Annotated in this window: 63 protein-coding genes and 3 tRNA genes (2 of these 66 cut by a window edge); 24 read left to right on the top strand and 42 right to left on the bottom strand. The window is 46.5% G+C overall.

Annotated elements, in window-relative coordinates:
* From NYE33_RS13080 to licT, 4 genes are all read right to left on the bottom strand, one after another.
* Positions 1–813, bottom strand: partial view of an ABC transporter substrate-binding protein gene (locus tag NYE33_RS13080; RefSeq protein ID WP_042139276.1) — the 5' portion only. The gene continues 774 nt to the left of window position 1, outside the view; the window shows 813 of its 1,587 coding nt (coding positions 1–813); its start codon is at positions 811–813; its stop codon lies beyond the left edge, outside the window.
* Between the two features lie 312 nt (positions 814–1,125).
* Positions 1,126–2,538: a 6-phospho-beta-glucosidase gene (gene ascB / locus NYE33_RS13075; protein ID WP_042139278.1), complete on the bottom strand. Its 1,413-nt coding sequence runs from the start codon at positions 2,536–2,538 to the stop codon at positions 1,126–1,128.
* 28 nt (positions 2,539–2,566) lie between these two features.
* Positions 2,567–4,462 carry a beta-glucoside-specific PTS transporter subunit IIABC gene (locus NYE33_RS13070; protein WP_042139279.1) on the bottom strand — a complete coding sequence of 632 codons (1,896 nt, stop codon included), beginning with the start codon at positions 4,460–4,462 and terminating at the stop codon, positions 2,567–2,569.
* 152 nt (positions 4,463–4,614) lie between these two features.
* Positions 4,615–5,451: a BglG family transcription antiterminator LicT gene (licT, locus tag NYE33_RS13065; protein WP_341068648.1), complete on the bottom strand. Its 837-nt coding sequence runs from the start codon at positions 5,449–5,451 to the stop codon at positions 4,615–4,617.
* A gap of 415 nt (positions 5,452–5,866) precedes the next feature.
* Here licT and NYE33_RS13060 point away from each other — a divergent pair, with 415 nt between their 5' ends.
* Complete coding sequence (locus NYE33_RS13060; RefSeq protein ID WP_042139280.1) at positions 5,867–7,516, top strand: S-layer homology domain-containing protein; 1,650 nt, start codon at positions 5,867–5,869, stop codon at positions 7,514–7,516.
* Between the two features lie 125 nt (positions 7,517–7,641).
* Here NYE33_RS13060 and NYE33_RS13055 read toward each other — a convergent pair whose 3' ends face one another.
* Both NYE33_RS13055 and NYE33_RS13050 read right to left on the bottom strand, forming a co-directional pair.
* Complete coding sequence (locus NYE33_RS13055; RefSeq protein WP_042139281.1) at positions 7,642–8,589, bottom strand: oxidoreductase; 948 nt, start codon at positions 8,587–8,589, stop codon at positions 7,642–7,644.
* Between the two features lie 61 nt (positions 8,590–8,650).
* Entirely contained in the window at positions 8,651–9,112 is a 462-nt protein-coding gene (locus NYE33_RS13050; protein WP_042139282.1) for a MarR family winged helix-turn-helix transcriptional regulator, read from the bottom strand.
* Positions 9,113–9,366: 254 nt separating this feature from the next.
* Between NYE33_RS13050 and NYE33_RS13045 the strand changes: the two genes are divergently transcribed.
* On the top strand, positions 9,367–10,518 hold the full coding sequence (locus tag NYE33_RS13045; RefSeq protein WP_042139283.1) for a YhgE/Pip domain-containing protein: 1,152 nt from the start codon (positions 9,367–9,369) through the stop codon (positions 10,516–10,518).
* Between the two features lie 66 nt (positions 10,519–10,584).
* Positions 10,585–11,112, top strand: coding sequence for a PadR family transcriptional regulator (locus tag NYE33_RS13040; RefSeq protein ID WP_042139285.1), 528 nt, complete (start codon positions 10,585–10,587; stop codon positions 11,110–11,112).
* A gap of 390 nt (positions 11,113–11,502) precedes the next feature.
* On the opposite strand, the gene NYE33_RS13035 is transcribed toward NYE33_RS13040, so the two are convergent.
* Complete coding sequence (locus NYE33_RS13035; RefSeq protein WP_042139287.1) at positions 11,503–12,069, bottom strand: TetR/AcrR family transcriptional regulator; 567 nt, start codon at positions 12,067–12,069, stop codon at positions 11,503–11,505.
* 114 nt (positions 12,070–12,183) lie between these two features.
* Here NYE33_RS13035 and NYE33_RS13030 point away from each other — a divergent pair, with 114 nt between their 5' ends.
* Together NYE33_RS13030 and NYE33_RS13025 are read left to right on the top strand one after the other, a co-directional pair.
* Positions 12,184–13,254 (top strand): sugar phosphate isomerase/epimerase family protein, encoded by a 1,071-nt coding sequence (locus NYE33_RS13030; protein ID WP_197074291.1) that lies wholly within the window; start codon positions 12,184–12,186, stop codon positions 13,252–13,254.
* A 404-nt stretch (positions 13,255–13,658) separates the two neighbouring features.
* Positions 13,659–14,828 carry an MFS transporter gene (locus NYE33_RS13025; RefSeq protein WP_042139288.1) on the top strand — a complete coding sequence of 390 codons (1,170 nt, stop codon included), beginning with the start codon at positions 13,659–13,661 and terminating at the stop codon, positions 14,826–14,828.
* Between the two features lie 146 nt (positions 14,829–14,974).
* On the opposite strand, the gene NYE33_RS13020 is transcribed toward NYE33_RS13025, so the two are convergent.
* Positions 14,975–15,778 carry an SDR family NAD(P)-dependent oxidoreductase gene (locus NYE33_RS13020; protein WP_042139289.1) on the bottom strand — a complete coding sequence of 268 codons (804 nt, stop codon included), beginning with the start codon at positions 15,776–15,778 and terminating at the stop codon, positions 14,975–14,977.
* A 221-nt stretch (positions 15,779–15,999) separates the two neighbouring features.
* Between NYE33_RS13020 and NYE33_RS13015 the strand changes: the two genes are divergently transcribed.
* Positions 16,000–17,238: a helix-turn-helix domain-containing protein gene (locus tag NYE33_RS13015; protein WP_042139290.1), complete on the top strand. Its 1,239-nt coding sequence runs from the start codon at positions 16,000–16,002 to the stop codon at positions 17,236–17,238.
* A 328-nt stretch (positions 17,239–17,566) separates the two neighbouring features.
* Complete coding sequence (locus NYE33_RS13010) at positions 17,567–17,740, top strand: hypothetical protein (protein WP_156118706.1); 174 nt, start codon at positions 17,567–17,569, stop codon at positions 17,738–17,740.
* A 253-nt stretch (positions 17,741–17,993) separates the two neighbouring features.
* On the opposite strand, the gene NYE33_RS13005 is transcribed toward NYE33_RS13010, so the two are convergent.
* Together NYE33_RS13005 and NYE33_RS13000 are read right to left on the bottom strand one after the other, a co-directional pair.
* Positions 17,994–18,851 carry an SDR family oxidoreductase gene (locus tag NYE33_RS13005; RefSeq protein ID WP_042139292.1) on the bottom strand — a complete coding sequence of 286 codons (858 nt, stop codon included), beginning with the start codon at positions 18,849–18,851 and terminating at the stop codon, positions 17,994–17,996.
* 81 nt (positions 18,852–18,932) lie between these two features.
* The gene (locus NYE33_RS13000) at positions 18,933–19,367 is read right to left on the bottom strand and encodes an Rrf2 family transcriptional regulator (protein ID WP_042139294.1); all 435 of its coding nucleotides are present in this window, start codon (positions 19,365–19,367) and stop codon (positions 18,933–18,935) included.
* A 652-nt stretch (positions 19,368–20,019) separates the two neighbouring features.
* Here NYE33_RS13000 and NYE33_RS12995 point away from each other — a divergent pair.
* From NYE33_RS12995 to NYE33_RS12980, 4 genes are all read left to right on the top strand, one after another.
* A complete protein-coding gene (locus NYE33_RS12995) occupies positions 20,020–20,406 on the top strand; it encodes a sigma-70 family RNA polymerase sigma factor (RefSeq protein WP_042139296.1) in 387 nt (128 codons plus the stop codon).
* Between the two features lie 53 nt (positions 20,407–20,459).
* Complete coding sequence (locus tag NYE33_RS12990) at positions 20,460–20,663, top strand: helix-turn-helix domain-containing protein (RefSeq protein ID WP_042139297.1); 204 nt, start codon at positions 20,460–20,462, stop codon at positions 20,661–20,663.
* Between the two features lie 470 nt (positions 20,664–21,133).
* Positions 21,134–21,397: a helix-turn-helix domain-containing protein gene (locus NYE33_RS12985; protein WP_042139298.1), complete on the top strand. Its 264-nt coding sequence runs from the start codon at positions 21,134–21,136 to the stop codon at positions 21,395–21,397.
* A gap of 77 nt (positions 21,398–21,474) precedes the next feature.
* Positions 21,475–22,686 (top strand): tyrosine-type recombinase/integrase, encoded by a 1,212-nt coding sequence (locus NYE33_RS12980; protein WP_042139300.1) that lies wholly within the window; start codon positions 21,475–21,477, stop codon positions 22,684–22,686.
* 169 nt (positions 22,687–22,855) lie between these two features.
* Here the strand turns inward: NYE33_RS12980 and NYE33_RS12975 are convergent.
* The 3 genes from NYE33_RS12975 to NYE33_RS12965 form a co-directional block, all read right to left on the bottom strand.
* A tRNA-Leu gene (locus NYE33_RS12975) sits at positions 22,856–22,941 on the bottom strand.
* A 150-nt stretch (positions 22,942–23,091) separates the two neighbouring features.
* Positions 23,092–23,547, bottom strand: a complete 456-nt coding sequence (locus tag NYE33_RS12970; protein ID WP_341066000.1) for a WGxxGxxG family protein — start codon at positions 23,545–23,547, stop codon at positions 23,092–23,094.
* Positions 23,548–23,623: 76 nt separating this feature from the next.
* Complete coding sequence (locus NYE33_RS12965) at positions 23,624–24,310, bottom strand: M15 family metallopeptidase (protein WP_042139301.1); 687 nt, start codon at positions 24,308–24,310, stop codon at positions 23,624–23,626.
* Positions 24,311–24,561: 251 nt separating this feature from the next.
* Here NYE33_RS12965 and NYE33_RS12960 point away from each other — a divergent pair, with 251 nt between their 5' ends.
* Positions 24,562–24,723 carry a hypothetical protein gene (locus NYE33_RS12960; RefSeq protein ID WP_197074292.1) on the top strand — a complete coding sequence of 54 codons (162 nt, stop codon included), beginning with the start codon at positions 24,562–24,564 and terminating at the stop codon, positions 24,721–24,723.
* Positions 24,724–24,759: 36 nt separating this feature from the next.
* Here NYE33_RS12960 and NYE33_RS12955 read toward each other — a convergent pair whose 3' ends face one another.
* Positions 24,760–25,095 (bottom strand): YolD-like family protein, encoded by a 336-nt coding sequence (locus NYE33_RS12955; RefSeq protein ID WP_042139302.1) that lies wholly within the window; start codon positions 25,093–25,095, stop codon positions 24,760–24,762.
* Positions 25,096–25,339: 244 nt separating this feature from the next.
* A complete protein-coding gene (locus NYE33_RS12950; protein ID WP_144026073.1) occupies positions 25,340–25,960 on the bottom strand; it encodes a hypothetical protein in 621 nt (206 codons plus the stop codon).
* Between the two features lie 198 nt (positions 25,961–26,158).
* On the opposite strand from NYE33_RS12950, the gene NYE33_RS12945 reads away from it, so the two are divergent.
* Positions 26,159–26,656 (top strand): zinc ribbon domain-containing protein, encoded by a 498-nt coding sequence (locus tag NYE33_RS12945; protein WP_336101021.1) that lies wholly within the window; start codon positions 26,159–26,161, stop codon positions 26,654–26,656.
* Positions 26,657–26,671: 15 nt separating this feature from the next.
* Here the strand turns inward: NYE33_RS12945 and NYE33_RS12940 are convergent, their stop codons facing one another.
* The gene (locus NYE33_RS12940; protein WP_341065996.1) at positions 26,672–28,147 is read right to left on the bottom strand and encodes a glycosyl hydrolase; all 1,476 of its coding nucleotides are present in this window, start codon (positions 28,145–28,147) and stop codon (positions 26,672–26,674) included.
* Between the two features lie 227 nt (positions 28,148–28,374).
* On the opposite strand from NYE33_RS12940, the gene NYE33_RS12935 reads away from it, so the two are divergent.
* Together NYE33_RS12935 and NYE33_RS12930 are read left to right on the top strand one after the other, a co-directional pair.
* Positions 28,375–28,815, top strand: a complete 441-nt coding sequence (locus NYE33_RS12935; protein WP_042139305.1) for a NucA/NucB deoxyribonuclease domain-containing protein — start codon at positions 28,375–28,377, stop codon at positions 28,813–28,815.
* 239 nt (positions 28,816–29,054) lie between these two features.
* The gene (locus NYE33_RS12930) at positions 29,055–29,192 is read left to right on the top strand and encodes a hypothetical protein (protein ID WP_156118708.1); all 138 of its coding nucleotides are present in this window, start codon (positions 29,055–29,057) and stop codon (positions 29,190–29,192) included.
* A 48-nt stretch (positions 29,193–29,240) separates the two neighbouring features.
* Here the strand turns inward: NYE33_RS12930 and NYE33_RS12925 are convergent, their stop codons facing one another.
* Positions 29,241–29,396: a hypothetical protein gene (locus NYE33_RS12925; protein WP_155991357.1), complete on the bottom strand. Its 156-nt coding sequence runs from the start codon at positions 29,394–29,396 to the stop codon at positions 29,241–29,243.
* Positions 29,397–29,565: 169 nt separating this feature from the next.
* Here NYE33_RS12925 and NYE33_RS12920 point away from each other — a divergent pair, with 169 nt between their 5' ends.
* From NYE33_RS12920 to NYE33_RS12905, 4 genes are all read left to right on the top strand, one after another.
* Positions 29,566–29,742, top strand: coding sequence for a YjfB family protein (locus tag NYE33_RS12920; protein WP_076243860.1), 177 nt, complete (start codon positions 29,566–29,568; stop codon positions 29,740–29,742).
* Between the two features lie 143 nt (positions 29,743–29,885).
* A complete protein-coding gene (locus NYE33_RS12915) occupies positions 29,886–30,428 on the top strand; it encodes an ImmA/IrrE family metallo-endopeptidase (RefSeq protein WP_341065993.1) in 543 nt (180 codons plus the stop codon).
* Positions 30,429–30,515: 87 nt separating this feature from the next.
* Positions 30,516–30,680: a hypothetical protein gene (locus tag NYE33_RS12910; protein WP_156118709.1), complete on the top strand. Its 165-nt coding sequence runs from the start codon at positions 30,516–30,518 to the stop codon at positions 30,678–30,680.
* Positions 30,681–31,022: 342 nt separating this feature from the next.
* Positions 31,023–31,181 (top strand): hypothetical protein, encoded by a 159-nt coding sequence (locus NYE33_RS12905; RefSeq protein WP_156118710.1) that lies wholly within the window; start codon positions 31,023–31,025, stop codon positions 31,179–31,181.
* Here NYE33_RS12905 and NYE33_RS12900 read toward each other — a convergent pair.
* Complete coding sequence (locus NYE33_RS12900) at positions 31,178–31,375, bottom strand: hypothetical protein (RefSeq protein ID WP_076243865.1); 198 nt, start codon at positions 31,373–31,375, stop codon at positions 31,178–31,180. The two genes, NYE33_RS12905 and NYE33_RS12900, sit on opposite strands and share 4 nt — an antisense overlap.
* 217 nt (positions 31,376–31,592) lie before the next feature.
* Here NYE33_RS12900 and NYE33_RS12895 point away from each other — a divergent pair, with 217 nt between their 5' ends.
* Positions 31,593–32,252, top strand: a complete 660-nt coding sequence (locus NYE33_RS12895) for a WD40/YVTN/BNR-like repeat-containing protein (RefSeq protein ID WP_341065991.1) — start codon at positions 31,593–31,595, stop codon at positions 32,250–32,252.
* On the opposite strand, the gene NYE33_RS12890 is transcribed toward NYE33_RS12895, so the two are convergent.
* The 3 genes from NYE33_RS12890 to NYE33_RS12880 all read right to left on the bottom strand — a co-directional run bounded on the left by NYE33_RS12890 (position 32,206) and on the right by NYE33_RS12880 (position 33,285).
* Entirely contained in the window at positions 32,206–32,469 is a 264-nt protein-coding gene (locus NYE33_RS12890) for a hypothetical protein (RefSeq protein WP_144026075.1), read from the bottom strand. The genes NYE33_RS12895 and NYE33_RS12890 overlap by 47 nt on opposite strands.
* A gap of 88 nt (positions 32,470–32,557) precedes the next feature.
* Positions 32,558–32,827, bottom strand: a complete 270-nt coding sequence (locus NYE33_RS12885) for a hypothetical protein (RefSeq protein WP_336101027.1) — start codon at positions 32,825–32,827, stop codon at positions 32,558–32,560.
* Positions 32,828–32,925: 98 nt separating this feature from the next.
* The gene (locus NYE33_RS12880; protein WP_341065989.1) at positions 32,926–33,285 is read right to left on the bottom strand and encodes a MerR family transcriptional regulator; all 360 of its coding nucleotides are present in this window, start codon (positions 33,283–33,285) and stop codon (positions 32,926–32,928) included.
* A gap of 99 nt (positions 33,286–33,384) precedes the next feature.
* Between NYE33_RS12880 and NYE33_RS12875 the strand changes: the two genes are divergently transcribed.
* Positions 33,385–34,095 (top strand): SDR family NAD(P)-dependent oxidoreductase, encoded by a 711-nt coding sequence (locus tag NYE33_RS12875; protein ID WP_341065986.1) that lies wholly within the window; start codon positions 33,385–33,387, stop codon positions 34,093–34,095.
* A gap of 72 nt (positions 34,096–34,167) precedes the next feature.
* Here the strand turns inward: NYE33_RS12875 and NYE33_RS12870 are convergent, their stop codons facing one another.
* Both NYE33_RS12870 and NYE33_RS12865 read right to left on the bottom strand, forming a co-directional pair.
* Positions 34,168–34,557: a hypothetical protein gene (locus NYE33_RS12870; RefSeq protein WP_042139313.1), complete on the bottom strand. Its 390-nt coding sequence runs from the start codon at positions 34,555–34,557 to the stop codon at positions 34,168–34,170.
* 180 nt (positions 34,558–34,737) lie between these two features.
* The gene (locus NYE33_RS12865; protein ID WP_341065982.1) at positions 34,738–35,541 is read right to left on the bottom strand and encodes an undecaprenyl-diphosphate phosphatase; all 804 of its coding nucleotides are present in this window, start codon (positions 35,539–35,541) and stop codon (positions 34,738–34,740) included.
* 363 nt (positions 35,542–35,904) lie between these two features.
* On the opposite strand from NYE33_RS12865, the gene NYE33_RS12860 reads away from it, so the two are divergent.
* Complete coding sequence (locus tag NYE33_RS12860; protein ID WP_341065979.1) at positions 35,905–36,321, top strand: VOC family protein; 417 nt, start codon at positions 35,905–35,907, stop codon at positions 36,319–36,321.
* A 423-nt stretch (positions 36,322–36,744) separates the two neighbouring features.
* Here NYE33_RS12860 and NYE33_RS12855 read toward each other — a convergent pair.
* From NYE33_RS12855 to NYE33_RS12795, 14 genes are all read right to left on the bottom strand, one after another.
* Positions 36,745–36,818: transfer RNA gene (locus tag NYE33_RS12855), tRNA-Ile, on the bottom strand.
* Between the two features lie 47 nt (positions 36,819–36,865).
* A tRNA-Met gene (locus tag NYE33_RS12850) sits at positions 36,866–36,942 on the bottom strand.
* A gap of 83 nt (positions 36,943–37,025) precedes the next feature.
* Positions 37,026–37,328 (bottom strand): hypothetical protein, encoded by a 303-nt coding sequence (locus NYE33_RS12845; RefSeq protein WP_341068765.1) that lies wholly within the window; start codon positions 37,326–37,328, stop codon positions 37,026–37,028.
* Between the two features lie 297 nt (positions 37,329–37,625).
* Positions 37,626–39,194, bottom strand: coding sequence for an extracellular solute-binding protein (locus tag NYE33_RS12840; protein ID WP_341065977.1), 1,569 nt, complete (start codon positions 39,192–39,194; stop codon positions 37,626–37,628).
* Positions 39,195–39,482: 288 nt separating this feature from the next.
* Positions 39,483–39,608 (bottom strand): hypothetical protein, encoded by a 126-nt coding sequence (locus tag NYE33_RS12835; protein WP_256703856.1) that lies wholly within the window; start codon positions 39,606–39,608, stop codon positions 39,483–39,485.
* A 154-nt stretch (positions 39,609–39,762) separates the two neighbouring features.
* Positions 39,763–40,404, bottom strand: a complete 642-nt coding sequence (gene pyrE / locus NYE33_RS12830; protein ID WP_076244013.1) for an orotate phosphoribosyltransferase — start codon at positions 40,402–40,404, stop codon at positions 39,763–39,765.
* Positions 40,401–41,117 (bottom strand): orotidine-5'-phosphate decarboxylase, encoded by a 717-nt coding sequence (pyrF, locus tag NYE33_RS12825; RefSeq protein WP_042141534.1) that lies wholly within the window; start codon positions 41,115–41,117, stop codon positions 40,401–40,403. Before pyrF ends, pyrE begins: the two co-directional genes overlap by 4 nt.
* Before the next feature lie 194 nt (positions 41,118–41,311).
* Positions 41,312–44,533, bottom strand: coding sequence for a carbamoyl-phosphate synthase large subunit (gene carB, locus NYE33_RS12820; protein ID WP_042139366.1), 3,222 nt, complete (start codon positions 44,531–44,533; stop codon positions 41,312–41,314).
* Position 44,534: 1 nt separating this feature from the next.
* Positions 44,535–45,713 carry a glutamine-hydrolyzing carbamoyl-phosphate synthase small subunit gene (gene carA, locus NYE33_RS12815; protein ID WP_042139367.1) on the bottom strand — a complete coding sequence of 393 codons (1,179 nt, stop codon included), beginning with the start codon at positions 45,711–45,713 and terminating at the stop codon, positions 44,535–44,537.
* A gap of 75 nt (positions 45,714–45,788) precedes the next feature.
* Entirely contained in the window at positions 45,789–47,069 is a 1,281-nt protein-coding gene (locus NYE33_RS12810; RefSeq protein ID WP_340948888.1) for a dihydroorotase, read from the bottom strand.
* 116 nt (positions 47,070–47,185) lie between these two features.
* Complete coding sequence (locus NYE33_RS12805; RefSeq protein WP_039304360.1) at positions 47,186–48,094, bottom strand: aspartate carbamoyltransferase catalytic subunit; 909 nt, start codon at positions 48,092–48,094, stop codon at positions 47,186–47,188.
* Positions 48,095–48,096: 2 nt separating this feature from the next.
* Positions 48,097–48,678, bottom strand: a complete 582-nt coding sequence (gene pyrR, locus NYE33_RS12800) for a bifunctional pyr operon transcriptional regulator/uracil phosphoribosyltransferase PyrR (protein ID WP_039304472.1) — start codon at positions 48,676–48,678, stop codon at positions 48,097–48,099.
* A gap of 636 nt (positions 48,679–49,314) precedes the next feature.
* Positions 49,315–49,686, bottom strand: coding sequence for an inositol monophosphatase family protein (locus NYE33_RS36460; RefSeq protein WP_445669809.1), 372 nt, complete (start codon positions 49,684–49,686; stop codon positions 49,315–49,317).
* Positions 49,687–49,733: 47 nt separating this feature from the next.
* Positions 49,734–50,135: an inositol monophosphatase family protein gene (locus NYE33_RS12795; protein ID WP_341065970.1), complete on the bottom strand. Its 402-nt coding sequence runs from the start codon at positions 50,133–50,135 to the stop codon at positions 49,734–49,736.
* Between the two features lie 274 nt (positions 50,136–50,409).
* Here NYE33_RS12795 and NYE33_RS12790 point away from each other — a divergent pair, with 274 nt between their 5' ends.
* Positions 50,410–50,973, top strand: coding sequence for a GNAT family N-acetyltransferase (locus tag NYE33_RS12790; RefSeq protein ID WP_052422048.1), 564 nt, complete (start codon positions 50,410–50,412; stop codon positions 50,971–50,973).
* 403 nt (positions 50,974–51,376) lie between these two features.
* On the opposite strand, the gene NYE33_RS12785 is transcribed toward NYE33_RS12790, so the two are convergent.
* From NYE33_RS12785 to lspA, 3 genes are all read right to left on the bottom strand, one after another.
* Positions 51,377–52,630 carry an LL-diaminopimelate aminotransferase gene (locus tag NYE33_RS12785; protein ID WP_039304354.1) on the bottom strand — a complete coding sequence of 418 codons (1,254 nt, stop codon included), beginning with the start codon at positions 52,628–52,630 and terminating at the stop codon, positions 51,377–51,379.
* A 100-nt stretch (positions 52,631–52,730) separates the two neighbouring features.
* Positions 52,731–53,702 carry an RluA family pseudouridine synthase gene (locus NYE33_RS12780; protein WP_336103784.1) on the bottom strand — a complete coding sequence of 324 codons (972 nt, stop codon included), beginning with the start codon at positions 53,700–53,702 and terminating at the stop codon, positions 52,731–52,733.
* The gene (gene lspA / locus NYE33_RS12775) at positions 53,699–54,202 is read right to left on the bottom strand and encodes a signal peptidase II (protein ID WP_076244020.1); all 504 of its coding nucleotides are present in this window, start codon (positions 54,200–54,202) and stop codon (positions 53,699–53,701) included. Before lspA ends, NYE33_RS12780 begins: the two co-directional genes overlap by 4 nt.
* A gap of 256 nt (positions 54,203–54,458) precedes the next feature.
* Here lspA and NYE33_RS12770 point away from each other — a divergent pair, with 256 nt between their 5' ends.
* Positions 54,459–55,187, top strand: coding sequence for a TraR/DksA C4-type zinc finger protein (locus tag NYE33_RS12770; RefSeq protein WP_042238479.1), 729 nt, complete (start codon positions 54,459–54,461; stop codon positions 55,185–55,187).
* Positions 55,188–55,220: 33 nt separating this feature from the next.
* Here the strand turns inward: NYE33_RS12770 and NYE33_RS12765 are convergent, their stop codons facing one another.
* Complete coding sequence (locus NYE33_RS12765; protein WP_144026082.1) at positions 55,221–55,523, bottom strand: DUF5665 domain-containing protein; 303 nt, start codon at positions 55,521–55,523, stop codon at positions 55,221–55,223.
* Positions 55,524–55,916: 393 nt separating this feature from the next.
* Positions 55,917–56,112 carry the final stretch of an isoleucine--tRNA ligase gene (gene ileS / locus NYE33_RS12760; RefSeq protein WP_042139374.1) on the bottom strand. Its footprint extends 2,897 nt past the window's final position, so the window shows 196 of its 3,093 coding nt (coding positions 2,898–3,093); its start codon lies beyond the right edge, outside the window; it ends in the stop codon at positions 55,917–55,919.

Raw genomic sequence — 56,112 nt, 5'->3', positions numbered from 1 at the left:
CTCCAACGAGGCTTTCATATTCGGAGTCACCGCAGAGTACGTCAGTTCACCGTTATAAATATCCCAGTCTGGATAGCCCTCGAACATCGCTACACCATACATTGCAAATATGTGGTCCATCCAGCGTGCCTGTTCCCGTCCGCCCGTTGGGATCTCATCCTTCTGTCCGTTCCCGTTGGGATCCTTATCCCGGAAGGCTTCTAGCACTTTTACATACTCCTCCTGGGTTGTAGGCATCTGTAGGCCCAGCTTATCGAGCCAATCCTGGCGGATCATACCAGCGTATCTTCCATAGTCCACTACACCCGGAATATAATATATTTTCCCCTGTCCGGTAGGATCGTTCGCTTTAACTACATCCCACATATCCTGCGGGATCGCATTCCACAAATTTGGCGCATATTTAGGCAGCAACTCAGTCAAATCTGCAATCGCCCCGTTTTTGGCCAGGCTGTCCTCAAGACCCTGCTGGGGGAGAAAAAGATCCGGCATTTCATTAGCAGCAATCTTCAGATTCAGTTGATTGAGATAATTCGTACCCCCGTTCCATTCCACATAGGGATGAAGAACTCCAACACCGAGTTTTTCCTTGTAGAATTCGTATAGCTTACTGCCCTTGATGATTGGCTTATACCCGATATTCGTTCCCCAGACTTCAATGTCAACAATCTCATCTCCGCCAGTGTTCTGGTCCTGATTCTGGTTGGCGGCAGTGGAATTTCCGGTGTTGTTATTGTTCCCACCACAGGCGGTAACAGTTGTAATAGCCAGGGCGCCAGCCGCCAGCATTAACCCAATTTTTTTAAATCTCATGATGCTCCCCCTCAAATATAATTATTGAATCCGCTTACAATTTAATGATACAATCATTCATTCTACTACTCAAATGGGCATTTTTAAGATTAAACATGTCATTTTCAATAAAATAAAAGCCGCTCTGAAGAGAATGACTAATATATTCACATGATTATCCAGGCAATCACTGTAGCTATTTACCTTGGAGTCTTGTACCTGCTCCAACTTGAAAACTACGCAATTGCCCATGACGTCACTCAAGATTAGATGATATATTCTTAACATAAAAACCGTCCTTAGTTAAAGGGCGGCTTTTATGTCAGTAATATTTCAGTCTAAGTCAGACCCGTTAGAAGCAATTACCTTCTTGTACCAGGCAAAGCTTTTCTTCTTTATTCTTCTAAGGGTTCCTTTACCATCATTGTCTTTATCTACATAAATGTAACCATACCTCTTTTTCATTTCTCCGGTAGATGCACTGATCAAGTCAATCGGCCCCCAGCTGGTGTATCCGATTAAATCGACACCATCCTGAATAGCCTTCGAGACCTCCAAGAGATGCTCCCGCAAATAATTGATCCGATAATCATCATTAATCGTATCGTCAGCTTCTAGATTGTCTGCTGCACCCAGACCATTCTCTACAATAAATAACGGCTTCTGATAACGGTCATATAATAGATTAAGAGCAATTCTTAGACCCAGCGGATCAATCTGCCACCCCCATTGCGATGAAGGCAAATATGGATTTTTGACACCACCGAACAAATTACCAGCTGTAGTCTCTTTCCCCTCCGGATCTGCACTCACAGCACGGCTCATATAGTAACTGAAGCCAATAAAATCAACCGGGTAGCTTTTCAGAATAAGATCATCCCCGGGTTCTTTTTCAAGTACCACTTCATTTTCCTTGAAAAATTGCGCTGCATAGGATGGGTAGCCTCCTCTGGCCTGTACATCGCCGAACATCAAGATTTCCCTTTCACCTTGCAGAGCGGCAAAGACATCCTCCGGCGCACTCGTCAACGGATATGCGGGAATATAAGCCAACATACAGCCGATTTGGGCATCAGGTATAATTTCATGACAAGCCTTTACGGCAAGTGCACTTGCTATGAACTGATGGTGTGCCGCCTGATATTGAACCTGTTTCTTATTCTCTCCTTCCCGGAGGATAATTCCACCGCCTGTAAACGGATAATGGGCCAGAATATTAATTTCATTAAAAGTCATCCAATACTTGACTTTCCCCTTAAATCTTTCAAATAGAACCTTGGCATACCGTTCATAGCATTCAATGGACTTACGGCTTCTCCAACCTCCATACTTCTTGGCCAATCCTAAAGGCATTTCATAATGAGAGATCGTAATGACAGGTTCTATATTGTATTTGAGCAACTCATCTATCAAGCCTTCATAGAAGCGGATGCCCTCTTCGTTTGGAATCTGTTCATCTCCCTCTGGAAAAATACGTGTCCAAGCAACCGAAGTCCGGAAACAGCGAAAGCCCATTTCTGCGAACATTGCGATGTCTTCTTTATACCGGTGATAAAAATCGATTGCTTCATGAGAAGGATATTCAGCTTCAGGAATCTCCATGATCGGCCCTGTAATACCACGCGGCAATACATCTGCGGTGGACAAACCTTTTCCATCCTCTAAAAAAGCGCCCTCTACCTGGTTGGCCGCTACAGCGCCGCCCCATAAGAAATTTTCCGGAAAACTGTTTGTGTTGGTTTTCAAAGTGAGTCTCCTTTCTGGCCAGTTCTGCTTAGACAACAAGAGTCAGCAACTTATCTTGGGCTGTAACCGATGAGCTTGTTGTTTCAATTACATCCAGGTAATCAGCAGTATTTGAGATAATGATTGGAGTGATCGGATTGTAACCAGCTTCCCTAATCTTTTCAAGCTCAAATTCAATCAGGAGATCCCCTTTTCGCACCTGATCCCCTGCTTTAACCCGAGGGGTGAAATATTGCCCTTTTAATTGAACGGTATTAATTCCAATGTGAATCAATATTTCCGCACCACTCTCAGACAATAGAATTACAGCATGGCCTGACTTGAGAATGGTTCCAATGGTTCCATTCACTGGGGATACGGCTTGGCCAACACTTGGAACAATAGCTATTCCTTTTCCCATAGCACCTTCTGCAAAAGCAGGATCAGGAACTTCAGTCAAGGATTTCACTTCCCCTGTTAGAGGGCTGAATAGCACCTCTTTCTTCAAGAGAGATGAATGATTAGAAGGATTGGCACTTGCCTCCGGTTGAACAGCCTTTACTTCTACAGCAGGAGCAGAATCACTTGTCGCAGTCACTGCAACAGTTTTTTTATCTTGGTATCCGAAAAGAAGTGTTAGAAGCAAACCAATTCCCATAGCAGCGACAATCCCGATTAAATAGTAACCCACCGGTTCAAATGCACCGATCGAGAAAATATTCTGAAAGACAAATGCTGTAGCATACGTATTGAAACCGCCATTAATTGCCCCACCGACAGCTCCGGCAAGAATAACATAGGGGATCGTGCGCTTGTAACGCAGCAATATACCATAAACAGTGGGCTCAGAGACCCCGGCTAACAACAGACTTAATGTAGAGGAACCAGCCAGTGATTTCAAAGTCTTTTCTTTAGATTTAAGGAAGACCGCCAGTGCCACCCCTGCCATTGCAAAGTTAGATGCTGCCCACATTGCAAGGATTGGATCGGTTCCATTCGTAAGATTTGCCAGCACGATCGGAATAATTCCCCAATGGAGCCCAAACACAACAAGGAAAAAGATTAACCCGCCAATCACAGCACCTGTTAACAGCCCGCTAACTCCCATGAGGTAATTGATAGCATCTGCGATCGCGTTTCCGAGATATACTCCAAACGGACCGAAGACTATCGCAGCAAGCGGCACAAGAATGACTAAAGACAACAATGGAACCATGAACGTCTGGAGCTCTTTATGAATAATTTTCTTTAAGTATTTCTCCACATAAGAGAAAATCCAAATGGATACGAATACCGGAAAGACCGTTGATGAATAATCCATTAGAACTACAGGAATGCCAAGAAAAGAAGAGGTATCTCCATTCGCCAATAATCCCGTAAAGTTCGGTTCCATTAAAGCTGCACCAATAACTCCGCCTACATATGGATTTGCCCCAAATTTGAACGATGCAGAAATGCCCAAGAATATAGGCAAGAAATAGAAAACGGCATTTGCTGCTGCTGCCAGAATGAGGTAGGTTCCACTATCCGCAGATAGCCAGTCAAAGTTTGTGAATAAGGTTAAAAAGGCTTTAAGTATCCCCGCTCCAGCCATTGCAGGCAATAGGGGAGAAAGACTTCCAGAAATTACTGCGAAAATCCTGGACATGATCTTCTCCTTGGGTTGATCTGCATCTGCGGAAGCAGAATTTCCTGCCCCTAATTTGCTGGTTTTCATAATTTCCTGATACACGTGAGCAACGTCATTTCCAATTACCACTTGGAATTGACCGCCACTTTCTACTACACTCAAAACCCCAGCTAAGCTTTTCAGTTTCTCCTTATCCGGTAGATGATTGTCTTTGAGATTAAATCTTAACCTTGTTGCACAATGGACAAGATTGTTAACATTCTCTTCTCCGCCGATATTTTGCACGATATCTTTGGCTAATCTTTCGTATTTCATTTGTACTCGCTCCTTTTGATCTCATTCTGGCTGGTTTATATGATATAAAAAAGCCTGAATAGGTGATAAAGCACACTGAAAAACAGTACACTTATCACGTATCCAGGCTTTGCCCAACTAGTGGTAACAACCCTGTTCTTTATTGTAATAGGTTAATCTCTGCTGGTCACACGCCTAATATGAAGCATAAAATAGACCATTTCACCTTCGGTTGTCTCAACTTGAAACTCTTCCCGTAAATAGAATCTTACCTTCTCACTACAGGCAAAGGCTTCAGGATATTTGGTAACAACTTGTTGGTAAAGCTCATCATCCTCAGAAGGAATCGATTCATGACGCATGGTGCGATAAGAGAAATATTTCAAGTGGGTCACAAAGCGACTATAATTTAAGGAATTCTCATCCAGCTCGATCCCATAGTGAAGTGTTACTATATTAAGAATGCCTTGAACCATCTCGGTAACCAGCAAGGTCTGTTCCATTTCTTGACCGTCTTGCTGCCCATTCACGAAATGCATGGCGATAAATCCAGCTTCATCTACAGGCAGCTTAATTCCAGTTTCGTTTTCAATTAAATGTAATGCATGTGTTGCGGTTTGATATTCTTTCGGATAAAACTTCTGTATCTCCCACAGCAGCGCATTTTTAAGGCTCAATCCCTCCTTGGAGCGTGTAATGGCATAGCTAATATGATCCGTTAGAGCCAAGTAGATGTTATTACTAAAGGTTGTGCTTAGATCTTTTGCTGCATAACGAATAATTTGATCTGTCAATTCAAGATGCTTTGGGGGAATCTCACTCAGTAATGTAGAGAGCCGTTCAGATAACTCTTTGGTCTCCATCACGAATGTCTTCTCTATTTTTAACGGATCTATATCTTCACCTGGAGTTTTCTGATAGGCCAGTCCCTTTCCAATAACAATGATCTCAGATCGATTTGGTCCTTCAACCAATGCAACATTATTATTAAATACTTTTTTTATCCTCATGAGTTCGCCCACTTTATATTTTTTTACGGACAAAAAAAACCTAAACGAATCCATAACTAAAATTAAACTAGCATGAATTGGTTTAGGCTTTGCCTGCAATGCAGTAACAACCCTAATATAAATTGTATGTTCATTATATAAGAGGTGGAGAACGTTTTCAAGGGAAAGATAATGTAAAAATATTACTTTTTTTATTTTGTAAACATTAAAAATAACTTGTTGACTTTTGCAAAGTTCGTATATATGATTTCGTATGTAGATACGATGTGGATTGTAACCGCTTAATCGGGCAAAACCTAAATCGAATCAGACATGGATTTTTCCTATGTCGGTTCGAGTTAGGTTTTTTTCATTTCAAGCGACTTGATCCGACTCGTGTACAAATAACATAACTTTATAACTGGAGGTACGAAGGATGAACTTGAAAAAGGGTAGTGGCCTGATTCTGTCGGTAGTAATGGCAGCTTGCACCATGCTGACCGGTGGACTGCCTGCGAAAGCTGAAGCAGCTTCACCAGCGCAGATTACAGCAAACACGTATATCGGCGATACTGGACGAATGGTTAAATCATTTGAACTGCAGGTGAGAAGCACTAGCTTATATGCCGATTTGAAGGCATCCGACTTTGTCATTACCGGCAACTTCGACGGTTATCCTGTTAACGAGAAAAACGAGACTGTGCAACACGATTATGCGGATGACGGGGTTGAACTAAGTTGGTCGGATAACATTTTATCGCTTAAAGTAAAGCCATTTAAATATTCGGGGGGGCCAGTGTCAAAGTTTGCCGTGACGAACGAACGTTACCCCGAATTGTCGTTTAATGAGGCCACCGTGACGGATGTGAAAACACAGTCGATTGATGATTTTGTTCCGGGGGAGTATACAGGCACTAACGGGGAGAAGTTGAACTATCGCCTTAAACTTACCGAATCCACAACCCCGAACCCTCTGGTCGTATGGCTGCACGGCGGCGGAGAGGTCGGAACAGATAACCTCAAGCAACTCACCGAGAACAAAGGCGCTGTTGCCTGGCTAGACTCAGGGTACGATGCATCTGTTTTAGCGGTACAATTCCCAAAAAACTACGGGTGGAAGATCTATAACAATCCCGAGGAACTTACGCTAATGCGTGATTATTTTGAAGTACAGGCAGAGTTAATCAATAAGCTTGTCGATTCCGGCAAAGCAGATCCAAATCGGATTTATGTTGTTGGGGTGTCCAGCGGCGGTGGCGGTGCGCTTCGTTTCATGATGCAGTATCCAGATTTGTTCGCGGGTTCCATTATCGTTGCGGCGAAAGACGCCGTAGCCGATTACACAGGATCCGTAGATAAGTTTAAAATGGAACTCAAGGATCTGACGGATGTGCCAGTATGGCTCGTGCATGCACAAAATGACCCGATTACGAATAGCCGGACAAGCACACTGACGTATGCGGCATTGACTGAAATGGGCAACAAGCAGGCCAATCTAACTATCTATGATGATGCGTTTATGGCCTCTCAACAGCTGTTCGGAGATTTCAGACACTGTTCCTGGATACCAGTATTTAACGATAAGAATATGCTGGCTTGGTTATTTGAACAGAAAAAAACTGCTACCGCACCATTCTCTCTACAACAGGATGCTCAAGTGACACGTGCCGAGTTAGCTGCGTTATTGACTGACCGCCTGAAGCTAAGAGAAGTGATCGGTACGGATATTTATAAGGATACCGTAGATTCACTCAGGGATCTGGAAATCCGCCAAATTACGACGGCTGGGATTATGAAAGGAACCGGCGCAGGCCTGTTTAATCCAGATTTGGGTGTGACGCGGGCGCAGCTTGCGACGATCGCTGATAATATTATGCGGAATACGGGCCAAACACAAGCCTCATCTGCAACAAGCCTGGCAGCATTCAGTGACGTGCCGATCGGGCACTGGGCTTCCGGAGCTATTGGACGCTCCGTTGCGGCGGGGATCCTGAAGGGTGATTCCGCAACCCATTTCGTGCCCAATCGACTTGTGACCGGAGCGGAAGCAACCAAATTTGTAGAACTGCTGGCTAGTAGGATGTAGCAAACCGAATACAGTCTGGATGAGCAGTGCTATTACAGAAATGATAAAAGCGGCCTCCTCGGCCGCTTTTTCTGCATAATACTGCGCTCGCATCCTTGGCAGAGTAGTAACCGGCATGATTTTATTTAGGATATCCCCGATAATATCCTCTCGAAATCCAAATTCGTCAACTGTTTGGAGATTTCCCATAATCGTATGGCCGTATTTACATCTTTTGCAGTAGCCGGTATTTTGGCAGGTGCAGGGAATCCCCTTGTTTCTTTAACTCCATCCGGTCCATAATACTGTCCGCTGACGGCCTCCGGGGAGGTTGCTGCAAAAATCGTTGGCAAAGCCCCTTGTTCAGCCGACTGTATCATTATTGGTCCAATCAGACGAAGCGCAAGCGGCATCTTGCTTTTTTCTCTTGTTCCATTGTCAACCAAATCTGATCGAGATAAGCCCGGATGAACGGCAATGCTCATAACTCCCCACTCTTCAGCCATGCTACGGCGATGAAGCTCAAGTGAAAAAATCAAGTTAGCCAGTTTTGATTGACCATATACTGGCATGGGCTTATAAAGGTGTTCTGCCTGCAGATCATCAAAATTAATCACAGCACTATTGGCGGCCAGGGCACAGACATTGACAACTCGTGGGTTGTGTCCTTTTCGTAAAAGCGGCATAAGATGAGCTGTCAACGCAAAATGTCCAAGGTAATTTGTGCCAAACTGCAATTCAAAGCCATCCTTTGTAACTTGTCGTTGCTGGCTCATAATCACTCCGGCGTTGTTAATAAGGACATCCAGCCTTGGATACTTATCGCATATTCGTTTTACGGAAGCTTCTATGGAGGCAAGATCTCCAAGATCAAGCTGTTCAAAATGTATGTTTGCCGAAACAACATTTGACTGAATTTCTTTGACTGCCGCCTCCCCCTTACTTCTGTTTCGTCCTGCCAGAATAACTTCCGCACCTGCACGGACCAGAATTAAAGCGGTTATATAACCTAACCCCCCTGTACCTGTGACAAGAATCAAGCGGCCTTTCTGGGAGGGAATATCGGAAATCGTCCAACGCTCTTTATTCTTCATGTATTCATAACCTCTTCCCCTTCTTTTGCTTATTTGAATATCTTCTCTCATTCATCCTGTCTTATTCGTTATTAAGTTTGTTTGTATACTCTATCATACGGTTAACAATCGTTATCATTTGTTTAACATCATCTTCTCCGAGATGAGTTATGATTTTATCAAGCCTATCGTTAAACTCGTTATCCTTGTTCTTTAGAATCTCACGTCCTTTGGGGGTGAGTGTAACTACAAGGTTTCTACGATTATTCTTGTCTAAGTCTCTGTTTATATATCCTTTCTTCTCAAGTGTCCCCAACATTTGGGAAACTGCCGCTTTGGAGATTGACAGGTATCCCCGAACGTCGGGCAAACCGATGTTGTTTTCGGAATCGGTGGAATTGTCGGCGATTCCTTTCATTAGAACAAGTTCTGTCATGTTAATGTCACTCTTGTTCCCTCCCGTCTCCTTTCCGAGTCCCGCTCCATGTAGCCTCTTTAATTGAAATATCGAATGCACGAATTGAGTTTTTAAGTTTTGATCCATTTTTTATTCCTTTCTTTTAACTGTCAGTTCAAGTCACCTTAAGTTAATAAATTAACTGTTTAGTTATTTACAGTATAGTACTTAACTCTTCCGTTTTCAATATAGGATTTTCAATTCTGCCTGCTTCCCTTCACAATATGACAACCTCTTCAATATTAATATAATCCACTATTTCTCGAAACTATTGACAGCATCCATGAAAAGATATACTTTAAATAGAGTATTCTAAATAAAGTATATGGATGGTGTGAGCGATGAAATCATTTTTCAAAAACAAGGCAATTCTGAGTGGTGTTTTTATGATGATTTTTTACCAAATCATTATGATCGGAGTCTTCACTTCCGGTTATAGTGCGGTTCCGAAGAACATCGGCAATCTCTCGGTGGCAATTGTAAATGAAGATAAGCAGTACGGGATGGAATTTGCGAAGCAGCTTGAGCAGGAGCTGCCGTTTCAGGTGCAGACGGATACCGATCTAAAGACGGCTCAGCAAAAGCTTGAAGACCGGGACATTCATCTGATCATGCACATCCCTCAGGATTTTACACAGAAGCTCTCTGCTCCGGACCAGCAAGTTCAACTGGATTATTATATCAACCAATCCAATCCAGCTACCACCAACAGCACAGTACAAAATGTAGTAACGCAGATCACAGAAAAAATCAGTACCCAGCTGCAAACAAGCGGCATTGAAGGTGTACTGCAAAATATGAAGATGTCGGAGGTGCAGGCCAAGGAGATGGCCGCAGGCATTGTTAACAAAGTCCAGGCCAATGTAATAGATTCCAATCCTCAGCCAGCCGGGATGCATAATCAAATGGCTCCAATGTTTCTGACGATGTCCTCTTATGTCGGGGCTATGATATACTCCATGATGGCAATCGGTGCATTGAACCAATTAAAGGGTAAGCTTGGAAAATGGAAAGCCTTCCTTTCGCTGCAAGGTACCAATGCTATAATTTCTCTGATCGTCCCCTTGATCGGGCTTAGCATTTATTTCGCCATACACGGATATGGAGCTGGTACGTTTGTTCATTTGTGGCTGTTGCACGCTCTCGAATTATTCGCAGCCATTCAGTTCACCAGCATTTTCTGCCTCCTCTTTGGACAGGCAGGCATGATGCTAAATCTACCGTTCTTGCTGATTCAGACCATCGCCAATGGATCGGTGGTGCCACAGGTTATGATGCCAGGATTTTATAAAGCCATTAGCCATATTTCCGTAATGTTTTATACCGTTCAGTTGGACTACAATTTGCTATTCGGCGGAGGGCGTTCTGCTGTACTGCTGTTAGGTCTTAGCCTTATCATGGTTTCAGCGCTTGCTTTGAATACTGTAATCCACCATTTCAAGCCGTACACTAAATTAAGCCCCGGTGATGCACCTCAGCCGCTCTTCATGTAAAATAGAAAGAGCCGAATGCCCTTTACGGCAGACGGCTCTTTTCATATATATTCTAGGAGGAGTCTTATGTCGCTTCAAATATTTATCCTTGGTATCCTGAGCGAGGGGGAGCATCATCCTTACGATCTGAAGAAGCAAGTTCTAAAGCCTCTCGATAATTCATTTCCGATCAACGATGGAACCCTTTATTATAATTTTGAGGTTCTTTTAAAAAAAGGACTTATTCAAAAAATCAAGGTTGAGCAGACCGACAACCGTCCCGAGAAAACGACCTATGGAATTACAGAAAAGGGCCGTGAAACACTGGTGGAAGAAATCTATTCCGCATTTCAAAACTTAACAAATTTCACTTCCCTGTACTCCTCCCTCTTTTTTCTGGATAAGGTTGACAGCAGGAAGCTTGCTTATTTGATCGAAGATGCCATTGAACGGCTGAATAGAAGAAAGCTTTTGATTGAAAATGGCGATTCTGAATTATCAAACATTCCCGATTCTAAAAAATTCTCCGTCCGGCTGATTTCAGAACATGCCCATCAATCAGTCCAAAATGATATTGCCTTGCTGCACAAGCTGCTCCTAGAAGTGAAAGGATGAGCATACAGCAGAAAGCAACTCCAAACTTAGTTCAGTGAGACAAAAAATGCGCGTTACGCCCTTAAACACAAAACTAAATACTTTAGTTCTTGTCCAATTGCGTACCGCGCAAAATTGATGTCAGTTCTGCTGAACCCGCAGGCATTTATTTTCAAATCAAACACTTAGTTTGTTTTTCCTGAAATCTCTGGGTTTGCAGCCCACGAGCTTTTCGAACATCCTTGAAAAATGCTCTATATCTGAATATCCAACCATCTGGAAGATTTTTGTATATATTCAAACACCACAAATGGAGATCTGTGGGATTCATTCATGGCATGTCAACCATCCCTTGGAATATCTCGTAGATTGTCTCTTCAGAATCAGCATGGCTCTGATTATTGCAGGCGGTTATCCGTTACCAATCGTTCTTCCAGCCATTTTCAGAATTAATTTCACTTCTTCTTCCGGTGACTCTAAACAATCTGTGAGAATCCATTCTTTAAGAAGTCTTACTGTTCCATACTGGACATACGAGGCAATTGCCTTCTTTTCCTTCAAATCCAATTTTTCCGGTAAGTGTTTAATGACCATATGATCAAACTGCGGCAGTGAGATAGTAATGCGGGAGATGAGATCATAATTCTCAAGGTTAATTACGAGTTTTATAAATTCAATATTTTCTTTTATGTATTGCAGAATCCGAGTCAGACATTCATCTATATTTTTGCCTGCTGCAAGATCATTTATAACGGTAAATGAAGTATTTTGAATGTACGTCTCAGCAATTTCATTTAATACATCATATTGACTTCCATAGTGATTATAAAATGTAGTGCGATTAATCCCTGCAACTTGGCATAGTTCCCGTATGGATATTTTATTAATATTACGCGTCTTTAACATTTTTAATAAAGCTTCGCCAACCAAGCGTTTCGTTAGCATCACCCTCTGGTTGACATTATTTTTTTCTGACATAAGGCCTCCATTGTATTCGACATTTCCGAAGAATCTGTCGGTTGTAAAATAGACAGATGTTGATATTATTGTAAAGTACTCATGAAATAAGTCAATGAAACGGAGATGTACAAATTGAAAAAAAACAGAAAAAAGGTACTAAAAGTAAGCATTGCGTGTATTAGTCTCATAATAATTCTTGTTGCCGGGTATGAAATCAAAGAAAATATCCGCATTAATAAAATTGTCAAATCACACAAAACGGAGCAAAGCAAAATTGTAAAAAGTAAGGACCGGAATAATTCACAGCATATAACAACTGCAGTTCAACAGATTATGATAGGAACAATGAGTAATAATTATGATAATGCTTTACAAACATTACTTAATATCAAAAATGCAGGTTATGATTCTATCGAATTAAATGATTTTATGATTCACAAGTCTTCCATTCTTGTAAAACTAATGACAAAGTTCTCAGGAATGCCTATTGGCAATGGCGGCAAGCTTGATTGGCCTAAGCTGATTAAGGAAAGCGGACTGAAGGTCGTAAGCCTACATAGTAATCTGGGGAGCATTGAGAAGGATCCAAAAGCGATAGCCGTTGAAGCGAAAAAATTCGGTACAGATACAGTAATTATTACTGGTATGTACAAATTTGATTATAGTAGTTTAGATGACGTGGAAGAACTTGTTCAAAGTCTGAACCAGGCAGGAAAAGCCCTTTCTGAAGAAGGGATACGTCTTTTATATCATAATCATAATGTTGAACTGCAAAAGGTCACCCCTGATAAAACAGCTTACGACATTATTATTGAAAAAACAGATCCTGCATATGTTAATTTCGAGTTTGATAGTTACTGGATGGCCGATGGCGGGGCTAATGTTCCGGCTTTGATGGAAAAACTGGGCAGCCGAATGAAACTATGGCATATCAATGACCGCGGACATACCAAATCAGGTCCCTATATGACACCCATACTGAAAGAAAATGCTACTGAATTAGGATATGGAAATATGGATCTGGATACTCTCTCAGCAATTGCTATAAAAAACGGAGTAGAAGGTGTTATATTAGAAACTCATAAAAATTGGGTGGATAACGACCCAATCAAGAGTATCCAGGTTAGCGCAGGATACATGCAGGAAAAGTTTGGTGGCCAAGAGAAAGAAGTACAGAAAGATAATGCTACCGAACCATTTTAAATTGTGGAGCTGATTCTGCCACCATATTCTAAGCTACCGTTATGCAGTTGCTTCTCCTCCAAGCACCTTCTCTGTTTTTTTGCCCGGAAAGTAAACATATATAAGAGTGTCCCAAGCCATTCTTGGCATTTGGGACACTCTATTACATATTACCTGCCATAGCTCACCTACTACCCCGGCTTGCCCCAGTTCAATTGTGTACCCGAGATAAGCAGAATCATGCCCCTCTGTCTTCAGACTCGTTTGTTCTTGCTATTCAAAGTCAGCTACTCCTAGATAAAGGCTCTTACCCTTACGAGGACATCGAAATAGTGTTATTTATTAATTGATTATTGCTATTTAAGATAGATTTATATTGTTATAATGCTATTGCAAAGTGCATACAAATTAAGGAGAGATTAGAGATGGTTACATTATTGCTGATTATTATTTACCTGGCATTCATAGGTCTCGGTTTGCCTGACGCCTTGCTTGGAAGTGCATGGTCTATTATGAAACTTGATATTGATGCCACAACAGAAATGGCAGGTTATATATCGTTAACGGTCTCATTCTGTACGGTTGTATCCAGTTTATTTGCAAGCAGATTGTTGCATAGATTTGGCACTGGAAAGGTAACCTTGTTCAGCATTCTATTAACAACGTTCTCCTTATTCGGATTTTACTTTTCAAACGAGTTCTTATTCTTTATACTACTGGCAATTCCTTTGGGATTAGGTGCTGGTTCTGTAGATGCAGCATTAAGTAACTATGTAGCGCTACATTTTAAGGCCAGGCATATGAGCTGGTTGCATTGTTTCTGGGGGATTGGAGCAATGACGGGACCTATTGTAATGTCATTTTCGCTGGATCATGGAAATAACTGGCGTATGGGATACCTTACTATAGGGATAGTACTTACTATCATAGCTCTAATTTTATTGGGATCGCTGTCTTTATGGAAGGTTTTTGAGAACGGTAAGATAGAAGAAGGAGACGAGAAGACACTCATCAGTAACAGAGAAGCCTTACGAATCAGGGGTGTGAAAATGTCCATGGTCTCCATGCTTTGTTACAATGGTTCGGAAACAGCCGCTGGTCTATGGATGGCATCCTTCTTTATTGAAAGCAAAGGAATTACTCCTGGCACCGCAGCAGCCTTTTCTTCCCTATTTTATATTGGAATCATTATAGGGCGTATTTTTTCCGGATTTCTTTCGACTAAATTATCCAGCAAAAGGCTGATACGATACGGTGGATTAGTTGGCTGTGTCGGACTTCTAATTCTTATTTTACCGGTTCCACATTGGGTTGCTGCAGGAGCATTGCTCATTGTTGGACTAGGTGGAGCACCCATCTATCCGAGTATTGTTCATGCCACACCAGAACGGTTTGGGGAAAAAGCTTCTTCGAGTGTAATTGGACTTGAAATGGCAAGTGCTTATACAGGTTCTACATTGATACCTTTATTAATGGGGTTTATTGCAAGCCAATTTGGTATGTTTATGGTACCCATTATCTTGCTTCTACTTTTTAGCATCATGTTTGTATCTTCAGAAATGGTTAATAGAGTTTACAAACATAAGCTTATATAAAGTATTGCACTAATACAAGATTTCTATAATCCGGCCTAAGTCGTAGATGCTCTTCTGTCAAGAAAATGGTTGCTACTAATTCCCCCATTCGTTCATAGTAGCAATCTCTTTTCCATTTCACTGTAAATGGGAACACTGATCTTCTCCTAGATCAAATCCTTCATTTTATCAGCAATAAGATTTGACGCTCTTCTAGGACTCAAACGATAGAGTTTATCCATTATTTTGGAATCCTTGCCCGCCAACACTCGAATCCGGTCATTTTCAATCCCCTTCACAATAATTTCGGCAGCTTCTTTAGGCGTTAACAATTGGGACATTTGTTCCTTACTTATCTCCTTATTATCTGCAACATCCAATCCGGAATTCATCATAATGTTTGTGCTTACTCCGCCAGGAAAAACAACGGTTACTTTCACATTTGTATCTTTAAGTTCAGCTTGGAGGCCCTCTGTCAAAAGTTTCACAGCAGCCTTAGATGCGCCATAAATGGTTTGACCGGGAACCGGAAGAAATCCTCCCATACTGGATACATTGGCAATATGCGCAACTGGTCTATTCAGCAGATAAGGAAGAAATGTCTTTACCATATAAAGTGTCCCGTAAAAATTAATATCCATGACTAACTTGATTTTATCGTATTCCAGTTCATTGACTTTTAAAAATGGATGAATAATACCTGCATTATTTATGATTCCATCCACTTTTCCATGATGATCAATAACTTGCTCCGGAAGTGCTTCGACTGCATCCCGCTCCGTTAGATTTACGATGTGTGTAGAAAGCCTCCGGCTTTTATTGTCTGCTTGATTCACAGTTATCTCTAATGCTTCCTTACTTATATCTACAGCAGCAACACTCGCACCCTTTGAAAGCAGATTAAGAACCAATTCTCTACCGATTCCGCCTCCCGCTCCTGTAACAACAATAACTTTGTCCAATACCTTCATTTGTCTTAACACCCTCTCTTAAATAATCGCCTTTTATCAAAGAATCAGACTTTTATAGGAATTACTGATAATCCGTATGTATTGCAATACTACGGTCGCAGCTCTAAGCGCTATCATATCACTGAAAATTAAATCATTATGGTATTTTCGTACTTTTTTTTGTACAATTACCACATGAAGCATTGAGCTTATTGTACTTGAATGAGGAAAGGGGAAAGTGCATGGACTCTTACATTGATAAAAACAAGAAAATATGCGATCTCATTTCCAGTACTTTTGGTTTAAGCGTTTTATATATTGACCCAAACGGGAAAATAATATATGAATCCTCAAATCAACCGTTTTTCAATCCTCTTTATGAGAACCAAAAACAAAAATTATTTGCGCAATTGAATTTCTACGCGAGTAAACCGTATGAATTCCCATTAATTAAGAAGTCGGCATTTTCAGAAAAATTTATACTGATTACTATTTTTAACAATCAAACATTTGAAGGTACCGCATTAATTGGCCCCTCTGTTTCCTACCCTATATCTGAGGATAGAGTGAAAGGAATAATCCATGATTCACGCGGATTTTTTTATCGTGATAAAATCCTACAATATTACAAGTTGATCCCTATTGTTCTACACGAAAAACTGTTAAGTATAAGTACAATAGTATTCTACATGTTTAACCATGTCTTGTTTCCACCGGAATCCGTATGGAAGAAAAATGCTGAAATAACAGAACCTAATGTAAAAATAGAGAAAATGGAGTTAGAGCTCACTAGGAATTTACATTCAAGTCTTTTTCGCGAACGATTATTTGAAAAGAAAATAATAGAAATTATAAAAGAGGGAAAAGTAGAGGACCTAAAAGATCTTCCAATTTCAGAAGAAGAAGAAGCCAGTGTTTTATCGAAAACCAGTTATATTCGTTCTAATAAGAATCATATAATAATCCTCATCACTTTGGTGTCCAGAGCTGCTATTGAAGGTGGATTTCATGAGGAAATTGCCCATAGACTACTTAATCGTTACATTCAACAGGTGGAAGAGCTGGAGTCATTAGATGAGATTAGAGAATTGGCCAAAGAAGTACTTTATACTTATGCCAAAAAAGTTCGGCAAGTAAAAATAGAACGCTATTCTAAAACAATAATTTCATGTAAAAATTATATTTACCAACATATTTACGAAAACATAAGTCACAATGATATAGCCCGGACAGTTGGACTTAGCCCAAAATATCTTTCTGCATTATTTAAAAAAGAAGTCGGTCTCACCGTAAGTGAATATATTCAACAAATGAAAATCGATGAAGCAAAGAAATTACTCACCTATAGCAAAACATCTATTTCCGAGATTTGTACCTTGTTGTCCTTTAATGATCAAAGTTATTTTACTAAGGTATTTAAAAAAGTGACTGGAGTCACCCCCAAGTTTTATAGGGAAAGATTTCACTTTTTGAATGAGTAATTGCCAAAACCACCTATAACAGGTGCACTTGAAAAGCCTTATGGATCTTCGATAGGTGCGAGTTGCTCAAATAAAATACGAATTTCTCCATCCCAAGTTAAAATAAATTGTTGTTGGTTAGATTTCAATAATTCGTGTCATGTTTACTTATCTAATGCATTCTATTTTGAATAATTAGCAAGTTGGACAGCATGAGTGTAATGAAAAACAGCACGCACCGTTGTATCCCAGTACGCGCTTATGATCAGTTATTTACTACTTATCATCCTCGATACAATTAGGTCAAGCCTGATGTAAAGATTCCACTGAACTGACGCCAACCGCGAACATGCCTGCCCGACCGGTATGGACGTTCGATGAACTGGAGCGGCTGGTGACCAAGAAAAATACACATTATACTTTCCAAACGATATTTTGCCCGGCATCGATTAAGGAACTGCGGGCAGAGAAAATTATGTTTTTGGAAATGCTTGACTACTATGAACGTCATCAGACCGGGTAGTTCCTGGCATTGATATGAATACAGTCAAAAAGAAGCTAAATGAGCTATTTGAAGCACGCTCCCCTTCCTTGCCCACACCAAAAGAGGAGTGGCTGATGAATCCTGTTTCTGGGGGGTCGGGGTTCCCCCTTCCCCCTGAAACAACTACACCCCAACCCGTAACCCAGGAGGTACTTCTACTCTTTTACACAAACTTCTTGAAGCTACATGTATAAGTATGTTGTACGTTTATTAGTAGTGCCTAATTTTCTTCCTAGGATAGGCTGCTAATTATCTGACGTACGCCTTCAACGGTTGATGTTAAAGGACGACCCAACAGCTTTTCAAAATCGCCACTTGTGAAGTCCATATAGCCTTCACGATTACCCTGCTGAATACCAACTAGTACTGGGATAGCATATTCGGGTACACCTACACCTTTCATAATTTCAATGTATGTTTCATCATCCACATGCTGCACAATAACTTTTTCACCTATTGCAACTCCTACTGAAGCTGCAAGCTCATCCTGTGGGGGTCCGCTGAGTTCATAGACCGTGTTCTCATGTCCGCTACCAGTAAGTACAGCGGCAATGGCTATTGCATAATCTTCCCGAGTGGCCCAGCCTCCTCTGCCGGTACCAGAAGAGGTTATCCACGGTGCTCCAGCCATTGTAGCTTTAATACTTGATATTTCATTTTCAAGATACCAATTGTTGCGAAGGAACGAATATGGAATACCGCTAGCCTTGATTATCTGCTCCGTCACTCTATGTGCCGGAATTAGTGATAGCTGGCTCTCCTGAGCATTGGTCACACTAGTGTATGCAATAAAGGCGACTTTAGCTCGTACAGCCGCTTCCACCGCGTTAGTGTGCTGGCTAATTTGAATGTCATCAGGTCCACCTGAAGAGATGATCAACAGTCGGTCAACCCCAGTAAAAGCATCATCCAATGTTTCTGGCTTAGCAAAGTCTCCATAACGCACATCGACGCCCTGAGCACGGAGTTGCTCCGCTTTCTCCGGGTTTCGTACACTAACAGCAAGTTCACTAGCTGGAATGGATTTTAGCAGTTGGTTCATGATTTTGGAACCCAACTGTCCTGTTGCTCCTGTCACTAATATTGTCATTGTTATTTCCTCCTAAGTCGTTGTAACTTTTTTTGTTATAACATTATCGGTTACAACATATCTATAAAATAAAAGCCCTTTTTAAGAGCTATTATTGTCTATCCAAAATAATTGGGTTAATTGACCTAGAGTCGTCTGTGTTAATCGATTCTCCATTGCCTCCTGTGCTTCTTTCAGTTCGTCTTGTAATACCTTCTCAATATTTCGGCCTACTAAACAATTTAGACTCCGAGTGTTATGAATATCAAACAAATGATCTTCGTCAGCAACATGAACGGCCCGGTAAATATCTAAAAGTGTAATATGCTCAGGATCCTTTAGCAAATAAGCACCACCCACTCCTGCACGAACGCCTAATAATCCAGCCCTTTTTAACATTCCTATAATTTTGCGTATGACTACAGGATTGGTATTTACACTATTTGCAATAGAATCTCCTGTACATTCCAGAGGACACAGTGCAATCATCGATAGAGTGTGAACCGCCATCGAAAAACGCGAACTAATTCTTTTCATATTCATCACCACCACCGTTGTAACCATTTTATTTACAACGGTGGTTTATGTCAATAATAATTTTATATATGAGTTCGTTATTGGCGGTGAATGCGCACCAAGTTGTAATATATATCCATAATAAGTAAAAGATCAAAATATACTATTGATTAATTATACCTGCATTTACGAGACGAACAGCCTCTTTCTTAAAAAATCTTTACAATGTCGATTAAAAGTTTTGCCTTGCTTTGCTGGCATAACAAAAATCCTCTCGGGTTTAAATAGATCTTTTGTATCACCTTAAAAATGACATTGTATAAAATTGAAAATGACATATTGAGTAGTTTTTTTAAAAGTATAATATTTATATAGTAAGAAAGTAATGCAATTATTACATAGAGAAAATGCAATTTATTTTCGACAAATTTCATGCAATTTCATGCAATTCAAAGAATTCATATAACTTTATATTCACTTCATTTTCACAAATAAAGGAGTATACTTTTAACCCCCACCCTTCAGCAAAGAAGGGTTTTTTTAGTAAGTATGTTAGAAAAACTTCCAAATTTTATTAGTACTTTTCCATTTTATGAATGTTAATTGTATTTTTTTAAAAAAGTAGCCTTTTTCAACTGAAATCGACATTTAAAAATGAAAGGAGGGGATAAGTGTGAGATCTTACACCAAACAAGATTTATTTTCCACAGTTGAAAAAGGATTTAGTAGCTACGTTAAATCTTGTCTCATTCACAGAAGCATAACTTTTTTTAAACACTTCGATATGGAAAGTACACGATTTAGATCTTTAAATGAAATTAAAGAAAACGCTTTATTTAACAAAACGGATTATACAACTCATTTTAATATTCTTGAAGATGAATCATTGTATGAAGCGCTATCTTCCTTAAAACCATTAGAGAAGAGACTCATTTATTTAAAATTCTATAAGGAGTACACAGATCGACAAGTAGCAACAATACTAGGAGTTAGTAGACAAGCGGTAACAAAAGCAAAAAAGAAACTGTTAGAGAAATTAAAGATAAAGTTAGAGAAATAATCTCTATTCGCCTTTCATTTATTCTATATCTAAAATTGATAGGAGATGAGAAGATGCGAGAAGTATTCGAACTTATCAAATTATCACAAGAAGGAAATACTCAGGCTGAAACTGAACTTATACAACGTTACGAAGGGTTAATATATAAATTATCTTGGCATAATGGAAAATTTAATGAAGATTGTAAACAACAATTAACTATAGAGTTTATTATGGCCGTTAGACGCTTTGATCTAACACGTTATATGGGATTTTGAGAAGAATAAAAGTGGCAACTTGGTTGCCCTTTTTATAATTCGACCCTATTTAAAACTGTTACTATTTATAGCGCTCTTTGATAACTCCATAAAACAAATTTCAAGTACATTACTCTTGTATCCATTAGAATGGAAAGCGACTTAGCGGGACCGCCATGACACCTTATACAGAAATCTTAGGAATAGCGACCTATTTCCGGCTTAAATCAATCTGTGGTGGATTGACTCGCAATAACCTACAAGAGGGATAATGATACTCCTGCCCGGCCAACGTAACTGTATTGGGGGCAGCCTGCTCAGTTGAGGGGGAGTCTCTGAGAAAATCAGAGCTGTGTTGTCAGCAACCACTGACAACTTGAAATGTTTCTAAAAGATAATTTGTAGTAGTATTTTAGTATTTTATTCGTGTAAATAAAGTGTATCCTTCTTTACTTGTACTTTAAAATCCCAGACAAAAATGGGGGTTGACTATGGACACTGAAGCCCACTTGATAATCAATCAGCAAGAGATTTATGCCCTCTTATTCCAAAGCTACCCAGACGTTGTTAATATAGCTGAAATGTGTGAAATGCTTGGTGGGATAAGTAGCAAAACTGCCTATAAACTTTTACAAGAAAATCAAATAAGTCACTTTAAAATTGGGCGAACTTATAAAATTCCTAAAGTAAATATTTTGTTGTATCTAAATATATTTACATTTGAAAGACCTCACTGTGACGCTTTAGTGCATTGAATCATCTCTACCGTACGTGTTATAATTAACACGTCAATGGTAGGATCAATGCGGGCTGCTATGAAGGAGGAATATTCATGGTAGCAGGCCACCTACAAGAAAAAAAAGGGCTTTTTTATATGGTCTTGAATTGCAAGGATGAAGAAGGCAAGAGAAAACCAAAGTGGATTCCAACTGGTCTTACGGTTAAAGGAAACAAAAAAAGAGCAGAAGCATTGCTATTAGAGACAAGGAGGGAATTTACTCTTCTTTTAGAGGTTCCTGAGGAAGAACCGATAGTTGAAGAAATTATCGAAGAAATGCCAGCTGAAGAGCCAGTCGATCAAGGACCACTATTTTCTGTCTTCATGCTTCAGTGGCTAGCAATGATGAAACATCAGGTTGAATTTATCACCTATGCTTCGTACCACAATGTCATTACTAATCATATCGTTCCTTACTTCGAAGACAAGGGGTTATTTCTAAAAGAATTATTACCAAGTCACATACAAGATTACTATCAGTATGAGTTAGAGGAAAATGAAGTGACAACCAATACGGTTCTCCATTATCACGCTAATATTCGCAAAGCGTTAAAGCATGCTCTCAAAAATGATTTAATTAACACTAATCCCGCAGATAAAATCGAACGACCTAAGAAGAATGATTTTGTAGGCAGTTTTTACAACAAGCAGGAGACTAATATTCTGTTTGAAAAAGTTAAGGGCGAACTGATAGAGCTAGCAGTCATTCTTGCCGCTTTTTATGGATTGCGGCGAAGTGAAGTAGTTGGGTTGAAATGGACAGCTATAAATTTTGAAAACAAAACGATTAGTATTAGGCATACTGTAACTCCGGTTTATTTTGAAGGTCAGGAACACATCATTGAAAAGGACCGGGCTAAAAACAAACCAAGCCGCCGCACCTTACCTCTTGTGCCAGCCTTTGAGGAATTACTGTTGCGTATTCGTGAGATTCAAGCTCTCAATAAAGCCATATGTGGTAAATCCTACTGCACTGATTACGAGGAGTATATCTATCTGGATAAGTTGGGACAACGAATTAAACCGGGCTATATCACACAGAACTTCACTAGAACTCTTAAAAAAAATGGTCTTCGTCATATTCGCTATCACGACCTGCGTCATAGTTGTGCAAGCCTCCTACTCGCAAATGGAGTCAGTATGAAAGAAATTCAGGAATGGCTGGGACACAGCAACTATTCTACAACGGCCAACATTTATTCTCATCTTGAGTACAGTTCCAAAGTATCTTCGGCATCAACAATGAGTGGTGTTTTGGTCTTTTAATAAAAAAAGATCGCACCACCCTCAATAATTCATGAGAGTCATGCGATCTTCTCCTCGTTCTCTCCTTCGGAAAAAGGAGAGAACTGCAGGAGAGAACTCGATAAAAAGTTCTCTCCCAAACTGTTTCAAAAACCAAGGTTTTTCGGAAAAAACCCTTATAAATCAAGGATGCCGAGGACGGGGGTCGAACCCGTACGGTACTCACGTACCGCAGGATTTTAAGTCCTGTGCGTCTGCCTGTTCCGCCACCCCGGCATGTTATGTGCGTGGTTAACGCGACAAGAAATATAATATCACGTATTATGGGGATACGCAATAAATAATTTCCATTAAATTTTCCTGTATACAAACAAACAGCCCGATCAGCCGAAACTGATGCGGGCCCTTTGCAGTTACTAACCCCGTCTAGTGGCGTTCGCGCTCGCCGCTTCTGCTGCGCATACCGACCAGCCCCAGAAGTCCGAGCAGGCCGAGCCAGCCCCAGTTAGAGCCGTTATCGTTATCGCCTGTGGTGCTTTGTGCCCGGTAGATGCCGGTTGGTGTAGTGTTGTTCAGCGGAGAGACGGAGCTGTTGTCTCCGGTACGGATTTTATCCTTCATGATCGTCTCATTCTTGTGCATGGTGCCTGTCGTCTGGTTCCTCATGGTATTGCCCCGGCCGTTCATCATTTGTGTGCTCCGGCCATCCATGTCACCCATGTTACCCATTGTGCCCATCCGGGTATCCGATGTTGTGCTGTTGGTAACGGGTGCCGTTCCGCCCATTCCTGTCGTGCCAGCCGCAGCAGATGTGTAACCGGCTCCGAGCAGACTCATGGAAAGTACTGTGCCGCATGCAAGGCTTGTAATCAGCTTGTTCAAGATGGTATGCCTCCTCTGTGGTTGTGGTTTATCGCTGATAATTTCCCCACACGGCACATCATCTATGCAACGCAGATTATTCCTTTATGATGTTCACGGTCTTGCTGAGCGCATCATAGGTCACTTTGGCTCCAAGCGCTTCGGCAATGGCGCGTACCGGAGCGTACGTGGTGACGTTATCCAGCACGCCGGTCGTGAGCTTCTGTCCGTTCAATGTGATATTTACTTTAACCTCGGTATTCACCTCTGGGTCACCTCCGTTAATCCGGCTTAATGCGTCCTTCACCTGCTGAACGGTGGGGTGCTTACCGGCCCGGAGCTCAGCAGTGGTTAGTCCGAAGGTCATCTGCAGATGAGAGTAGTCCTTGAAGGAACTCCAGTCCCCGCCCCACTCGAAACCGAGCTTCTTCGCCTCCTGTGCAACCTCCTGCCAGTCCGCTACCTTATCCCCGTCTCCGTCACGTTTCATATCCCAGGATACGCTTTTGCCATCCGGCAGCAGCAGTGCGTAATCAATTGCCAGGCCGTAATTGTGATAGCTGTTCCCGCCCTTGGCATTGGTTACAATAGCGCCTTTCTTCGTTCTTCCCTGCGCGTATAGCGCATTCTGCTCGGCAATGGTGCGCATTCCCTGGGTAATGAGGATCGGAATCCCTCTGGCATAACTCCGCCGGATGAGCTCTGTAGCACCCGCCAGCAGCACCGGATGCAGATTGCCCAGCCACCCTGCCGATTTACTCTTCACTTGATCCAAAGTCAGCATATACTCACCCCCTGGTATAGTAAATGCCCCCTTGTACAATGTTGCATGTACACTTTCCCCCCTGCATCCGCCCAAGTTTGCCAGGCTCCCTGAAGCATACGAAATAAGCCCCCAGGCAATCCTGAGGGCTTTAATGAGGCTTGATCCAGCTTAGCGTAAACAGGAGCCAACAAGGATGAATTGCTGCACCACAGGCCACACTAACATGGAGTACCTTTAATCCTTAATCCCGCATGGAAAGGTGGACAACCATGGATATTCACAGTGACAGCTATAAGGTAGCCGCACTTAGCGATCAGGAGGATGTTGTTGAGGTGATCCGCGGGGCCGAGTCGGCCATCGCCCGGATGACCGGGAATCCCGGAGTCACGCTGATTGCTTATGAAAAGACGGAAGCCGCCCGGAGAAATTAACCGCTCCGTCCGCTCCGGCCAGCTTCGCCTGCACCCTCAGACGATATAGGCGTCCACAATATCATCCACGTTCAGCCACTTCCATTCCTCCGCCCACTGCAGCTTGATTTCGCGCGAGTGGGTGTGAATGGAGGTTACAAATCCGCTAAGCAGCTTGTGCTCAAGAGGGTCAAACAACACTACCGTTACCCGTACATGACTCCGCAGCGACAAAGCCAGCGTATGCTCAATCTCCTCCAGCTTGTGCTCATCCGGAACCGGCCTGACGCTCTGCCACGTCTCCCGTACACCTCTACTGATTACGCGCATCTGCTCCGGCAGTACTGTCCGGTTGCTGTCCCACAGGTTATTGCCCTCCAGCTTTTTGCCCATTGCCGCTCCCCCAATCTATGGTCTGTATACAATACCGCAATACGTTGTCCGCTCATCAACCGAACGTATGTTTGTATTATATCCGTGATCCGGCTTTTTAAGCAAGCAGAAATATATGTAAGCACCAAGACCTGGAAGGAACCATACCGGACTCCGCCGGCACAACAAAATAACCCCACAGCAGTGGGGCTAGCTTGAATTCATTCTGGTAATTACTCAGGCACTAAACGGGGATGAATACTTTTTAATTGGCCGTGTTTCCTGCCGTGCTCTCTGTCGTTGCAGCTCCCGTATCCGTCTTCGCAGCCGCGTCCGCTTCTGACGGGTCCACAATTAGACCTTCTGTGCTCTCTTCCGGGTCAATCAGTCCGGCGGCCGCTCTGGCTTCATTCAGCTTGGAGATGCCGTACAGCATCGCTACATCCGCCTGCTGGTTCATTGCATTGAATTCCTCGGCAGTTACATCGGGAGAAACCGCGCTTTTGGAGGCCTGCTCTTTAATGGAATAGGCACTTTTAAAAGCAATAATTGAATCTCTGAGCAGCGTCTGGATGGTGTCCGGCAGGCTCTTGGAAATCTTCACATCACTCACCTGATCGGCAATATCGGAGGCTGTATCCTGGAACTCGTCTACGGCCTTCTGCAGCTCCTTCTCGGTTGCCTCTCCGGTTGAATAAGAAGTTAAGGTGGTGTTGAAATTTTCCAGCGAGGATTTACCCATTTCATCGAATTTTGACATTTCATTGTAAAAGCTCTGAACTGTATCCTGCACTACTTCCTGCGAAGCAGGTTCTGCGCTGTCATTGCTGCAGGCACTTAGGACTACAACCATCATAAGTAATCCTGCAAATAAAAATCGTCTCATATTTATATCCCTCCACTTAACAGAATAATATCGAATTTTGTTAAGTGCAAATGAAATTAATGTAAAATCGGCCGGGATGAAACATTTTCCTGAGATAAAGCGTATTCACAGTAAGAAACACAAGAAGAACCCGGTAGTGACTGGGAATTCTTGTTATACTATAATCAAATTATCCGTTATACGAGAGGAAGATATCTTATGCCTTATTGCACAGCCTGTGGTGCGGAATATAAGCAAGGCGCCAAATTCTGCGGAGAATGCGGAGCAGGTACAGAGGATAATAACGCTCCGGCAGCAGCACGCCGTCCGGCGGCAGGCCGGGTCTCCGGAACAAGCACAGAAACCGAGCTGTGGCAGGGTAAGCCTGCGGGCATATCCGACCGGCTCAAGGGGCTTATTGGACTCAATACCACCAGATACACAATTACAACCCAGCGGATTATGGTGAAGAGCGGACTGATCGGCAAGGATGTCGAAGAAATCGAGCTGCTGCGGGTCAATGATTTTTCCGTCACGCAGTCGATTCCCGACCGTATATTAGGCATTGGAACGCTTACGATCCTCTCGGATGACGCCTCGTCGCCGCAGCTTCCTTTCCGCAAAATCCGCAAGGTTCAGACCGTAAAAGACGTGCTGCGACAAGCCGTCCGCAACGAAAAAGTCGCCAACAACATCAGCTACCGCGAACAAATCTGAACTAAGGCCTTACTGTTAAGGAAGATACAAAGCCCCTGCCGGAATTACGCTTTTGACCTGGCTGGGGCTCTCCCACATCAGCACGGCCCGCGCATCCCCCTGGTTCTCGTAATACTCCACCTTCAGCTCATGCAGCTTACCCGCAATCAGCTTCACACTGCCTTGCCGTTCCTGCCCGCTCTGCTTCATCCAGCTGTCAATAATCAGCTTGCCGTCGATCCACACCCGGATGCCATCATCCGAAGAAGTATAGATGGTGTAAGTCTCACTGTACACCGCACTTAGCCTGCCGCTCCATCTTACCGAGAACAAATCTGCACCAATAGCCGGATCAGGGGCTGCCTGTCTCCAGATGAAGTTGATGTTGGCATCCGTCCGGGTGAGGGCGGGCGTACCGCTGAGCGTAATGTTATTATAGTACTGGCCATACAAGCCCGGCTTAGGAATGCCGCCCGGTGATGGATCCATTGCTGCCGCCTTTGCTGCATATTCGTCTCTCGTGAACACGAAATTATCCTTCATAAAAGCTTTGATCACCGCATCACTGTTCTTCTCATACAGCAGCTTGCCCCAGGTCATCTGGTAGCTCCATTTGTTCTGGGAACCAGCCAGCAGGGCTGCCGGAGGAAGCTCCCCATTCTCGCCAATGGCGATCAGCTTGCCGCGTCCCAGATCCCAGAGGCTGTCATGATGGCCCCCCTTGAAGTCTGCGTCATAGATATCCAGTGCCAGCACATCCACTCTCCCGCTGCCCGGGTAATATTTCGCAGGTTCGTCACACCACTGGTTTTTCGCATTCGGACTCCACACCCACAGGAGATTATGCAGCTTGTGATATATGGTATAACGCTCGAACATAATCTCCCAGAGGGTGCTGAAGGAAGACTTCTGCCCCCACCAGAACCAGCCGCCGTTCATCTCATGGTAAGGTCTCCAGAGCACAGGTACACCAGCATCCTTCAGCTTTTTGAGATACACGGCTACTTTGTCCAGCTCTGCAATCATTGCTGTGTATTGGACGGTTCCCGGAGTAATATATTTGTTGAAATCTGCTTCGCTGAGGCTCATCGAGACATTCGCCCAGGCCGGAGCGGTTCCCGGCAGATTGGCATGATAGCTCATCGTCACGATTCCCCCGGCCTGATGCCAGCGGACCGCACTGTCTGTGACGGCCTGCCGCTGGCTGCTGATTTGCTGCTCCGTCTGGTTGCTGATGGCACCCATTTCATAGCCGTGAAGTCCCGCATAGCTCCCGCCGGTATTCTTCAGCTTCACGCTGAATTCATCCGGGCTCTCCAGATAATCATGCTGTCCGCTGATCACGCCTTGCCCCTGCAGCCAGTATAAGGTGTTCAGCAATTTACGCGCCGGCAGGGCCAGCTCCGCATCCGCAGGACTCATCAGCACACTGCGGAAGGCGGCCTGCCATTGTACATCCCCTACCAGCCGTGACGCGGAATCCAGCAGATCTCTGAGTACACGCTGTTCCACTTTATCCACCATCCTTTTCCATCTGTTTGTACATTTTATGGCGAATTATGTAACATCAGAACGGCGGATAGACAAGAATTACGTCTGTTCCAATCCCGCAGTCATACGCTATACTATTGTGAGCGCAGGCTTCATGCGCCCACAATACTTAAGCGTATGCTTCCGAAGCGAGTTTTGCCGGAGCTTATCATTGGAAGCTATGCTAACAAAACTTTTAAGGAGCAGATATGAAAGCCAAAAAATTCATCACCAGTCTCATTATTGTTGTTCTGCTCAGCCTGGCTGCTTACTACTTCGGGGAGAATGGTCAGCTTCCGTCCCAGACGCCGTCTTCTGACAATTCGGAGGTTGTCCGGCTGGAATTCCCATCGGGCCGCTATCCGGAGACCGCCAGACATATTCAGGAAGCGATTGAGAACGGGGAGTCCCCCATCTGCACGATTGACCGGAATGAAGCCGAAGAGAACCGTAAGGAATCCCTGAAGGGCGTACCCACCAAAAAAGGTTATGACCGCGACGAATGGCCGATGGCGATGTGTGCGGAAGGTGGAGCCGGCGCTGATATTGAATACATAACTCCCAGCGATAACCGCGGAGCTGGAAGCTGGGTCGGCAATCAGCTGGAGGACTTCGCAGACGGTACCCGCGTAGAGTTCATGTTCAAATAGGCAGAATGCCTGAATGCTCCGGCTACCGCTACCGCAAATGATTGCTGATAAGAAACAGATCGCATATTAGCCGCTCTCCTCTCCGTCATATAAGGACATTTGCATGCCTGTTATGCGAACGACAGTTCTTTATGCAATTTCACCCAAATAAAGCGTAAAATAGGGTGGGATATTATTCCATAGACGGAGAGCCGGGAGTGTTCTATATCTGTTATCGGGGGAAAAGGCTGTACGGCCCTATGTCCGAGGCTGAAGCCTTACAGGAATGGTTTGCACTTGCAGGTACAGTCAAGGAGTTGTATATCATTGAAACGGATGAGCATACAGGCAGAATCAAACGCCAGATCGGTCCGGCGGCACGCAAAAAAAAGAAATAGCCCCATCCGGCCTCAGGCCAGACAGGGCAGCACTTGTTCAATGCGGTTCTAGAACAAACAGGCTTTAGTGATAATAACCAGCAGAATGAACAGAACCAGAATCGCACCAGTCGAAGTCCAAGGGCTTACAACCGGAACAATCGGAGGACCCTGATTAACTCCACCGACGTTATTTCCACAACCGCAACCATACTCTGCTCCCATAATTTAATTCCTCCTCTTGAATATTGAATACAGCACAGAATATGTGGAAATCTAACCGGTGGCATGGGCCAATTGGCAAAGAAATGCCATTCACCTAACGGCCAAGCCCTATTCGGTCGATATAAAAGGTGGATGCGCTGCTTCAAAAAATCTTGGAGGAGGAACACAAATGGATATTGCTGCACTATCGGTTGTCATGAACCAGTCGTCTTTATTGCAGGCTGCGGGATTACAGGTCATGAGTATTGCCAAAGATCAGGCACAGACGGATGCCCAGAATATGGTCCAGATGCTGAGTCAGGGCGCACACCCCACCTTGGGAAAAACACTTGATATTCGCGCCTGATTGCTTTATGCTTACATACATAGGAACACCCGTTCCATATCCATTCAGCTGCTGAATGTTGAGTGTGCTGATTGCTTAGCCCTTCTGGGCTTTTCTTTTGACCATTAATACGAACATACGATCTTATATTGAGGTGATTGATTATGCAATCCTATTATCAGATGACTGCGTTGGAGAAATGGACAGAGGATTTATATCAGCGCATCGGTGTCCGCCAGCCGTCCGACATATCCATTGAATACATAGCCGAGCGGCTGAATATCTGGATTCATTATTTGGATGTCCGTAGCAAGAGCATTGAGGCCAGCGCTGGAATGTACAGTATGTTTATCGACAACAGGCTTCCTCCCGAACTGCAGCGGCTGGAGTTCCTCCATGAGCTGTGTCATCTGCTCCGCCATGCCGGCAAGCATACTCTGATGCCTGAACAGTTCACGCAGGCGCAGGAGGATGAATCGGAACGGTTTATTCTTTATGCCGCCATGCCCTATTCCATGATTTCTGCACGGACACTGCCTGAACTGCGTGAGGATGCCGTGGCTGAGCTTTCCAGTACCTTCCAGGTTCCTGTGGAGCTGGCTCTGCAGCGAATTGACCAGATCCAGCGGCGGATTTTCCAGGGGCAATTGATGGCCGTAATGGAAAGAAACGAAGACAGAAAATTAATCCATAGACATATTCGCTAAGCGCTGCGGGGATAATACCGGCATAGACATTAGAACAACAGATGTACCTCTATGCATGGTTACATTTCAACCGTAAAGGGGAGCGACATGGAAGCCATAAAAGTCATTCAATTATTGCTGACCCATCCGGATTACAGCGTAGATGCAGTTCATCCCGAAATTCCGGATTTTGTCGGCATTGAGACCATTGAAGTGGACCACGAAACGCAGACCTTCTCCATCTTACTGCAGGAACCCAAGGAGTACGATTAAACCTCCGTGAAGAATAATCAGCATATAGAGAGCTAGCTCAGTCCATAACCTTTCACCCTATAAAAAAGTGACCCCGCCAATATCCGGCAGGGTCTAAGGTTTCTATCAGGGGGTATGTATACACTATACTCACTGTTGCTTAAACCAACCTTAAATCAGGCTGAGCAGGTTCTGATTATGGGCAAAGGGTCAGGGGACTGCAATTTTCAGTTTTCTCTTGTGCTACCATATTGTACAATAATGGGAGTAACTGCAATTTATTATCCCCGCGGACGGAGTGATTCTATCACTATCAGGACAATCAAGAAATGGATCGTAGCCGCTCTAGTCTTTCTAAGCCTATTGAGTATTCTTTACTATTTACTATCCAAGGTCGTATTCGAATACATAACGTTCTCAGATCCCTATAATAATATCTTTCAAATGATCGCAATGGGCATCATGCTTATTGTAGCGCTGGTCTGCACTTCTCTGCTGATTAATGACAAGAATAACGACTAGCCGCTGCTGACAAACTGGATAATCCCGATACCCGCCATTGCCAGGGAGATTCCGAGTATTACCGCAAGCATGATCCAGACTACCTTTTTGGTGGACTGCGGGGGCGGGTTATAGTTCTCCATCACAGCAATCCGTTTCTCCAGCGCAGCAACCCGCTTCTCCAGTTCACGGTTGTTATCCTCTGCTTCACTCATTGCCACTCTTTCTCCACTCTCCTCTGGTTATATATTTTTTAATCGTTTCATCATGTTTCTGTAACTTATATCCAGCTCCCATCCCTTACTATGGACAAGGGAGGTGTTTGTAGTGGAAATTCTAAGAAGTGTTTGGTTATTGCTGCAACTTGCAGCTGGCCTTTGGGGGTTCACATTTAATCCGATGCCCGCACAAGCCGCTGATACAGGTGCTTCTGTGTCTACAGAGAACATTCAGACTTATCAATATAATTTGGATGAGATGCACGGTTGGAAGGTCACTTCGGCCGGTTCCGGGATGTTCAGAGCTGATAATGCGATCTACCAGACGGCCGATAGCGGCAAGACCTGGGATAAGCTCAGTGATTCGGAGAATGGAACCTTACCGTCCGGACCGGTTGGAGCATTTACATTCAGTAGTGCGGATAACGGCTGGCTAACCATCAACACTCCGCAGCCAGGGACCCAGCGGCTGTACACAACCGGAGATGGCGGAGCGCACTGGACCCAAGAGAAGCTTGAAGTGCCTGATCAATACGCCTCTTCCATGTTCGATCCTGCACCGCCTGTTTTTTTCAGCTCAACATCCTATGGAATCATGATTCCGGATCACACGGAGATACAGAATGCACAGGGCGGAAACACTTCGTTTTTCCTGTTTTTCGTGACCCAAGATTACGGGCGGCACTGGAATGCTATAACTGACCCTACCGCCGGTACATGGAACAGTTTGTCCTGGGACGCTGCTGAAATTCAGGATAAGGAGCATTATTCTTGGGAAATCCGCATTGGCCATGCCCTTTGGACTTCACCGGACGGCAAGGATTGGGCTACATCCATGGAAACAGCACATCAAAAATCCTCGTTCCATAAATGACAACCGCAAGACCCAGAAAGATCCCGAAGACTCCGCCCACCCGAAGAACCGTTTGCTGGCCTGGCGTAGCTGTAGACTCCATAGTTTCCCGGAAAGGCCTCCGGGTTCGAATCTTGACCCCTTTTCGGGAGAAGGCCAGCTGCACAGCCGAGTAGATAATTCCTATTCCCACCAGCCGCGAGAACCAATCCATAATGCTCCAGTCTGCGATATTCATAGCCTCACGCTCCTTTTACAAGTTATTACCCAGTAAATGGAATGTGAAGTCAACTTCTCCCTGAAGTCATTCTTAGAACTTCGGAACTCTACTTCGCTCTTCTGCGCGCTAATAACCAATCGAACAATAATCCAAACCCCAGCCAGAAGAAGAAGTGAATGCCGTATAGTATAAACTGGAACAGAAGTTCATTGTTCATGGTGTAATGCAGATCTGTCAGCTGAGGGTTAAGCCATAACAGTAAAGGACCGGTCAAAAAAAGTAGCAGGTTTTTATCATCTTGTCCTGACAGATTAATCATACATACCGCTACAGACAGAATCGGTAACCACAAACCCAATCTCTTCATTAATTTCATCTAAGTCCCTCCATTTACTAAATACTACCATATAATGATAGACGGGGACCATGACATACATCTTGAATCCATAGAGAATCGTGCCAGAATATTATCTATTAATAATTCTCCCCGGCATAATACCGCTCCAGCTTATGCTCCAGATGTATGAGCTGTGCTTTTTTCGCTTCTATATCATCCAGGAGCTGTTTCTTCTGATTCTGAATAAGCCTAATCCGCTCCGGTAAGGTAGCCGTACCGGCTCTGACCATATCATGATACTTCTTGATCTCCTCCACACTCATTCCCGTTTCACGCAGACATCTAAGGAAGATCAGCCAGGTAATTTCCTGCTCGGTATACAGTCGGTTGTTCTGCTCATTGCGGGCTACTGCATCCAGAAGTCCTTTTCGTTCATAGAAGCGGATCGCCCCTATGCCCACCCCAACTTTTTTGGCGACTTGTCCTATCGTAAACATTCCGGTTCACTCCCAAATATTTATGTTGACCTACACTTAGTGTAGCATAATAAGCTTTGAATTGTTGCTAGACCATATCCCACAGAAAGAAGGATTACGATGAACAGAACCGCTTTTGTAACAGGCGCCAATAAAGGAATTGGATTTGAAATTGCGAGACAACTCGGTGAAGCCGGCTGGAAGGTGTTGCTTGGTGCACGCAGTGTTGAACGGGGGGAAGCCGCAGCTTCCGAACTAAGAAACCAGGGATTAAACGCAGAGTTTGTGCAAATTGATATGACTAATCAAGAGAGTATTGAACAAGCAGCCGGCAGCATTCAGGCCAATTACGCTGATCTGAAGCTTTTAATTAATAATGCCGGCATGCCGGGAGCCTTCTCGAGCTCATTCAGTGCAACCCAGGAGGCCGATTTGCGCAATGCCTTTGAAGTGAATTTCTTCGGAACGTTCCGCCTGAATCAACAGCTGTTCCCTTTAATCCAAAAGAATGAAGGAACCATTGTGAACGTATCGACCGATATGGCTTCACTTCACTTCATGCAGAGCTCTGCATATGCGCTTAATGCTTTTGACTATAACGCCTCCAAAACCTCCAACAATGCAATGACCGTGGCCATGGCGATTGAATGCAAGGACAGCAATGCTCAAGTATTCGCCGTCACTCCCGGCTTCACCAAGACGGATTTGAACGGCAATGCCGAGGGCGGCAAATCCAAAGCAGACGGGGCAGCTATTATTGTCGGCTTCGCAACGGATGGTAAGCGGCATAACGGGGAGTTTCTCGATGTAAATGGGGTTTATGCCTGGTAATGCAGGTTAGACTTGCCACGAAAGAAAAGTGCCCGCCAACGGATTACGGTTGACGGGCCTCAATATAATAGACTATCGTGTCACTTCCATGAAAAACTGCTGTAAATCCAATTCGGATTTTATATTTTCAATCACATTTTTCAAACCAGGAACCCAGAGCAAAGTGTCTTGCCGAATATAGTTTAAAACTAAGGCGCAACTCCGTTCAAATTTTTCAATATGGGGGCTGTGTTCATTTTTCAAAACTTTTCTGACCTCATCTGCTAATTCCATATAATCAGAGTCAATGTGATCTTGCTTATTTATTTCAGCGGGTTTTAATTTAGACCAGGCGTAAGCTCCTCCAGCCACTACTTCTTCAGATCCCTCCACATATTCCAGAGACGAATCCTCGTTAATGAATTCATTAATCCGCGCCTCTAGACCTTTGAAGGTTTGGACAAAATCAATTACGTCTTCCAAAAAGACACCTCCCAAATAGATAAGAAGATGTGATTTTCCGCTGCTGTAAAAATCCTTCAGTTAGCAATCACAATCTTGTGTGAGTCCAGTGTATCGCATTTTTAAACAAAAATACATTGTGAAAATTTGAACCTTCTCCAGAAAACTCACATTAGATCCTTAACAACTAAATGGAACTAATTAATGTATGACGATGAAATAGAAGAGAGCTGCTAATACAAACCGATAGAGGGCAAACCATTCCAAGCGAAGACGTTTAATCAGTTTGATAAAGGTCACTACGGCAATCATTGCCACTTTAAAGGATGCTGCAAATCCAATTAACATTAGAAGTAAATCGTCAGAATTCAACAAATCACGGCTATCATACAAATCCAACAAGCTTGCACCAAACATGACAGGGACGGAAATAAGAAATGTAAAATCTGCGGCGGCTTTTTGGCTAGTGCCTAGCAAAAGGCCGCCTGAAATCGTCGAACCCGATCTTGAGAATCCCGGCCACAACGCCAGGCATTGGAACAAACCGATTCCAAAGGCTTGTTTATAGCTAATTCCATCCATCGTATCAGCGGTTTCTGTCCGCCTATTCCGTGCAGCGATGATCATCAACAAGCCCCCGACTACTAGACCGATCACGACAGGAGTCGGGCCGAATAAACAGCTTTTTATAGTATCCTTGAAGAGGAGATACATGATTAATGTAGGCAACATAGCTAATATCATATGAATGATGTTTAATCCTTTACTTTTGGAGAAATCCATTCTAACCATATTAGACCCAATCTCCAAATACCTTTTCCAGTAAAGAATTAAAACCGCCATTACTGCACCCAGCTGTATAACAATCTTAAAAGTGATTGCAGCTTCTCCCTCAAAGCTAAGCAAATCACCTGCTAAAATAAGATGTCCGGTAGATGATACCGGTAGAAATTCAGTTAAACCTTCGATTATGCCGAGAATGATTGCTTTCATAATGTCAGTCACCAGTGGATAGTCTCCTTTCGGTAATGGAAGCTTTTTATTTCCAGTATACGGGGGACATAATTATTTCCAAATCGATTGACCTTACAATCTTCCATTCAGCATGACATAATTGTCACATTGATCATTGAAATGACCCCCTATATCACTCCCTTTCCTCTTGAAGACTGACAGATGGCGTACGGTTCGTGTCCCATGGGTACCTCTGCGAATCCATGCTGCACAGACAAGCAGATCGAGGAGCTTTGAAAATGGGCGACGGGAGTGGCAGGAATCAAGTAGACCGATGAATTCCCGGATTGGCTTTCGTCTAAATAAACGAAGGCATCAATGACAACAAACCATTTTGAAGATGAGGTGTTAAAAATGGCATTAATGTCCACATTCACGAGCTTCAATCTGCCTGTAAACAACGTAGAACAATCGAAGGCGTTCTTCACCGGACTCGGATTCGAGCTCAACCCGCAATTCCCCGATAATGAGAAGTCGGTAGCCATCGTGATCGGCGACAACCTGCAGATCATGCTGCTCACCAAAGAACTATTAAAGTCGCTCACGCAGAAGGAAACCGTTGATACGGAAAAGTATGCGCAAATGACGATCGCACTCACCTTCGGGAGCCGAGAAAAGGTGGATGAAATCGTGAATACTGCGGTCTCCTTGGGCGGGAAATCGTACGAAGAGCCTGAGGACTATGGATTCATGTATCATTGGGCCTTCGAGGACTTGGACGGTCATATGTGGGCAATCAACTACATGAACACGGATGCCGCTCAAGGTTAAGGATAACGGAGAGCGCACTGATACTTGGATTAACAAGGGAAGATGACGGGTGCCTTCCCCGGCGTCTTTTTTGCGACAGGGTTATTTTATGTATGCTCTTAATTCAAATCGTTGACCGCACGAACCGCGCACCATAGATTGATTTTCCTATACTTTTTTTCTTAAGGAAGGCCATGCTGAGGATATAAAGTGGCTTACTTTAAAGTGGATTACCCATAAAGGCGGCGATTCTGAAATCACGCAGGATAACCAAAATAAATATGATGTAAAAATCGAGTTTAAAGCTTGAACCTGTGGAATATAAGTCTCCGTTAGCAATTCCGTCAGCATCTCAAAATTAAGACCTTTCCCCACTCAAGCCTATTCGCTCCACCGAGTCTATAAACAGCAAAAAACCCTTACAAAGTAAGGGTTTTAGTGAAGTGGGCCCTACAGGACTCGAACCTGTGACCAATCGGTTATGAGCCGACCGCTCTAACCAACTGAGCTAAGGGCCCGGACTAGGATATCCGTATTATACAAGTGCTGTCTGATGAAATAAAATTGGTTGCGGGGGCAGGATTTGAACCTGCGGCCTTCGGGTTATGAGCCCGACGAGCTACCGGGCTGCTCCACCCCGCGTCAGTAATCATATTCAAACAGCGACAATAGATAATATACAATATAAGCATAGATAAAGTCAAGGATGAATTTGGTTAATTTGTTTATGGCAGAAAACGCACACCGTAGCGGCCCTTGCGCGAACGGTAAATTTCCACAAAACGCGGATCATGATAGCCGTAGATCCAGCCGTCCTGTTCAAGTCTTTTAGCCAGACAACCCGCTTGAAATCTTGTCCTGAACAATTTCGCGAAGTATATCCAATTCATGATGCCCTTCTCCTTTTTCGTATTAATGTTTGCTGCTGCTCTGATCATTATCATGCCCAGTTTTTCATTAATAACAGGAAAAAAGCCCTGCGGAATGGCTGGCAATTTCTGCACCGCTTGTCTGAAATTATTTTCCATTCAAGAATTCAGAGGATAGTTGTATAATGTACAATTAAAAACAGCAAAAAGGGATGCTTGCCTCTTATAACTGTAGTCTGTACAACTAAATCTGCCCGAATCGGGGAAAACCGTCTGCAACTCGAAGTTTAATTGCACGAAATACAACTAAACGATTATTTAGTTATAAATCAGACGATTTAGTTGTACAAAGTGCACTTAAGCATACCGGATCGGATATACCATAATGGGGTCACTACAAACCATTGGCAAATGATTTTCCAAAGTGGTTCTCACTAGTTTAAATTTGACGCTATACTACTTGCCCTTCGCACTTCGCTCCAGCCAGCCGTTGTCCAGATTGAACAAGACCGCGGGATCTTTGCGCATCGCGTTAAGCATATGGTTGCCCTGCTGCTCCCAGGCCTTGAGGGCATTCGCTACCGTCCGTTTGCCTTGAATGACTTCGCTGAACAGCCTTTGTCCGGCCAGATTGATCTGATAAATATTAGGCATCTTGTACGCCAGACTCTCCACATTAGCGTCCGTCACCCGCACAGGCTTCACATTGTAAAAGGGTTCAAGGCTTACTCCAGCCTTCTGTGAACGGTTGAAATCCATCCGGGAGGTAAGCTGATAAGGATTGGCCGCCTTGATTCTGGCTACTTCGTTGCTGTTCACAAATTTGATCAGCTCCCAGGCATCCTCTTCATTCTGCGCGGTACTGCTGATGGCCAGCATCTGATCCAGTCCCGCGCCGACGGCCACGCCCGGCTTCTCGGCAAACGTAGGTACGGCGGCGATTCCCCAATCCACATGTCTGAAATTAATGTTCTTAATCAGGAGCGCATTGCGGTCCGCGGAAGCCAGCTCGTTGATATAACCATATTCCCCGATGACCATTGCCGCTTTGCCCGTCAGAAACCAGTCTCCCAGAAACGGGTTAAATCCGGTCTCTGCAGGTTCGGCAACAGCTGCGGCTGCGGCTTCAATATCATCCGGGCCGGGGATAATCTTCTTCTGAATCAGATTGCTGAAGGTAGTCCAGCCTTTACTCCACAGCGCATTGTTCACTGTCATTGCCCCGCCTTGGTTATCGTACATAGCAGCTTGCAGAGGAGAAAGATACGCCTGCATATCCCCGAACGGATCGCCGACATAACGGCTCCTTGAGAAGCCATATATCCGCTCATCCATCTGCTTGGAGGTCTTCGTCACCATACCTGCAAGCTTGAAGAATTCATCCCAGGTCATCCCGTCCGTTGGATAATTCACTCCGGCAGCATCGAATATCCCTTTGTTATAGAAAACTACACTGGCGTTGAAAGTAGGTGCCAGCGCAAATAGATGGCCCCTTCCGAGCTCACGGACACCATTCAGCATCGTTGGTGCCATATTGCTGATATCATAGCCGTCACGGTCAATCAGCGGCTGCAGAGGCTCAAGCATGTTCTGGGCTGCCAGACTCCTGATCAGGCTGCTGTCTCCTATGACCACATCTACCGGATCACTGCCAACCATGATGTCACGCATATGCCCCAATGCTTCCGGTCCTTCCACCATGTACGTGTTGGTGAAGCGGAACTGCTCCTGATCCACCGCCGGAACAAACTCCAGCTTCACGTCCGGATGCGTGAACTCATAGAGGTCAGTCAGATTCTGGCGCAGATAGGTATCATCGCTGTTACTCCACAGACTGCCGATCCGCAGGACCCGCTGTCCTCCCGATGGCTGCGTCACCACGGATGCCGTCAGGGGTTTGGCCGAAGTGGCAGAGCTGACAGGGGCTGCCGCCGCTTCAGCCGAAATAACAGGCAACAGTACCGCCGCACAGAGTGCCAGCTGAAGACCGCGCCTGAGCAGAAGAGGAATCGTTGATTTAGCCATATTTATAGCCTACTAATGAAATATCATAAGCCTGGACAAGTGGCTGAGCATGCCTTTATTTAGCATTATATAGCCTATTCGAATATCGGAAGTGACATCCCGTTTAAACTAAAAAGACAGTTTGTTCACCTTGGCACAGACTGCTTTTGTCTAACGCAAAAAAGAAGCCCTGCTGTACCTGTGAAGGCACGGGGCTTCTTGCTGTATTTCTGGCCTGCTTCCGGGCGGCGGCTGTTGTCGCATGAATTTCCCGATTCATCCGCCTTTTATTGTAGGGATCCGTCAGCTTTACACAAAATCCTGCACAGAATACAACATTTTCCTCATCCTATCGGCCAAAATCGAAGATTGTTGTAGAAAATGCAGCATTTCCTCTTCACCAAGCGGCTTAGCAGGAATATTCTTGTATTTCATACAACAATCCTCCTAAACACCTGGCTATGCATGAGACAAAGTTGTAAAACGTACAACATTAATGTCCACACCGCTCACTAAGAAGTTTCATAAGAAGTTTCAAATGAGCCGGTAACAAATCAAGTGTGAGGTATTGATGTATCTGCAATCCAGCTTATACGCCGAACGCTGCCGGGTCTTTACGCCACGATTGCAGCAGCGCTACATCCGAGTCAGCGATCGTGCCTTGAGCCAGCGCCACATCAATGAGTGTGCTGTAATTGGACAGGCTCTGCAGCGGGATTTCCGCAGCGGCGAAGGCATCTACGGCGCGGTCCAGCTCATAGCTGAAGATAGCCAGTACGGCCAGCGGTACGCCGCCCGCTTCCTGCACAGCCTGCGCGGCCTTGATCGAGCTGCCGCCGGTGGAGATCAGATCCTCAATCACGATCACCTTCTGGCCGGGAGCGATCAGGCCTTCGATCTGGTTCTGCTTGCCGTGGCCTTTGGCCTTGTCGCGGATATAAGCCATCGGCAGACCGAGCTTATCGGCCACCCAGGCCGCATGCGGAATCCCGGCGGTTGCAGTCCCGGCAATGACCTCAGCGTCCGGATAGCTGGCTCTGATCAGCTCTGCGAAGGCCTCAGCAATGTAGCCCCGGACAACCGGAAAAGACAAGGTCAGACGGTTGTCGCAATAGATCGGCGATTTGATGCCGGAGGTCCAGGTGAACGGCTCCTGCGGGCGCAGGGCTACCGCTCCAATCTCCAGCAGGTAACGTGCAACTTGTTCACTTTTATTCTCTAATGGGCTCATACTTCGCTCATCTCCTCAATAATGGTAAGTGCTGCGGCGCGCGGATCTGCCGCCGCTGTAATCGGCCGGCCCACTACCAGGTAGTGGCTGCCCTGCCGTATAGCTTGTCCGGGTGTCATAACCCGGGACTGATCGTCAAGGGAGGCACCGGCAGGCCGGATACCCGGGGTCACCGTGCGGAAATCCGGTCCGCAGGCTGCTGCGATCACCGCTGATTCCTGCGGCGATGCTACCACACCATGCAGGCCGGCTTCCGCCGCAAGCTTGGCGTACCGTACAACCGTGTCCGTCACCGTTCCGGCGATGCCGATTTCGCTGTTCATAACCTCCTGGCTGGTGCTGGTCAGCTGGGTCACCGCGATAATGAGCGGAATATGCAGCGACGGATGCAGGCTGACGGCCTTCGCTGCGCCTTCCAGAGCAGCAGCCATCATGGCAGCTCCTCCGGCGGCATGCACGTTGAACATATCAACGCCCAGCATGGTCAGGCTCTCCGCCCCGCCCCGGACGGTGTTCGGGATATCATGCATTTTGACGTCCAGGAAGACCGAATAGCCGCGTTCCTTCAGCTCCCGGATGAAGTCCGGCCCGGCAGCATAGAACAGCTGCATGCCGACCTTCATATAGCAAGGGATACCTTCCAGCTGGTCGAGTAATAGCCTCGCCTGTGCCGCATCCGGATAGTCCAGGGCAACCATCAGCCGTCCGGCCATTTCATTACGCTTTTCTACTTGCCCGATGTTCTCATGTTCGTGGTGCTGCTGTGCTGCGGTCCCGTCCATTTGCCAGCCTTCTTTCTGTAATCAAGTGGTAATGAGCTCTTCAAGGTCCCGGGCATAGGTGAACGGTCTGCGCTAACGCAAACCGTCCTTGTAGCAGCCTGTAGCGGCTGCCCTCACCCTATTTATTATTGTCCGACAAAAGCAGGCATCGACTGTGACGAGAAGTTGATCGTCTGCAGCATTCTCAGCAGCGCGGTTACAGTATCCAGCGAAGTCATACATACAACGCCGTTCTCAACCGCTTCCCGGCGGATACGGAACCCGTCACGCTCAGGCGTCTTGCCTTTGGTCAGTGTATTGAAGACGAAGTTCGCCTGACCGCCGCGGATCAGATCCAGAATGGTCGGCTCACCTTCATCCAGCTTGTTGACGTTCATCACGTTCAGCCCGGCCTGCTCAAGCGCAAGCGCAGTACCGCCGGTAGCGATGATTTTGTAGCCCATGGCATGGAAGCCTTTCATCAGCTCAACCGCTTCAGCTTTGTCTTTATCTGCTACGGTAACGATGATTGCTCCGGTGGCCGGAATCTTCATTCCCGCACCGATCAGCCCTTTGTAGAGCGCTTTGGCATACAGCTTGTCGCGGCCCATAACTTCGCCGGTCGATTTCATTTCCGGTCCAAGAGTCGGTTCTACTCTGCGCAGCTTGGCAAAGGAGAACACAGGTACTTTTACCGAAACGTAGTCGCTTTCCGGCCACAGCCCTTCTGTGTACCCGTCTTCCTTCAGCTTTCCGCCGAGGATGATCTTGGTTGCCAGATTAGCCATTGGAATGCCTGTCACCTTGCTCAGGAAAGGAACCGTACGCGAGGAGCGCGGGTTAACCTCGATCACATACACTTCGTTCTGATAGATGACAAACTGGATGTTGACCAGTCCGATTGTCTTCAGTTCCTTAGCGATCTTGATCGTGATCTCGGAGATCTTCTGCTTCAGGCCTTCATCCAGATATTGCGGCGGATAGACGGCGATGGAGTCACCGGAGTGAACCCCTGCGCGTTCTACATGCTCCATAATTCCCGGAATCACTACGGTCTCGCCATCGCAGATCGCGTCGACTTCAACCTCTTTGCCCAGCATGTAACGGTCGATCAGCACCGGATGCTCCGGATTAACCTTCACCGCTTCAACCATATAGCTCAGCAGCTCTGTATCGTTGTAGACAATCTCCATTGCACGGCCGCCGAGGACATATGATGGACGAACCAGCACCGGATACCCCAGCGCTTGCGCTGTTTCAACGGCTTCGTCAATGTTGATAACCGTCTTGCCTTTTGGCTGTGCGATATCCAGACGGGCCAGAAGTGCTTCGAATTTCTTGCGGTTCTCCGCTTCATCGATGCTCTCCAGGCTCGTGCCCAGAATGTTCACACCTGCTGCTGCGAGCGGTGCAGCCAGATTGATTGCTGTCTGTCCGCCGAACTGTACGATAACCCCGATCGGATTCTCCTGGGCGATAACGTTCATGACATCCTCGAAGAACAGCGGTTCAAAGTACAGGCGGTCTGATGTATTGAAATCCGTTGACACCGTCTCAGGATTATTATTGATAATTACGGCTTCATAGCCGGCTTTCTGGATGGCCCATACTGCATGCACGGTAGAGTAGTCGAACTCAATACCCTGGCCGATCCGGATTGGACCGGAGCCGAGCACGATAACCTTCTGTTTATCGGAATGTATCACTTCATTCTCGGTCTCATAGGTCGAGTAGTAGTATGGCGTTGAAGCTTCGAATTCGGCGGCGCAGGTATCGACCATTTTGAATACCGGAACCAGACCCTGCTGCAGACGCAGCACGCGTACTTCGGATTCCTTGGTGAATGCCCCGCCCGGACGCCCTTCGGCACGGATCTCGGCAATCGCCCGGTCGGTGAAGCCCTTGCGTTTAGCCTGATAGAGAATTTCTGCGGACAAGGTTTCTTCCGCGCGGATCTCGTCCTCGAAGTTCACGAGGCCTTCGATCTTGGACAGGAACCACCAGTCAATATTCGTCGTATCCTGAATATCCTGCAGCCCGTAGCCGCGGCGGAACGCTTCTGCAATCAGGAACAGGCGCTCATCATCCGCTTTGGCGAGTCTATTACGCAGTACACTGTCTTCAAGCAGCTCTGCGCCAGGCAGACGGAAACGGTGCACACCGATCTCCAACGACCGGATCGCCTTGTGAATCGACTCTTCGAAGGTACGCCCGATGGCCATCACTTCTCCGGTTGCCTTCATCTGGGTACCCAGCTTACGGTTCGCAGAGATGAACTTGTCGAAGGGCCAGCGCGGGATTTTGCTGACGATATAATCCAGTGTCGGCTCGAAGCAGGCATATGTCTGTCCGGTAACCGGATTGACGATTTCATCGAGCGTGTAGCCGAGGGCGATTTTGGCGGCCATCTTGGCAATCGGATACCCGGTCGCCTTCGACGCCAGCGCCGACGAGCGGCTTACGCGCGGATTCACTTCAATGACATAGTATTGATAGCTCTGCGGGTCCAGTGCGAACTGCACGTTACAGCCGCCTTCGATATTCAGCGCGCGGATAATCTTCAGTGAAGCGCTGCGCAGCATCTGGTACTCACGGTCAGACAACGTCTGGCTTGGCGCTACTACGATACTGTCGCCTGTATGTACGCCAACCGGATCAAAGTTCTCCATGTTGCAGACTACGATACAGTTGTCATTCTTATCACGCATGACTTCATATTCGACTTCCTTCATGCCGGCGATGCTCTTCTCCACCAGACATTGGCCGATCGGACTGTAACGGATACCTGCTTTGACGGTTTCACGCAGCTCTTCCTCATTGTCGCAGATCCCGCCGCCTGTTCCGCCCAGCGTGTAGGCCGGACGGACGATCAGCGGATAGCCGATGCCGGCGGCGAAGCCCATCGCTTCTTCCACACTTGTGATGATGGCACTCTCAGGAACAGGCTGATCCAGCTCACGCATCAGCTCGCGGAACAAGTCGCGGTCTTCTGCTTTCTCAATGGATTCCAGCTGTGTACCCAGAAGCTTCACATTCTCGGATTTCAGTACGCCTGCACGGGCCAGCTCCACTGCCATGTTGAGGCCGGTCTGTCCGCCCAGTGTCGGCAGCAGTCCGTCCGGACGCTCCTGGCGGATAATCGCCGTCACGAATTCGAGCGTAATCGGTTCAATATATACTTTGTCAGCCATATTGGTATCGGTCATGATCGTAGCCGGGTTGCTGTTAATCAGCACAACCTCTACGCCTTCTTCTTTGAGCGCCTGGCAGGCTTGTGTGCCCGCATAGTCAAACTCGGCGGCTTGGCCGATGACAATCGGACCGGAGCCGATAACCAGAATTTTTTTGAGTTTATCGTTCTTAGGCATGTTATAGTGCTCCTTTCACGGCTTCAAGCTGTGCTGCAGGTTTCGGTGCCGTGATTCTGGCATTGGCCGCAAGCTGCGCCTGGCGCGAGCCTGCCGGCAGTTTCGCCTTGTGGTCTGCGATCATCTGCAGGAAACGGTCGAACAAGTAGCTGCTGTCATGCGGTCCCGGCGCCGCTTCCGGATGGTATTGCACCGAAAAAGCGGGGTAACGGGTATGCTTCAGTCCTTCGACGGTCTTATCATTGTTGTTAATATGCGTTACTTCCAGATCCGTGTTCACTACGGATTCTTCATTAACCGTGTAACCATGGTTCTGCGATGTGATGAAGCAGCGTCCGCTCTCCAGCTCTTTGACCGGATGGTTACCACCGCGATGGCCGAATTTGAGCTTCTCGGTATCGGCGCCGCATGCCAGCGCGAACAGCTGATGACCCAGACAGATGCCGAAGATCGGATATTCGCCGAGCAGCTCGGAAATGGTCTTGACCGCATAAGGCACATCCTTAGGGTCCCCAGGGCCGTTCGACAGCTGGATTCCGTCCGGATTCAGGCGGCGGATCTCATCTGCAGTCACATCGTGAGGCACGACAACCACATCACAGCCGCGGCTGTTCAGCTCGCGCAGAATGCCTGTCTTCGCGCCGTAATCTACCAGCACGATACGTTCCTTATTCCCCGGGCTGCTATATGTCTTGGTTGTGGAGGTACGGGCTACCTGATTGCGCAATTCTTCAATTGTAGTATCGCCCATCATTTCCATCAGTTCTTCCACACGTTTATTCGAAGTGGTGAGGATCGCCTTCATCGTGCCGTGATGGCGGATAATGCGGGTCAGCATCCGGGTATCAATCTCGCTGATTCCGGGAATGCCGTATTCCTTCAGCAGATCGTCTACACTGTATTCAGCACGCCAGTTGCTGGGCACAGTCTCGTGACGACGCACCACAAAGCCGTGCACAAAAGGGCGCACAGATTCGAAATCATCACGGGTAATGCCGTAATTTCCGATCAGCGGATACGTCATTGTGACGATCTGGCCGCAGTACGAAGGGTCCGACAGCACCTCCTGATATCCCGTAATTCCTGTGTTAAATACAACCTCGCCCGTCTTTTCGCCTTCCGCGCCAAATGCGGTGCCTGTAAACAGCGTTCCGTCCTGAAGCAGCAATCTCGCCTGCATTCCCTTCCACTCCTTCTTGTTTCTGTAGTCTGATGCTTATGTCACGGCCGGCAGCCTGGCTGCCATAACCGTCAGTTATACTTCACTCCATACGGCTCTGCCGTCTACCCAAGTCTTCACCGGCCAGCCCTTAAGCTTCCATCCGCCAAAAGGAGTATTCCGCCCTTTGCTGGCAAACGTTGCCGGGTCCACTTCCTTCTCTTCATTCAAATCAATCAGTGTCAGATCGGCAGGCGCCCCTACTGCAAGGCTGCCAGTGTTCAATCTGAACACCCGGGCCGGATCAGCGGTCATCCGCTGGACCAGCAGGGACAGATCCCATTTGCCAGTGGCCACAAAAGCGGTATACAGCAGCGGGAAGGCTGTCTCAAAACCGACAATGCCAAACGGTGCAAGCTGCATGCCTTTTGCTTTCTCTTCCGCACTGTGCGGTGCGTGATCGGTAACGATGATATCTAGTGTGCCGTCCAGCAGTCCTTCGATGCAGGCCTCCACATCGCGGCGCGAGCGCAGCGGCGGGTTCATTTTCCAGTTCGCGTCCATTCCCGGAATGTCTTCCTCCGAGAGCAGCAGATGATGCGGGCACACCTCAGCAGTCACCTTGATGCCGATCTGCTTAGCCTGACGGATCAGCCGTACCGATTGCTCGGTGCTGACGTGGCAAACATGGTAGTGAACGCCAGTAGCCTCAGACAGCAGTATGTCGCGGCCTACATGGATGGCTTCCGACTCATTCGGAATTCCCTTAAGCCCATGCTTGTCGGCAAACGTACCTTCCGCTACCGCGCAGCCCTCAACCAGCGAGTTGTCCTCGCAGTGCGCGATGACCGGCATATCCATTCCTGCCGCCAGCTTCATGGCATCCTTCATCATTTGTGCGCTCTGTACGCCTACACCGTCGTCGGTGAAGCCGATCGCTCCAGCCGCTTTCAGTGCCGCAAAATCAGTCAGCTCAAGTCCGAGCTCATTCTTCGTAATGGCCGCATAAGGCAGCACCTTCACGAGTCCGGCTTCACGCGCCTTATCTTTTACCAATTGAACGATCTCTGCACTGTCTGTTACCGGGCGTGTATTCGGCATGCAGGCGATGGTCGTGAATCCGCCCTTGGCCGCCGAACGTGCGCCGGTCTCAATCGTTTCCTTATGCTCAAACCCCGGTTCACGTAAATGCACGTGCATATCGATCAGTCCCGGAATCAGCAGCTTGCCTTCCGCTTCAATAATCTCCCCGGCTTCTTCAACCGCTTCCGCGGCATCCAGAATCTTAGAGATTACCCCGTCCAACACTACAATATGCTTGCGCTCCAGCACGCCTTCTTGGCCCAGTACACTGGCGTTTTTAATGATCACGGTTATGATTCTCCTTTGTGCCTCAGGCCGCAGCCGTAAGCTCTTAAGTTATTATATAATAAAAATTCATCTTTGTGTATATTTATTAGTAAAGTTATGTGAGGTTTTTTTGCGGAATCTTGCTACTGAAGTGCTCTCTCCATCACTGCCATCCTTACCGGGACTCCATTCGCCATCTGCGGGAAAATCCGTGACTGGCTGCTCTCCACCACTGCGTCATCGATCTCGACATTGCGGTTGACCGGCGCCGGGTGCATGATGATCGTCCCCTTGTCCAGCTTCGCAGCGCGTTCTTCCGTAAGTCCGAAGTGCTCCCGGTACTCTGCTGCCGATAAAATAATACCGGAGGAATGCCGTTCCAGCTGCACTCTCAGCATCATAACCACATCCGCTTTCAGCGCTTCTTCCATTGAAACGTATGGGGCGTAGGCGGCAAGCTCAGGAGCCTGCATATTCGCCGGTGCGCAAAACTGAACGCTTGCACCCATCTTCGTCAGTGCCCACAGGTTGGAGCGTGCCACCCGGCTATGCATAATATCTCCGATAATCGACACTTTCAGGCCCTTCAGTTCTCCAAAATGCTTGCGCATCGTGTACAGATCCAGCAGCGCCTGTGTAGGGTGCTCATTGTTGCCGTCTCCGGCATTAATCAGCGGGATGCTTACCTTCTCGGCCAACTGCTGCAGCACGCCTGCAGGCTTCAAACGCACAACTCCGGCATCGATCCCCATCGATTCTAAGGTGCGTACGGTATCGTAGATCGACTCGCCTTTTTCTACACTGGAAGCTGCCGCCGTGAAGTTCAGGACCTGAACGCCCAGCCGTTTCTCGGCCATTTCGAAGGAGAAGCGGGTCCGTGTGCTATTCTCAAAAAACATGTTGGCAACAAAATGCGCTCTCAGTACCGGCGTGAGCTTCTCGCTCTGATTGTCCCAGTAAGCCGTTCTGTTCAAAAGCTGGCTGATTTCCGAAGCGTCCAGCTCCTTAATCCCCAGCAGACTGCGTTCCTTCACTTTGGTTGCCGTCATCATTGTTATCGTTCCTCCCGGTTTGAAATAATGTACACTTCGTCCTTGCCGTCGTATTCGGTCAGTGACACTTCAATCTGCTCATGCCTGGAGGTAGGTACGTTCTTGCCGATATAGTCGGGGCGGATGGGCAGTTCCCGGTGTCCGCGGTCAGCCAGTACCGCCAGCTGGATCATCCGCGGCCGTCCGCAATCCATCAGCGCATCCATCGCCGCCCGGATGGTTCTGCCGGTGTACAGCACATCGTCGAACAGAATCACTTTCTTGTCCTGGATGCCGTTGCTGCCCGGGGGCAGGGTCAGATTGCTGTTGACCACAGCCTTGTCCATCGACTCCCTGTTGTCACCGCCGCCTTCGCGGTCATCGCGGTAATGCGTGATATCCAGCTCACCGTAAGGTATATCCACGCCTTCAATCTCCTTGATGCGCTCCGCAATCCGCTGGGCCAGATAAATCCCTCTTGTACGGATGCCGACCAGCAGACAATTCTCAATACCCTTGTTCTTCTCCAAAATCTCATGTGCAATGCGTGACAGTGCCCGGCGAATCGCCGTTTCGTCCATAATGACATTTTTTTCAGTAACCATCATCGTGCCATCCTCCTGCTTGATCGCCTGTTCAAGTTCCCGGATAAACAAAAAACTCCTTGCCCGAAACAGGCAAGGAGTGAAATCCGCAGATTCAAAAAGATGGCGTGTCCGCGCGCATAAAAAGGCTCTCCGTACTCATACGGATTCCTGCTTCCATGTTCGCGAACCTCGATTCACGTTACCTTGCCAGCCTCACGGGACTGAATTAAAGGCGCATATTCAACTATAGGGAATTATGACAGATGAAAGGGGTGGTGTCAAATGGGAATGAAAAATTCTATGAGGGGGAGTTTAGGTGAATTGCGCGGCTGCGGTGATTTTGGACTTCCGGCCGCTGTTGTCTCCAGATTTATTTGATTAACCGCTAAGCGGATTAAATCCGGAGACAAAGGCGGACGCTAACGCTCCTACAGTTCCAAAAACCCCTCCGCCGCTTCCACCTAAACGGGGTAAACCATTACCGATTGCCACCACCCGGGGAGGGGTGGGGCAGGCAAGGTGCACTATAGCACTGCGCTGATAGTGCATATTTGGAACTAAAGCTATCCTGAAAAGCATGGCCTTTTCATTAAACATGTCTTTCTAAGCTAACATTTTCTTACATACAACAATGCTGAAAAGAGAATGAACCTTTTATTCAGATTCCTTCCGCAATAATGTCAAAAGATCATCAAAGATTCCGGGTGTCGTGAATACGGCCTCTTCACCATAGAGTTCATTAGGAATGTGTTCGGGCACCACATGTACATTGCAACTTAATGCTCCCGCCTCCCGCGCAATCAAGCCTGCGGCGGCTACGTCCCACGGTGAAAGACTTTCCGTATGCGCATCTAATTTACCGGACGCCACATAACAAATGTCTACTGTCGGTGCGGCAAAACGCCTAATGTCACGACAGCTTCTTCTGAGTCGGTTCACTCTTTCGATTGCTGGTTCCACTTTTGCTGGATCATGCGGAAAACCTGTGCCTATGACAGCATCTTGCAGCGAAGTACATGTACGAATTCGTAAACGCTCACCATTGCAATAGGAGCCTTCCCCTTTAATCCCAACTAAGTACAGTGCAAATACGGCGCATATACTGCTCCTGCAAGCACTACACCATCGAGGGCAAAAGCCAATGAAACGCCGTAATGCGGCAGGTTGCGGGCAAAATTAACTGTTCCATCTAAGGGATCAATTACCCAAACCGGACCGTCAAACTTGAAATTATCCCAGTTATGTACTCCATTTTCCTCCGAAAGAATTCGATGACCTTGAAATTTACCCATAATGGCTTCTTGAATGGTTCTTTCCGATAACAAATCAGCGGATGTCACAAGTTCACCATAATCCTTGTAATTCACTTCAATTTTTTCCCGGCTGCGCAATTCGGAAATTCTGTCACCCGCTTTTGTTACAGCCTGCTCTGCAAACAACGCTAATTCTCGAAGGTCGAACTTCATTTCGTTCATTTTCCTCCTTATCGTGCGTTTCTTTTAAGTAATTTCTTAAAAACAGTAATGATTATGGTATCTGCTTAATAAGGAATCATCAACATTTTGAGAGACAACTTTGATGATCTTGCTTGCTTCAATTTAATCATACCTTCAAAAAATAATCATTGCGTAATTTATAAAATTATCCAGCTTATAAAAAATTCGTAAAATGATTGAACTATCCTGCCCGCTGGCTTATTTTCGTTCCCGCCCCGCCTCTGCTATGATTAAAAATGGAGGCGAACAAATCATGGACCTGGAGTTTATTACAGTAGATAAATGGGATGAACAGCTCTGGAAGCAGATGGAGCCGGTGTACCGGGAGGCTTTTCCCAGCGGAGCCAAACCGGAAGGGATTCTGCGCGGTATGCTGGAGCGGCGAATTGCTTATCTACATGCGGGACTGGATCAGCAAGGGCAAGTTGCCGCTATGGCCGTTACTGGGGTCGTGGAAAAGACTGAAGATAAGGTACTGATCATAGATTACTTGGCTGTCGATAAGAAGCTGCGCGGGGCGGGTACGGGAACCCGGTTCCTCGGACAGATCAGGGACTGGGCAGTGCGAGATCACGGCATCCGAGGGATTATTATCGAAGCTGAATCCGGAACCTCGGATACACACAAGGAGCGCATTCGTTTCTGGGAGCGGAACGGATTCGTCCTGACCTCCTATGTCCACCAGTATATCTGGGTGCCGGAGCCGTATCAGGCGATGCTGCTGCCGCTGGATGGTAGCGGACATGTACCGGATGACGGCGAAGCATTGTTCCATCATATTAATGCCTTTCACAGCAAGGCCTACCGGAAGGGTTAGGCTATTGTTCATTAGGTCAGCCGGGAGTTCCCGGCTGGCTTATCTTTATATTCGAGGCTGCTAACGCCACCTCATTCTCAACACCGTCCCGTGCATGCTGTCCCCCCTGTTACCGGCCTGCCTGTCCAAGTAATGTTGCACATTTTACAGGATTTTTGCTCCGCAAATACATCATTGGACTAAATGTTGTATTTTTTACAGCATTTAGGATGAATATTTACTTTTCTGAAGCGGATTGTTGTAAAAAGTGCAGGATTTGCGCTTTCAGGGCCTGTTTCGTCTGAGTAAAGTTGCAGTTTGTACAACATTTGACCAGACGGAGTGGATAGTGAGGCTCGGGAGCGATCGGCTGCCATAACAAAAAGCCGCTGCAGATTTCTCTGCAGCGGCCCATCAACCAAACTTAAAATTCGAATTCAACGTCGCTCAGGCGTCTTTGAATTTCGGAAATTACACGCTTCTCATCTTCCTCGCCTTTGGCAACGAAAGTCACGGAGAAACGGACGAACGCGCCGGCATCATCCCAAGGCACGGTGGAGATCAGCTTCTCGCGGATCAGGAACTGTGAGAAGTCCTCGCCGGATTCGAAGCGGCGTCCGCCTTTAACCCCTTTTGGAGCAGCTACATAGAGGAAGAAGGAACCCTTCGGTTTCTCTGCCTTGAAGCCCAGGCTGTTCAGTGCATCCACCAGCATGTTGTGGCGGCGGGAGTACTTGGCAGCAATCGCTTCGGTAATCTCAGGATGAGACAGACCGTATGCGGCAGCTTTTTGAATCGCGATGAATTGACCGGAGTCATTGTTGTCCTTCACATCACTGAACGCCTTAACGATCAGCGGGTTGCCGGCAACGAAACCGATTCTCCAGCCAGTCATGTTGTAGGACTTGGACAGGGAGTGCAGCTCCACGCCGACATCCTTGGCACCAGGTACGGACAGGAAGCTCAGCGGCTTCACGCCATCATACGTCAGCGCTGCATAAGGAGCGTCATGGATAACGACTACATCATATTTCTTCGCCCAGGCTACTACTTCGCTGAAAAATTCAGGAGTTGCGCTTGCGCCTGTAGGATTGTTCGGATAGTTCAGGTAGAGCAGCTTCGCCTTGTGGGCTACGTCTTCGGGAATAGAGTTCAGGTCAGGCAGGAAGTTGTTCTCCTTCTTAAGCTCAACGGAGTAGACTTGTCCACCCAGATATTTGGTGTGAGTGCCCAGCACCGGATAACCCGGAACGGTCATGATGGTGATGTCACCCGGATTAATGAAGACCGATGGCAGCATAGCCAGTGCAGGCTTCGAACCGATGGAATGTACGATTTCATTTACCGGGTCGATGCCGTCTACCTGGAATACTTCCTTCAGATAAACAGCAGCCGCCGCTTTGAATTCAGGAATCCCGTTGTCGGAATATCCGCGGTTTTCTTCTTTGGCAGCTTCAAGGGCAAGTCTGGCCACAATGCCTTCATCCGCCATTTCGTCCGGCTCGCCGACGCCCATGTCGATCAATTCAATGTTAGGAAAATCCTGCTTCGCCGATGCTTTGGCGCGTTTGATTTTCTCGAATTTGTAGATGGAAGTGTCCTTGCCATATCCGGCGCCGCCGATGCGGTCCGCAAAATTAGTCTGAATGAATGTTTCCTGATAGTGTTCAATACTCATAATCTTCGTCTCATCTCCTGGCTTTTGTTGTGAATCCATGATCTAAATATGAAGCAAAGCTGTCTTAGAAGCCATGGACTTATAATCTATTCATTTGTACTTATCTGCTGCGCAGTGTGTACAGCACTTCTTCCATATCTGCCGGAAGCGGCGCGCTGAACTCCTTATACTCTCCTGTGATAGGATGCACAAATCCCAGTACAGCGGCATGCAGAGCCTGTCCAGTCATCGTCGTGCCTTTGCTGCGTCCATAGATTGGATCGCCGACCAGCGGATGACCGATGAACTTCATATGCACACGGATCTGATGCGTCCGTCCGGTCTCCAGCTGCAGTTCAAGCAGTGTACAGTCGCCGAACCGCTCCAGCACCGTAAAATGCGTCACAGAACGTTTGCTGTTCTTCTCGGTGACCATATACAGCTTACGGTCATGCGGATCACGGCCGATTGGCGCATCTACTGTGCCCTTATCATGAGACAGATTGCCATGCACTACTGCGATGTAGCGGCGGGTTACACTGTGCTCCTTCAGCTGCGCGGCCAGCGAAGCATGACTGGCATCATTCTTGGCAGCCATAATCAGACCGGAGGTATCCTTGTCGATGCGGTGCACAATGCCCGGACGAATCTCGCCGTTAATGCCTGACAGGTCCTTGCAATGATACATCAGCGCATTGACCAGGGTGCCTGAGGGATGTCCTACTGCCGGATGCACCACCATACCACGCGGCTTATTCACCACGATAACATCGCTGTCTTCATATACAACCTCAAGCGGGATATTCTCCGCAATTAAATCCGTAACTTCGGCTTCCGGAACCGTAACAGCCACCTTGTCGCCTTCATACAGCTTGTAGTTAGCTTTGACCGGAGCGCCGTTCACCGTCACATGACCACCGCTGATCCACAGCTGAACCTGCGAGCGGGAAACCTCTTCTTCCCAAGACTCCGTAATGTACTTATCAATCCGTTCCCGGGCATTCTCCGCGGCAACCATCCATTCGGTGACGTCTCTTTCTTCTTCGAGGGCGCCAGAAACCGCCTGCTCATTGACGTCTTTATTCAAAATCATTCATTCCCTTCTCTGACTTCCTGTGATTCCTTAACTTCGGTGACTTCCTGCTCGCCTTTCACATCCAGCAGCGTATCGAGAATAATCAGGGCTACCCCGACCACGATGCAGGAATCGGCTACGTTGAAGATCGGGAAGGTATAGCTGCCGAAATTGAACATCAGGAAATCCACAACTTCACCGTTCAGAATCCGGTCGAGGAAGTTTCCGACGGCTCCTCCAAGCACCAGCGACAATGCCGTAGGCAGCAATTTGCGGGTCTTCCGGGCCTTGTTCAGATACCAGACGATACCGGCAACAACTATAACCGTAATTACAATGAAGAACCACTGTTGTCCTTCAAGAATTCCGAAAGCGGCTCCACGATTGCGGTGGGACGTGATAATGAAGAAATCCTTTATAACCGGAATCTGCTCTGCAATCTCCAGCCGGGTAGCAATCAGATATTTGGTACCCTGGTCAATCAAAAATACAATTAGCGCAATCAGAAAGTACACCACAGAAGTTGTCACTCCGTTCTTATTTTTCCCGCGGTCCGCGGTACGAATACTGTATAAAGACTTGTATATTGTAGCACAGGCCTCAAGATACCGTCCATTGCAAGGCACTCTAAACCCGCCAAAGTCCGGGCACTATTTTCCATCGCTAAAAAAGGGCCCCTGCGGCCAAGCTATACAAGCGGAAACGGCTTTGCCCTTCTTTATAAAGACGGTACCGTTTCAGCGAGGATTAAGCCACCGAAAGGAGCTCACAGCAATGAGCCATCTGACATCAACCCAGCTCTCCGGGCTGCGCGCATTACTGCTACAGCAGCAGGAGGACATCAAGCACAGGCTGCAAAATAATGAGCATTACGGACTGCAGGAAGCTATGCGCGATACTACAGGAGAGCTGTCCGAGATCGACAACCATCCCGGCGATGCCGCCACCGAGCTGTATAACCGTTCCATGGATATTTCCCTGCTGGAGCGGGACGAGCATGAGCTGGACGATATCGAAGCGGCGCTGCGGGCGATGGATGAAGGCACCTATGGCATTTGCATAGCCAGCGGCGAACCGATTCCTTATGAACGTCTGGCCGCGATTCCATCCACCCGTTACACCAAAGAGCATGCTCCCCGCCAGAGCGCTCCGTTTACCCGCCCGGTGGAGGAGGAGCTGCTGTCTCCGCCTTTTGGACGGACCAGCCTGGATGAGCGGGAGGACCAGAACGGCTTCGACGGGGAGGATGCCTGGCAGATTGTAGAGAGCTGGGGCAATTCCGATTCCCCTGCCATGGCCGAAGGCAATAACATCAGCTCCTACAATGATATGGAGATCGAAGCGGACGAAACCGAAGGCTTCGTGGAGCCGTGGGAGAATTTCGTCGCTACCGACATTACGGGAAATCATCTAACCATCATCAAAGGCAACAGTTACCGCCATTACATGGACGACGGGGAAGGCGACTATCTGCTGGACCCGCTCAAAAAAGAAAGGGAGTAGCCCCGTGCTGCTCTTTTTTAATTTGGACCCGGGTCAGAAGGTCTTCAGCTCCAGCTGATGCTGCACGATCCGCACGATGTCCGCAATATAGTCCCCGATAATCGGCAGATTCAATGCCCCGAGCACCTGAAGCACATAAATAATCGTCGCCGCAAAAAAAGTAAACCCGAGCGCAATCCCCAGCCCCCGGGCTACTCCGGATAAAATATTCAGCCAGATCAGCCGGAACGGCGAATGCAGCAGCTCCGTATATTCCGAAATCCGCGATTTCTCCATCTGCTGGGCCAGCTGGGTGGTCATCCGGTACAGCGCGTTCAGCTTTTCCTCCTGCGGCAGCTCCGCCGGATCACCGGCTGCTGCGAGCGCGGCTGCAGGCTTTTGAGAAGAAAATGGTGTCTGTATACGCTCCCCGGAATGCAGGAATTGCCGCTTCTCCTCCGGTACTTTACCGGTATCCCTGCTGCTGTCTACTCCCGAGGTCTGAATTGAAATTCTGCCCGGCCCTTCCGGCCTCTCCGGCTTCCCGGCCTCCGTATCTCCATCTTTCCATCCGCCCATGCCTCCGGCACCTCCCTCGAATCTCTATGACCCGCAAAGCAAACGAGCCCGGTTAAAGAGACTTATCTCTTTAAGCACGGGGCTCGTCATTTTGCATTCTAACCCATAGAAGCTTTTCCTTTGCGGCTAGTATATGCCATATAGGGACAAGTGATGCAGGGTGTGTGTTACTTAAGCGCCGATATGAATTCCGATGCTCTTGCCGCCGGCATCCACAGTTTCATAGGTATAATCTCCGTCAAAATCAACCGTAGTCACCAGTACATTCTCGCGCAGCACATGCTCGAATGCGGTAACCGCCGCCTTAAGCTCGTCATCGACATGCAGCGTAAGAGCAATCCGTTTGTCGATCGGCAGATCCAGGCGT

The sequence above is a fragment of the Paenibacillus sp. FSL R10-2199 genome (genome assembly GCF_038000235.1).
GTDB classification, from domain to species: Bacteria; Bacillota; Bacilli; order Paenibacillales; family Paenibacillaceae; genus Paenibacillus_AQ; species Paenibacillus_AQ phytohabitans.
Note: the sequence above shows the minus strand (reverse complement) of the source record. Positions and strands in the feature narration are given on the sequence as shown.

Excerpts from the sequence above, each read along its gene's own strand:
- NYE33_RS13070 (WP_042139279.1), bottom strand. The coding sequence starts at position 4,462 with ATGAAATACGAAAGATTAGCCAAAGATATCGTGCAAAATATCGGCGGA.
- licT (WP_341068648.1), bottom strand. The coding sequence starts at position 5,451 with ATGAGGATAAAAAAAGTATTTAATAATAATGTTGCATTGGTTGAAGGA.
- NYE33_RS13060 (WP_042139280.1), top strand. The coding sequence starts at position 5,867 with ATGAACTTGAAAAAGGGTAGTGGCCTGATTCTGTCGGTAGTAATGGCA.
- NYE33_RS13055 (WP_042139281.1), bottom strand. The coding sequence starts at position 8,589 with ATGAAGAATAAAGAGCGTTGGACGATTTCCGATATTCCCTCCCAGAAA.
- NYE33_RS13050 (WP_042139282.1), bottom strand. The coding sequence starts at position 9,112 with ATGGATCAAAACTTAAAAACTCAATTCGTGCATTCGATATTTCAATTA.
- NYE33_RS13045 (WP_042139283.1), top strand. The coding sequence starts at position 9,367 with ATGAAATCATTTTTCAAAAACAAGGCAATTCTGAGTGGTGTTTTTATG.
- NYE33_RS13040 (WP_042139285.1), top strand. The coding sequence starts at position 10,585 with ATGTCGCTTCAAATATTTATCCTTGGTATCCTGAGCGAGGGGGAGCAT.
- NYE33_RS13035 (WP_042139287.1), bottom strand. The coding sequence starts at position 12,069 with ATGTCAGAAAAAAATAATGTCAACCAGAGGGTGATGCTAACGAAACGC.
- NYE33_RS13025 (WP_042139288.1), top strand. The coding sequence starts at position 13,659 with ATGGTTACATTATTGCTGATTATTATTTACCTGGCATTCATAGGTCTC.
- NYE33_RS13020 (WP_042139289.1), bottom strand. The coding sequence starts at position 15,778 with ATGAAGGTATTGGACAAAGTTATTGTTGTTACAGGAGCGGGAGGCGGA.
- NYE33_RS13015 (WP_042139290.1), top strand. The coding sequence starts at position 16,000 with ATGGACTCTTACATTGATAAAAACAAGAAAATATGCGATCTCATTTCC.
- NYE33_RS13010 (WP_156118706.1), top strand. The coding sequence starts at position 17,567 with ATGCCTGCCCGACCGGTATGGACGTTCGATGAACTGGAGCGGCTGGTG.
- NYE33_RS13005 (WP_042139292.1), bottom strand. The coding sequence starts at position 18,851 with ATGACAATATTAGTGACAGGAGCAACAGGACAGTTGGGTTCCAAAATC.
- NYE33_RS13000 (WP_042139294.1), bottom strand. The coding sequence starts at position 19,367 with ATGAAAAGAATTAGTTCGCGTTTTTCGATGGCGGTTCACACTCTATCG.
- NYE33_RS12990 (WP_042139297.1), top strand. The coding sequence starts at position 20,460 with ATGCGAGAAGTATTCGAACTTATCAAATTATCACAAGAAGGAAATACT.
- NYE33_RS12985 (WP_042139298.1), top strand. The coding sequence starts at position 21,134 with ATGGACACTGAAGCCCACTTGATAATCAATCAGCAAGAGATTTATGCC.
- NYE33_RS12980 (WP_042139300.1), top strand. The coding sequence starts at position 21,475 with ATGGTAGCAGGCCACCTACAAGAAAAAAAAGGGCTTTTTTATATGGTC.
- NYE33_RS12965 (WP_042139301.1), bottom strand. The coding sequence starts at position 24,310 with ATGCTGACTTTGGATCAAGTGAAGAGTAAATCGGCAGGGTGGCTGGGC.
- NYE33_RS12960 (WP_197074292.1), top strand. The coding sequence starts at position 24,562 with ATGGATATTCACAGTGACAGCTATAAGGTAGCCGCACTTAGCGATCAG.
- NYE33_RS12955 (WP_042139302.1), bottom strand. The coding sequence starts at position 25,095 with ATGGGCAAAAAGCTGGAGGGCAATAACCTGTGGGACAGCAACCGGACA.
- NYE33_RS12950 (WP_144026073.1), bottom strand. The coding sequence starts at position 25,960 with ATGAGACGATTTTTATTTGCAGGATTACTTATGATGGTTGTAGTCCTA.
- NYE33_RS12945 (WP_336101021.1), top strand. The coding sequence starts at position 26,159 with ATGCCTTATTGCACAGCCTGTGGTGCGGAATATAAGCAAGGCGCCAAA.
- NYE33_RS12935 (WP_042139305.1), top strand. The coding sequence starts at position 28,375 with ATGAAAGCCAAAAAATTCATCACCAGTCTCATTATTGTTGTTCTGCTC.
- NYE33_RS12930 (WP_156118708.1), top strand. The coding sequence starts at position 29,055 with ATGTCCGAGGCTGAAGCCTTACAGGAATGGTTTGCACTTGCAGGTACA.
- NYE33_RS12925 (WP_155991357.1), bottom strand. The coding sequence starts at position 29,396 with ATGGGAGCAGAGTATGGTTGCGGTTGTGGAAATAACGTCGGTGGAGTT.
- NYE33_RS12920 (WP_076243860.1), top strand. The coding sequence starts at position 29,566 with ATGGATATTGCTGCACTATCGGTTGTCATGAACCAGTCGTCTTTATTG.
- NYE33_RS12915 (WP_341065993.1), top strand. The coding sequence starts at position 29,886 with ATGCAATCCTATTATCAGATGACTGCGTTGGAGAAATGGACAGAGGAT.
- NYE33_RS12910 (WP_156118709.1), top strand. The coding sequence starts at position 30,516 with ATGGAAGCCATAAAAGTCATTCAATTATTGCTGACCCATCCGGATTAC.
- NYE33_RS12900 (WP_076243865.1), bottom strand. The coding sequence starts at position 31,375 with ATGAGTGAAGCAGAGGATAACAACCGTGAACTGGAGAAGCGGGTTGCT.
- NYE33_RS12890 (WP_144026075.1), bottom strand. The coding sequence starts at position 32,469 with ATGAATATCGCAGACTGGAGCATTATGGATTGGTTCTCGCGGCTGGTG.
- NYE33_RS12885 (WP_336101027.1), bottom strand. The coding sequence starts at position 32,827 with ATGAAATTAATGAAGAGATTGGGTTTGTGGTTACCGATTCTGTCTGTA.
- NYE33_RS12880 (WP_341065989.1), bottom strand. The coding sequence starts at position 33,285 with ATGTTTACGATAGGACAAGTCGCCAAAAAAGTTGGGGTGGGCATAGGG.
- NYE33_RS12875 (WP_341065986.1), top strand. The coding sequence starts at position 33,385 with ATGAACAGAACCGCTTTTGTAACAGGCGCCAATAAAGGAATTGGATTT.
- NYE33_RS12860 (WP_341065979.1), top strand. The coding sequence starts at position 35,905 with ATGGCATTAATGTCCACATTCACGAGCTTCAATCTGCCTGTAAACAAC.
- NYE33_RS12845 (WP_341068765.1), bottom strand. The coding sequence starts at position 37,328 with ATGGAAAATAATTTCAGACAAGCGGTGCAGAAATTGCCAGCCATTCCG.
- NYE33_RS12840 (WP_341065977.1), bottom strand. The coding sequence starts at position 39,194 with ATGGCTAAATCAACGATTCCTCTTCTGCTCAGGCGCGGTCTTCAGCTG.
- NYE33_RS12835 (WP_256703856.1), bottom strand. The coding sequence starts at position 39,608 with ATGAAATACAAGAATATTCCTGCTAAGCCGCTTGGTGAAGAGGAAATG.
- pyrE (WP_076244013.1), bottom strand. The coding sequence starts at position 40,404 with ATGAGCCCATTAGAGAATAAAAGTGAACAAGTTGCACGTTACCTGCTG.
- pyrF (WP_042141534.1), bottom strand. The coding sequence starts at position 41,117 with ATGGCCGGACGGCTGATGGTTGCCCTGGACTATCCGGATGCGGCACAG.
- carB (WP_042139366.1), bottom strand. The coding sequence starts at position 44,533 with ATGCCTAAGAACGATAAACTCAAAAAAATTCTGGTTATCGGCTCCGGT.
- carA (WP_042139367.1), bottom strand. The coding sequence starts at position 45,713 with ATGCAGGCGAGATTGCTGCTTCAGGACGGAACGCTGTTTACAGGCACC.
- NYE33_RS12805 (WP_039304360.1), bottom strand. The coding sequence starts at position 48,094 with ATGATGACGGCAACCAAAGTGAAGGAACGCAGTCTGCTGGGGATTAAG.
- pyrR (WP_039304472.1), bottom strand. The coding sequence starts at position 48,678 with ATGGTTACTGAAAAAAATGTCATTATGGACGAAACGGCGATTCGCCGG.
- NYE33_RS12795 (WP_341065970.1), bottom strand. The coding sequence starts at position 50,135 with ATGAACGAAATGAAGTTCGACCTTCGAGAATTAGCGTTGTTTGCAGAG.
- NYE33_RS12790 (WP_052422048.1), top strand. The coding sequence starts at position 50,410 with ATGGACCTGGAGTTTATTACAGTAGATAAATGGGATGAACAGCTCTGG.
- NYE33_RS12785 (WP_039304354.1), bottom strand. The coding sequence starts at position 52,630 with ATGAGTATTGAACACTATCAGGAAACATTCATTCAGACTAATTTTGCG.
- NYE33_RS12780 (WP_336103784.1), bottom strand. The coding sequence starts at position 53,702 with ATGATTTTGAATAAAGACGTCAATGAGCAGGCGGTTTCTGGCGCCCTC.
- NYE33_RS12770 (WP_042238479.1), top strand. The coding sequence starts at position 54,459 with ATGAGCCATCTGACATCAACCCAGCTCTCCGGGCTGCGCGCATTACTG.